The sequence below is a fragment of the Paenibacillus sp. UMB7766-LJ446 genome (assembly GCF_030226665.1).
Taxonomy (GTDB): domain Bacteria; phylum Bacillota; class Bacilli; order Paenibacillales; family Paenibacillaceae; genus Paenibacillus; species Paenibacillus vandeheii.
Window position 1 is genome coordinate 861880 of the sequence record NZ_JASOYM010000001.1, and the last position, 57671, is coordinate 919550.

Consider the following 57671-nt stretch of genomic DNA (forward strand, 5'->3'; position numbering starts at 1 on the left):
CGTGAAAATTAGGCCTTTTTTCGTTGGTAATTAGTCTTACGATAACGGAAAAGCGACAATGTTAATGAACATGACGTGAAAGGATGATTATATGTTTCGAAATCGCACCGTTGCTGGTAAAATCAGAGGCACGTTGTTCCTCGTACTGCTGGTTGCTTCCCTGTTGTTCAGTATTAGTTTCTATGCTGTCTCTATGAATATTATGCAAAGCTACGTGCTTCCACAGTTCGACAAGGTCCTGAACACGTCGATTCAGGATATATACAAGAACACATCAGCTTCTAAAATTTTACAGGTTCAAAGTGGCGGCGCAGGTTCCGATGGTGCAGCAATGACCGTTGAATCCTACTTGGCTGATAAAGCAAAAGAGCATAATCTGGACGCGGCCTACGTCGTAGCTATACAGGATGGCAAAGCTACCGTTGTGATCGCGAATACCTCCTCAGGCATGAAAGCCGGAGATGAGATTAAAGCAGAAGCAGCAATGAATGCGGCCATTGAGAAAAAAGAAATGGAAATCAGCAACGTTTATGTCGATTCCTTCGGTGTACATAAAGGGGCCTTTATTCCGATCGCAGGAAGTAACATGATCATGGGCGTAAGTATGGATGCCCAGTTCATTCAGGACAAAATTGCCCAGATCTTCTGGTTATGCCTCGGAATTACCGCCCTGGTCTTCCTGCTTGGCTGGCTTATCTCCACAAGCATGATCAAGCGAGTAACCAAACCGATCATTCAGCTTGTTCAGCATAGCAAGCAGATATCAGAAGGTGATCTGACTGCCGAAATTCAGATTAAAGGCAAGGATGAAATTGCACAGCTTGCTCTAAGCTTCCAGACGATGACCCATAATTTGAAAGAAATGATCAGCCGCGCACTCACGACCTCCAATGAAGTTGTGGAAGGCTCCAATGATTTGCTCAAACGGGTAGAATCCATGTCCGGTATGGTGAAAGACTCCAGCCGTTCTGCGGAAAGCGCCGAAAAAGGCAGCGTAAGCATCGCTTCCAGCGCAGCCGAAAATGCAAGAGCTATGGAAGAAATCACGCAAGGCATTATGCATATTGCCTCTTCCTCTGCCGAAGTATCCGAGCAGATCGGAGATGCTGCAAATGAAGCTGTTAACGGTAACCGACTGGCACAGGATGCCGTTCAGCAAATGGAACGTGTTGGCCAGACCGCGAGTGAATCACTGCGTTATGTAGAAACGATGAACGAGCGCTCGATCGCCATAGGCACCATTGTTGAATCCATTTTTGAGATCACCAGACAGATTAACATGCTGTCCCTCAACGCTTCCATTGAAGCAGCACGTGCAGGGGAGCATGGACGCGGATTCGCCGTCGTTGCTGGGGAAGTACGTAAGCTGGCGGAACAATCCAAGACAGCTACAGAGGAAATTTCTGATTACCTGGGTACCATCCGTGAAGACGCCGAACGTTCGGTTGATGCCATGAACCGTGTAACCCAAGAGATTGGATCAGGTACTCACGTGGTTCAACAGGCAGGCTCCGCGTTCCAGCAGCTTAACGAATTAATTCAGAACGTCAATCTGACGATTCAGACGGTATCGGCCTCTACCCAGCAAGTATCTGCTGGAGCTGAAGAAGTCAGTGCTTCCGTGGAAGAAACCGCTCAGATTACGTCCAAGTCCCGTCAAAGTATGCAGCAGATTGCTTCTACAGCGGATCTCCAACTGAATGAGATGGACTCCCATTCCAATACCGTACGTCATCTGCATGAGCAAGCGGTAGAACTGCAGTCCGCCATGAAAAACTTCAAAATAAACTAGCCGGAATACCTTTAACCCATTATTCCCCTATTCGAATCACACTTTACTACAGGCTATACAAATACCCCCATGCTCAGCAGCGTTCAGGTTTCAGAGAACGATTGCCTCACATGGGGGTATTTTTTTGACTATAATAGTTGCTCCAATGCAGATGCTTAACTCCAATGGGTAACTCTTCGCCAAGTAATTAAACTTGGGCTACGTTTGTTAAGACTTTTACACGGGTGCCTGCACGCCCATAATCTCGTACACCCGCTGCATATCCAGTGAAGACCGTAACGACTCGGCAACACGGTCAAACTCCATTTCCTTGCGTTCACGTGCGCTGTACGTCTGCAGCAGCGGAGCAAGTCCTTTGTCTTCGCGAAGACCATTGAGCCACGAACGCCGGAATTGATCACTTTCAAATAAACCATGCAGGTACGTTCCCCACACCTTACCATCCACAGTGCCCCAGCCTTCAATGAAGGGTTGGCCCCCTGAATGGGCGATTTCGAACAAGGCAGTTACACGTTCAGGCTCAAGACACTCGGTAACGCCCATATGAATCTCGTATCCATTGATGGGCAATGAGCTTGCTGCTTCGCTCTCCTTGGGCAAACGAATTGGATGAAAACCATGTACATGCCCCGAGGCTCTTACCGTTTGTTTGTTCTGTAGAAATGTTGTCGTCAGGGGCAGCCATCCCAAACCATTGGCTTCCTGAATCTGATTCGCTTCCACAGCAAACGGATCTTTGAGATGCTGACCGAGCATTTGATATCCACCACATATCCCGATCAGTTGAACATGTTCACGCTCCGTCTGGCTGGCGATCGCTTGCTCCAGTCCTGAGGCACGCAGAAATGCCAGATCTCCAATCGTATCCTTTGTACCCGGAAGCAGAATGGCATCGGGTTGCCCCAAATCATCGGGAGAAGTCACGTAACGCACATTCACATCCGGTTCCCTGGAAAGGGCGTCAAAGTCGGTAAAGTTGGAAATACGCGGATAACGAATGACCGCAAGGTCCAGCTCCTGCTCACCGGATTTGCCGTGTCGCATGGAGTCCAGCACCACGGAATCTTCCGCTTCAATCTGAATATCACTTATGTAAGGCAGCACGCCCAATACGGGAATGCCTGTCCGTTCCTCAAGCCAGTCCAATCCAGGCTGCAGTAAGGACAGGTCTCCTCGAAACTTGTTGATGATGAATCCTTTTACACGCTGAGCCTCATGCGGCTCAAGCAGCTCCAGTGTACCTACAATGGAAGCAAAGACCCCGCCACGATCAATATCCGAGATCAGAATAACCGGAGCATCTGCCCAGCCCGCCAGATTCATGTTAACGATGTCCCGATCCTTCAGATTAATCTCCGCAGGACTGCCCGCACCTTCCATCAGCACGATATCGTACGTCGTGCGCAGCCGATTCAACGCATCCATGACCGTCGCCTTGGCTTCAGGTAGAAAATGCTGCCGGTAATCCCACGCACTCATCTGCGCAAGCGGTACACCGTGTACGACAATCTGGGAATGCATATCCCGAACCGGCTTGATCAGAATCGGATTCATGTCCGTCGTCGCTTCAATGCCGCACGCCTCAGCCTGCGCCCCCTGGGCTCTTCCGATTTCCTTTCCGTCTTCCGTGACATAGGAATTCAGCGCCATGTTCTGTGATTTGAACGGGGCTGGCCTGAATCCGTCCTGCTTGAATATTCGGCATAGCGCCGTCGTAATTACGCTTTTCCCCACATCCGATGCCGTCCCTTGCAGCATTAATACTGCCGCTTTTTGTTCGGAGGTTTGTACAGACGTATCTTCCACGTTCCCTCACCTCAGCTCTTCGCGTTATATCAAAAAGAATCCCTGGAACAGACTAAGTACCGTTAGCAGGGCGGCTTCCAGCAACTCATTCATTGCCCCATACGTGTCACCTGTAAGTCCGCCCAACCGTTCACTGATACGCCCGGCAACGAATTTGCCAATCACATAGCCAGCCAGTGGGACCGCAATGATCGCTGCAACGGGATATAGCCACCATGGTAATGTCCCCAGTCCATTCTCTGTCGCAAGGACCTGGAACATGGCTGTATCCGGCTGGAAGATCCATACAGCTGCCAACGTAATCACACCTGCCAGAATGGTAAGTCCTACCGCAGAGCTGCGTGCACGCTGGACTTCCCTCCGCTCTCCCAGCCCCTTGAACAGGACAGCAAGCCCATCGTCCTTCCGGGCACTCGGCCAGACCGCCATGGCATACACCATGAACCAACGGCTCCAGATCAGCGGCAGGATGAGCAAAGCTCCATAGGCCCAATTCCCACGCGCGATAAAATCAGCAATCAAAGCTGCTTTCATCATTAACAGAAGCACACAGGCGATCACGCCCATGGCCCCTACACGACTGTCTTTCATAATTTCCAGCATTCGTTCACGGGTGCGATAACTGAGCAGACCATCTGCCGTATCCATCCACCCATCCAGATGAAGACCTCCGGTTAGCCATACCCATAGCGTCAAAGTTAATACCGCCGCCGGAAATGATGGAAGCAGCGCACCTGTCAGGGCTCCGCCTAACCAGACGCACAATCCAATGACCGCGCCAACCAGCGGGTAATACACTACACTCTCCCGCAATAATGGCGGGACGAAATCAATCTGCAATTTCACCGGGAATCGGGACAGAAATTGAAAAGCGGCCGCGGCCGCATGTTTTTGTTCCAAATCGCCTTTACTCATAAACGGTACTCCTTGCTTTTCAGCTCAATCGGAATGCCCACAGTCACCAGAAACACTTCACGGCAAATCGCGGCAATCCGTTGATTGAGAATGCCCGCCAAATCCCGATATCTTCTGCCCAGCGCATACTCTGGTACAATGCCATCGCCCACTTCGTTGGTAACAAGCACGAGCAGACCAGGATACAACTGAATGGCAGCTACCAGCTCGTCCATATGATCGTACAATACCTGCACAGGCTCATGTTCATGCGCTAACAGCACATTGGTCAACCAAAGTGTCAGACAATCCACCAGAATGGTCGGTGCAGAGTTTCCTGTATGTGACTCTCCCATTCGTGTAATTAATTCAGGCAATTCCAGCGGTTCCTCCACCGTATGCCACAGATATCCTGCTTCATCCCGCTGATTCTGATGCAGACGTATACGCTCGCGCATTTCGTCATCATAAGCCTGAGCCGTAGCCACATACCAGGCCTCGGAGGAACGCTGCATACAGAGACGCTCTGCAAACGAGCTTTTGCCACTCCGAGCCCCGCCCGTCACGAGTACACTCATGGGGATTCCTCTCCTGGAACGGATGAATCAGCAGAAGCGGATGAAGCGTCATTAGGTTGAGTCTCCGTCGTGCCATCCGACACACCAGCACTCGCAAATGTCGCCATCTCGCTGAGAATACGGCATGAGGCATCAATCAGATGAAGACTGAGCACGCCTCCGGTGCCTTCACCCAGACGCATGTCCAGATCCAGCATCGGTTTCAGGCCAAGCTCACGCAGCAACGCTGCATGTCCACTTTCATGCGATGTGTGGGAAGCAATCATATATTCTGTACTCACCGGAGCAAGCTGCCTTGCAATCAACGCCGCAGCGGTGGAGATAAATCCATCCACGACAACGGGGCATCCGTTGGCAGCAGCAGCGAGAATCACACCTGTCAGTCCGGCAATCTCCAGTCCGCCTACTTTGTACAGCACATCAAGTGCATCGTCTGCATTCGGAGCATTCACGCTAAGAGCCTGGCTGACCACTGCGGCTTTGCGCTGCAAACCGGCATCATCCACGCCTGTTCCCCGACCCACTGCTGAAGTAGGAGCTGCTCCCGTTATCGCACACATCACTGCCGCACTAGAGGTTGTATTGCCGATGCCCATCTCTCCGGTGACAAATAACTGCGTCCCCTTAGCCACCTCGTTCGCGACCACTTCGGCCCCTGCAAGAATGGCCTGAATCGCTTCGTCCCGGGTCATTGCAGCACCCTTTGCCATGTTGGCTGTGCCTTTGCGGACCTTGCGGGAAATCAGGTTCGGATGTTCCAGATCGGCATTCACCCCAATATCCACACAGATTACATCAGCTCCAGCGTGGCGAGCTAGGACATTGACAGCCGCACCCCCCGCCAGGAAATTCAGGACCATCTGTGGAGTCACCTCAGCAGGAAAAGCACTAATCCCTTCTTCAACCACCCCATGATCCGCAGCCATAACGATAACAGCTCTGCGATCAAAGCAAGGACGTGCCTTGCCCGTGATTCCCGCAAGACGAATAACCAGCTGTTCCAGCTTGCCCAGACTGCCGGGTGGCTTCGTCAATGCATCCACATGTGCGGAGGCTTCCGCCGCCACTTCTTCATTAGGACCCACGATCCGACCTAGTAACTGTTCCAACACCTGTTCATTATTCATACAGCCAGCACTTCCTTTATTAAAAATACGGGGTCACCCCCGCTTCGTTCACTTCTTCTCCCGCCTCAGCAACAGCTGTGGCAATCCATTGTCGGGATGACTCACCATCGCTGGACTCACCCGGAAGATCTCCCGAATGTTCTCTTCCGTCATCAACGAATGGGGTGTACCCTTCCCAACGCATGTCCCGTCTCGCAGTGCCAGAATGTGGTCGCAAAATTGCGCGGCCAGGTTCAGATCATGCAGCACCGCCACAATCGTAATATGATTTTTTTGACGCCATGCCGATAATAACTCCATAAATTGCAATTGATATTTGATATCGAGAAAGGTGGTTGGTTCATCCAGCAACAACAGCCGTGGTTCCTGAGCCATGACTTTGGCAAGCGCAACCCGCTGCCGCTGTCCTCCACTAAGGGCATCCAAAGGCCTTTCGGCCATGTCACTTAAACCCAACTCCTCCAGCACCCGATCGACTACTGCCGCTCCATCCAACGTTTCTTTTCCGAGCCAGTTCTGGTAAGGGTAACGTCCCATCTCGACAACATCCCTTACAGGATAGGAAATCGCAGGCAGGCCATCCTGCTGCAAGACCGCAATCATGCGCGACAATTCTTTACGGGTGTAGGAGGAGATATCCCGGCCATCAATCTGTATGCTGCCTGCGCTCGGATGTTCGGTTCCGGCAAGTAGCTGAAGGAGAGTCGATTTTCCGCTGCCGTTTGGGCCAACAACGCCCCACCACTCCCCCTCTTTGACTTGCCAATCCACCTCATGCAGAGCCTGATGGTTACCATACATTTTACCAGCTCCTGTGACCTTAATCATCGGTCGGTTCTCGGTAAGGTCTGTTCTCACGAACATACTCATGGCATCATCCCTTTCCGCAGCTTTTTGTTCCGATGCAGCAAATAAGCGAAGAAGGGCGCTCCAACAAAGGCCGTCACTACCCCCAGTGGAATTTCGGTCGGCGCCAGCAATGTGCGTGCAATCGTATCTGCCCAGACCATAAAGATCGCTCCCCCAATCGCGGACAAAGGCACCAGCAATCGATAATCGGGTCCCACAATGAGCCGAAGAATATGCGGAATGACCAGTCCGACGAAGCCAATTACGCCCGATACGGAGACAGCACCTGCCGTAAGCAGCGTACCCACAGCAAGTACCGACAACTTCAATCCGTCAACCCGAACCCCGATATGCGCGGCCTGACGTTCCCCCAGGGCAAGCACATTCAACGAACGCGCACGGCTCCAGAGGAAGATTAGTCCCAGCACAAAATACGGGAAAAGGATGGCCGTATACGACCACCCACGCAGTGACAGACTCCCCATCGTCCAGTATATAATTTCATTGATGGTCTGTTTCGACATCGTCGACAGGAAGGAGACGACTGCTCCCAGGAAACTTTGCATGACCACCCCAGCCAGAATCAGGCTGTGTGTTGGTATTTTGCGTCCCTCACGAGCGAGGGCCAGCACAAACCACAATGTGATTACCCCCGTCAGAAATGCGACCAGTGGCAGGGTCCAGATTCCAATCAGTGAATACTGTAATCCGAAGAAAATCAGAAAAGCCGCACCCACCGATGCACCGGACGATACGCCCAGCGTAAACGGATCAGCCAGAGGGTTCCGAAGAACCCCCTGAAATCCCGTTCCGGCAATCGCCAGTGATGCACCTACAAGTACGGCCAGCAGTACACGTGGAAATCTGACCTTCCATATAATCTGTTCTGCTGCTGTATTCCAGTCAGGAACAATCCAGTCCCCCAGCCAGGGAATGCGATGAAGCAAGATGCCCGCAATGTCCCGGACAGGCAGGGCAACCGAACCGATGCCCGTGCTGATGAGCACGGTTAACACAAGCAGCACAATTCCGGCCATTCCGTACACTGCCAGCTTTTTACTCATTTGAACAGGTCAGGGTAGATCGCTTTGGCTACTTCTTTCAGACCTTGGGTTACCCGTGGTCCCGGACGGCTCAGCAGGTTGGCATCCAGACCGATGACTGCATCATTTTTCACAGCCGTGATCTGATCCCAGCCACTGCGGGCTTTGATGATTTGATCCAATGTTTTGGAATTTTCATCAATGACGTCATTCGCATACAGAATCACATCTGGGTTAGAAGCAATAACGTTCTCTTCATTAATTTCATACCAACTCTCTTTGTCGGAAGCAATGTTAATACCTCCGGCCAGCGTGATCAATTCATCCATGAATTCACCTTTACCCACAGTCCAGCCTGGGGAGAATTCTACGTATACTTTTTTCTTCTCTTCCGGTTTAACTGCCTTCACAGCTTCAGTGACATCAGCCACATCCTGTTTCATCTGGGTGATGATCTCCTGTGCCTTTTCCTGATGATCCGTGATTTTACCAAATGTTTCGATGTTGGTCATTACATCATCCACTGATTTGGGATTTGTTTTGAAAATGGTGATGCCCAGATCACGCAGTTTCTTCACAGCGTCTTCACTCATGGAAATGCCTGTAAATACGATGTCTGCTTCAGCTGCAATGATCGACTCTTCGTTAGGCTTTGATATACCGCCCATTTTTGGTTTTGCTGTTGCCGCTTCCGGATAATCATCATAGTCGGATACTCCAACGATCTGCTCGTCCAATCCCAGGGCGAACAGGGATTCCGTTTCAGCCGGAGATACGGATACGATTTTGGCTGGTGCTTTGTCAAACGTAAACGATTCACCCGTAGCATCGGTAACCGTGAGTGGATATTGTGTTTTGAGATCTGTCTGTGCCTGTCCTTGGGATTGCTCCTGTGCAGGTTGCGAGGTTCCTGTACCCTCATTCGTTGTTGTTGTTCCACATCCGGCCAAAGCCAGTGCCAGCATCGCTGCGCTCAGCAGTGACGCCATGCCTTTCCATGTCTTGAAATTCATTGTGTTCGTTCTCCCCTTCTCGATCAGCTCTAATGGAGTAGTGCTCCTGTCTCGATTCCCTTGAATTTGTGTTCCGAAAAAATAAAATCCCCAATCCTTGGTCAGGATCAGGGATGACGTCTCGCATGTGGCGATCAGCACATGCCAGCTTAACGCTGTACATGCACAGAGAACTGCCCGAAACGCTGTCCTTTCCTCGAAGGAACACCGGCTTGTACGTCCAGGGCAGGTAACCTGACTTACAGGAATTCATCCTGATTTACAGTGGCGGGACCGTGCCGGATTTACACCGGCTTCCCTATTTCACCCGTTTGCTGTTCATAGTCTGATAAGAAACCATGAAACGTTGCTGCATGCACGCGGGACCCTTGGTCGCTAATATTGTTTAACCATTCAAGTGAGCATCCTGCATCATTGGCAAAGCTTGTTGAGCCTCCATCCGATGATGCATTTGCTAAGTCACACTTCTGTTGTGATTATAGGTTATATTGTACATCCTTACAACCTGATTTACGGAAAAGTCAATCTGGTTCCAAACCAGCTGTCCCCATCGCCATCCAGCCGAATCTTTATCGCTTGTCCTGGTATCACCTGCGTATCCCAGAATCCTTGATGCGGAATGAGACGTGATACCATATAACGAATAACACCGCCATGCGTAATCACGGCTACCTTTGGCACGTTTATGCTGCGAGAGTGCAGTATTGGTGAAAAGGACAACAGACTCTCTTCCAGAAAAGAATCAATCCGCGCAGCAAATGCCTTCCATGGCTCGCCCTTCGGGGGCGTCACCTCTTGTGGGGCATCGATCCAGTCCCGATACTGTGAATTGTCCTTGAGCTGATCATAGGTCAATCCCTCCCACTGACCAAAGTCGATCTCCCTTAGACGGGCATCAAGCTTGGCCTGTCCCGCTTGGGACGGTGCAATGTGTGTGAGTGTCTGCTGGCAACGCAGCAGATCACTGCAATAGAGGGCGTCCCATGTAACATGGCTGATCTCTTCGCGCAGTGGAGCCAGTTCCTGCTCTGCTTCTGGCAGCAGACCGATGTCGGTATGCCCGAGATATCTTTTTTCCAAATTCCACGCTGTTGTACCATGACGTATCAACATAATCTCTCGGCTTTGTATCCCACTCTGTCCAGCTTCTATATCCATAGCAGTGCACCTCCAGCAGCCCATATCCCTAGGGTGACCAGCCAACATAATAAAACAAAAGAACCTGCTGACCAAAACATAAGTCTTGTTGTCCGTACAATATCTTCTGCTTCCATCTGACGTGACGGCTCGCCCATATAAGCGCGAAATGAAGCCACTCCGTGGTACACGTTATGACCGCCAAGTCTTATGCCCAGCGCTCCGGCCACTGCTGACTCGGGAAATCCGCTGTTGGGGCTTGGGTGCAGCCGTGCATCCCGGGATACCATGCGCGCTGCCCCTCTCGCATCCAGTTTCATGAACCAGGCTCCAATGATCAACAGCAAGGCGGTAAGCCGTGCGGGAATCCAGTTGGCCCAATCATCCAGACGGGCAGATGCCCAGCCGAGATGAAGATATTTTTCATTTTTATAACCCACCATGGAATCCAGCGTATTCACGGCCCGATAAGCCATGGCAAGCGGTGCACCGCCAATCAGGGCGTAAAACAGTGGAGAAACGATGGCATCCACGATATTCTCGGCAACCGTCTCTACCGTTCCCCGCACAACCTCCGGTTCATCCAGATGAGCCGTGTCACGCCCTACAATCATGCCCAGTGAACGTCTCGCCGCAGGCCAATCCTGTTGACTTAGATGGCGGTAGACTTCCATGCCTGCATCCTTCAAACCTTTGGAAGCAATGGTGGTTGCGATCAACACCACTTCAGCCACAACCGCAATGGCAGGATGAATGAGGCCCAGAACATATACCCATCCCCAAGTCACTGCAAAAGCTCCCCCTGCAATCAAAATGGGAAATAAAATTCCTGCCCTTCTGAGGGCCCGGTTCGAGTCCACCTGCGACCTTATCGCCCGCTCAAGTTCAGAGATGGCCTTGCCCATGCCAATCACCGGATGAGGAATCCAGCGTGGATCTCCGATGAAGCGATCCAGTATGTATGCCCCTATAATAATCCAGGCTCCGGCCATTCCCGTCCAGATCGGCCAGGAAGCCCCTTGATTCAGCAGAGATGTCATTGCTCGTTATTCCTCTCTTTCCACTCCTGCGCGGCTTGCAGGCTTTCCGTGATCGTGTCATACACCAGCCTGCCGATCGCAGCACCCATGACCGTAGCCGTTCCGGCATAACTGACGAGCGGTTTATTTTCTTCAGTCTGACTTACCGCGAGCACAATAGCATCCGTTGTTGTTCCAGTTGCGGTCAGCCCATTTTCCGAATCCACCACACCGAAATCAGCTAACGCAGCGGCCTTTGCTTCTACCACAGTCTGAATGGCATTCACCATCGCTCCGGCGGTCATTCGCCCGTTCATCCACAACATGATATTGATCGTACCGGGAGTGTAGCTTGAAACTGAGCTTTTCCCAAGTTTCGGAGGCATGGTCTCATGCCCCACCTCATTTCCCTCAGCATCAAACACGGTTCTTGCAGAACCTGCACGCGCAGCGTTGGATACCCCTGCTGTCGTACAGCAGAGTAATCCGAACTCCTCGCTTTCGTATTCCTGGATAGCCGTGTGCTCCAATTGAACCGCAGTCAGAAGTCCGGCGCATTGATCCTGTTGCTCTTGCCATTCACTCAATAGATCGGCAATATCACGCGGTGGATCGTCACAGCGATAATGTCTGTCCACATAGATGTTGAATATACGATCCAGTTCAATCATACCGCCCCCATACACGGCACTGGAAAGTGCTTTTACAACAGAGGGGCTTGAGGCTTTAATATGTCTTTCATGTACAGAGATGTTTAGTCCCGGCCACACAGAAGATCTATATTCGTTATAGTCTGTTTGTACATCGGTGCATTGCTTATAAGCGTTATAGAATGGCAGTGCCATCGTTCTGTCCCCCTGCCTCTAGTCCGGTTGTCGTGTCAGGCTCCATTACATTTTCCATTGTCTCCAGCAAACGCCCGTTAGCCTCCGCGTCCTTGACTGCAAAGCGTACATGCCGCTCCCCAAGTCCCGGATACATGGCACAGCTCCGGATCAGTATACCGCGTTCACCGAGAGCAGCCTGCATGGATGTCGCTGTCCACGGCTCTGGCAGAGCTGCCAATATAAAGTTCGCTTCCCCTCGCGTCACCTTACATCCCAAAGTCTCCAGCCCTGTCGTTAATCTCTCCCGCTCGCAGGACACCAGTGCCATGGTCTCCTGTTCAAAATTCTCCCCACTGTGCAGACAGGCTTCTCCTGCAATCAGCGCCAGCCCATTCACACTCCAGGTCACTTGCTTCTCAGTCATGTCATGAATCAGCTCGGGACGACCCAGCGCATAGCCCAATCGCAAGCCTGGAATCGCGTAAAACTTGGTCATCGAGCGAATAATGATCACTTGGGGGTACTCTTTCAATCTGGGCGCAAGCGATTGCCGCTGTGACTCAGGAATAAAGTCCATAAATGCCTCATCTATTACCAATGTTATACCTATTGTCTCCGCTTTACGCGCAAGTCGCTGTAGAACCTCAACCGGATACTGTACTCCATTGGGATTGTTGGGCTGTCCAAGGAAAAGCAAGTCCACCCGTTCCATCAGCTTTTCGATATCTTCCGGTTCTGCTCGCCAGTCCAGTTCTTCCCGTCCTCGAACATGAAGGACCTCTGCTCCAAATTGTCTGGATAATGCACTGTACTCCGAAAAACCGGGCTCTACCGTGCCTACTCTACGTGGCGCAAGTCCAAGCAGGATTAGAGCCATGCTTTCCGCCGCCCCGTTACCCACGGATATGTGATCCGGGGTTAAACCCAGTCGGTCACTGAGCAGCATTTTGAACGCCCGATGACCCGGATCGGGGTAACGAAGTACCGTCTGCCATCCATGCTCCAGAGCCTCCAACACTTCCCGAGGTGGACCCAGTGGATTAATGTTCGCGCTAAAATCGAGGAAATCCGCAGCATTCCCTCCAAAACGTGCAGCGGCTGTCTCCACATCACCGCCATGTCCGAAAACTTCAATTAAACCGGTCATTCTATCCGTCATCCTTTCTGCATGTCCTTTTTATTATGGATGTCGTGACAGTCAGGGGTCAATCCTGTTTTGCCTGTTCAAGCCCGTTCGAGCTGTAATTCCTTTGTGTCCTATCGACAATTCGTTTACAATAGAGAAGGAATTTCGATTCCGTAAAGCATCACTACATAAGGGATATTCTGTCCCTCACATACATTAATGGAGGAATGACCATGCTGTTTGTTGATAACCAGGGCATTACAGATCCTTCTGTAAACCTCGCCATTGAGGAATACATCCTGAAGCATCTGCCGATGGATGACAGCTACTTGCTGTTTTACATCAATCGCCCGTCCATTATTATCGGAAAACATCAGAATACCATTGAAGAGATCAACATTGAGTATGTTCAGGATAACGGTGTTCAAGTCGTACGTCGTCTTTCGGGGGGCGGGGCCGTTTATCACGATCTGGGCAACCTCAATTTCAGCTTTATTACCAAGGATGATGGACAGTCCTTCCACAACTTCCGCAAATTCACGCAGCCTGTGGTGGAAGCCCTGCAAGAGCTTGGCGTTAATGCCGAACTGACGGGACGGAACGATCTGCAAGTCGGAGAAAAGAAAATTTCGGGCAACGCCCAATTCTCCACGCGCGGTCGCATGTTCAGTCACGGCACATTGATGTTTAACCTGAACCTCGACCACGTCCAGGCTTCACTCAACGTGAATCCCGAGAAGTTCAAGTCCAAGAGCACCAAATCCGTACGCAGCCGGGTTGCCAACATTCGTGATCTGATCGATAGCAATCTGACCATTGAACAATTCCGGGACGAGCTGCTCCGTCACATTTTCCGCATGGAGCCACAGGACGTTCCTCAATATGAACTCACGGAGAAAGATTGGGACAAGATCAAGGAAATCTCCGCCGAGCGTTATAGCAACTGGGATTGGAACTACGGCTTGTCACCGGAGAGTAATGTGAAGCATACACGCAAATTCCCTGTCGGCATTATTGATCTGCGCATGAATATCAAAGATGGACGCATTGAAGATGTCAAAATCTTTGGTGATTTCTTCGGCGTAGGCGATGTGGCGGATATCGAAGACATGCTGCGTGGTAAGCGTTACGAGGAATCCGAGGTACGTACTGCACTTGAGGGCCTGGATGTAAAACATTACTTCGGCAACCTGGAGCTGGAGGACTTTATTGGCCTTATTTTCCTGGAGGAGTAGGTATATAAGTTCAACCCAAGAAAGTTTACACCTGCCACTCCGATGACAGAATAACCTTCCGATCGCTGTTATCCCCAGATTTTTTTGATTCCCTTCTTCAAAGGGAAAATCCGGTGATAAAGGCGAACGCTCCGCTTCTTCAGGTTTTTTCTGTCCTCTCCGTTCTCGTGTAAAAAGTTTAGTTGAACTGATATAGATTAAGTCGGGTATAGATACAGATAAAAAGGAGAGAAACACAGATGACCTACAAATTAATCGCAATTGACATTGATGATACCCTGATCAACGATAACAAGGAAGTAACGCCCGCAACACAGACCGCCCTGGAACAAGCGGTTGCTCATGGTGTGGTTGTAACTTTGGCAACTGGACGTGCCTATGCTTCTGCACAAGCACTCGCTCGTCAGACAGGACTGAACGTGCCAATCATTACGTATCAAGGTGCTTTGGTGAAGAACTTGCTGGACGAAAAAGTACTCTATGAGCGCTACGTTCCACAGGACGCTTCCCGCAAATTGTACGACTACTGCCTGGAGCATAATCTGCACCTGCAAACGTACATTGACGATAAATTATATGCCCGTGAAGAAAACGACAAGCTGCGTGATTACGCCAAGCTGAACGGTACGCAGTACCATATCGAACCGGATTTCATCAAAGTGATCGAGCAAAAAACACCGAAACTGCTCATCATTGATGAGCCGGACTACCTCGACGAAGTTGCAGTTGACTTGCGCAAACTGCTCGGACCTGAAGTGCACATCACCAAATCCAAGCCATACTTCCTTGAAATCATGCATCATGAGGGAACCAAAGGCCATGCCCTTACGTTCCTGGCAGATCACTTTGGCCGCGATCTGAGCGAATGCATCGCCATCGGCGATTCCTGGAATGACCATGAAATGTTGGAAGTTGCGGGGCTAGGTGTGGCGATGGGCAATGCGATCCCTGCTCTGAAAGAGCTGGCAGACTACATCACCGCGAGCAATAACGAAGACGGCGTGAAGCAGGTTATTGAGAAATTTGTGCTGAACGCAGAGTAAATGCTTTAGAGACAGAACAGCCCGGAGACCACAGTAGATTGTGGATTCCGGGCTGTTTTTCTATTCAGTCGTTCAAAGATACGAGCACAATTCCCGCAAACAATAACACAACACCGAGTCCCTGTCTGTTCAATGTGATGTCTCGCCTCATTCCTGCGTAAATATATATTTCCTATTTTACCATGGATTTGGAAGTCTGACCCAATAGAGTTTTGCGTTTTCCTTTTTGCAACCAGCCCATCACTTTCTCATTCATCGCCAGCAAACCCGAAACGATCAGCGCAACACCGATCCACGTAATCCAGCTAACATGTTCATTGTAGAGAACCGCCCCAAGACCAACCGCAATGGGTGGGGAGATGTATAACCAGGTTGCTGGAAACAGCGGGTTGGTACGAGACATGATCCAGTAGAACAAGCTGTGACCAACCATCGAGCCGACTACCGTCAGATAGATCAGAGATGATACCGCTGGCACCCAATCCAGTCCAGTTGTGCTCCATGATTCCGTCACTACGGAGAGCCCTGATAACAGCAGTCCTCCGTACATCATCTGCACCGCATTGATCGCTACAGGACTGGCCTCCTTAAACTGGTTAATGACCTTTTTGGAGTACAATGCACCCGCCGAGTAACAGACTTCACCCACCAATACGGCAATACAGCCCCATAACCACAGGGAATTTGCACCAATGGATACACCCGGCAAGACAACGAGGATAACCCCTGCAAAACCGATCAGACAGCCCGCAATCATGCGTGCAGACGATTTTTGACGCAACAACGCTGTCTGCATTACCATAATCATCAGCGGACCTGTTGCTGACAGAATCGCGCCAACACCTGAGCTCACATATTGTTCAGCCCAATATAAAGTCGCAAAGGTTCCGAACGTCAGTCCGGCCCCTGTCAGAAGCATCTCTTTCCGCCAAAGTAATGATAGGTTCACTTTCCCTTTCATCCACATCCATGCAAACATTAGAGCACCTGCAATGATAAAGCGTAGTCCGGCCGACAGAAAAGGCGGCATGCCTGCCTCCACGCCAATTTTAATCGCCAGAAACGTTGTTCCAAAAATAAGACACATTACGGTAAATGCTAATCCAACCATGCTAGCCCCTCCTTCATCTGTTCTCCATCATATAGCACCGTCTACAGAACAGAATGAATAAAATAGAACAGTTAGCTCTCATTTGCTGTTACAATGGAGTTCAAAAGGAGTGTGAGCGGGGTGGGCAAAGCCATGTTGATGACAGATAACAGTCTGAAACTATATGAGCAAGTGGTACATTATCTTGTTGTACGGATCGAAGCGGGAGAGTGGAAAGAAAATGAGAAGCTGCCGTCCGTGCGGAGCCTGTCTGAGCTGCTCGGCGTGCATCGCCTCACTGTTTTCAAGGCCTATCAGGAGTTAAAAGATCGCGGGAATGTATACGTCAAGGATAAGTCCGGTTATTATGTTAGTCCTGCTGACCCTTCTCCCGTGACAGACCAGGCCGATGACCCGGCAGTATCCGCTTGGCTGCATTGGGATTCACTTGCCCGCGTACAATCCCTTGAGGCGGAATTCCAATTTTCCAAATCATTGATCGATCCCGCCCTGCTGCCAAACCGATATTGGGGCGAGCTGATGCGGGATTTACTGGATCTATATCCCCGTCTGCTTGGCACATACTCCACAATTCAGGGAGATCTGGAGCTGCGTATTGCCTTGGCAAGCCATCTGACGACGAGGGAGCGTTTCTATCTCTCAGCCGATGAAGTGCTGATTACTTCCGGTGCACAGCAGGCCATTGATGTCATCTCTCGAAGTCTCGTCAGACCCGGTGACCGCGTACTCATGGAGAGACCTACGTATGGGCCGGCGATGGAAATTTTTCGCAAACAGGGTGCAAAGTTGATTTTTACCGATATTCATCCTGACGGCTACGATCTGGAACAGATTGAACGCCTGATGAAGCAAGAAAAACCAAGAGTATTTTATATGACGCCGACCTTCCAGAATCCTACGGGCATCAATATTCCAACCGAGCAACGCAAACAATTGCCTGAACTGGCGGAACAGTACGGATGTTTCCTGGTGGAAGACGACAGCACTTATGATATTTATTTCAAAGAAAAGCCTCCGGCGCCGATCTTCACATACGATACAACAGGGCATACGCTCTATATTCGCAGCTATAGCAAATATGTTGTGCCGGGTCTGCGGATTGCCGCCATTATGTGCCGTTCCCGGTTCATGCCGGGATTACAGGCTGTAAAGGCACTGACGGATAACGGATCACCTCTGCTGAATCAGAAGCTGTTCCTCCGTTATTTCCAGTCGCCACGCATGCACCAGCACCTGTCCAAGCTGCGTACCGCCATTCAGCTACGGATGGAAGTCATGGAACAGTGCCTTCAACAAACCAATTGGACGTGGACTCGCCCCGAAGGTGGACTTAACATCTGGGCAGAGCTTCCAGAAGGCGTGGATACAGGGCGATTGCTTCACCGATGCATGGAGCATTCCGTTGCTTTTGTGCCGGGAACGGTGTTCGATCCTTCCGATGCGGACGCCAGTCGAAAATTGCGGCTCTCCTTCTCTTATGCTCACGAGCAGCAGATCCGGGAAGGCATGAGCAGACTTGTTGCGCTGGCTGAAAATACCTGATGGCACGTTGCTGAGGTCAGCACCAGCCTGTCGTCCAAAAGCTAAAAGATATACTCGCTATACCAGTAAAAAAATTAAACATAACAAACCCGAAAGGCACTAAATAACCTTTCGGGCTGTTGCGTTTACTCTGTCCTATTATGTTATACTAATCAGCGTTTCTGTTATCTGCAAGCAGCCTACGAACTGGATATAACCTTATCCACCAGTCCATACTCCACGGCTTCTGCCGCAGTCAGGAAGTAATCTCGATCGGTATCCTTTTCAATCCGCTCCATCGGCTGTCCTGTATGATCGGCAAGCAGCTTGTTAAGGCGCTGACGATGTTGGATAATCCGATTGGCGTGAATCAGCATATCCGATGCCTGCCCTCGCGTACCGCCAAGCGGCTGGTGAATCATGATTTCACTGTTCGGCAGCGCCAGCCGTTTCCCTTTTGTTCCACCAACCAACAGGATCGTACCAAAGCTGGCCGCCATGCCTGTGCAGATCGTGGAAATGTCAGGCTTCACGAATTGCATCGTGTCATAGATGGAGAAACCGGCGGTGACGGAGCCACCTGGACTGTTAATATACATCTGGATATCCTTCTCCGGGTCCTCTGCGGTCAGAAACAATAATTGGGCCACGATCGCATTGGCCATCTGATCCTCAATTTCCCCGGATACCATAATGATTCGATCTTTCAGCAAACGGGAATAAATATCATAGCTCCGCTCTCCGCGGGCTGTCTGTTCAACAACATAAGGTACCACGTTCATTCATTTTGCCTCCCCGGTTTATGCAACCATGCTGACCGTATATCCTCCCCCATACGACATGGAATTCGTACCGGAGCTTGAATAACTGTACATCACGGGTTGCATCGATTGAGACGGCAGAGTCTGCTGCAAAATCGTTCCCGCCACAGCCATCGGATCATCGGTCTGATTCAGGCATAGATCAATTAAACGGGCTGTATCACCGCTGCGGAATGCCAGTAAATAACTGCGCAGTTCCTCCCGATTTTGTTGATTCTCATCCGCTTGATTTGTCTGATCAGAATCCGCTTCGTTCAGGCTGTGTCTCACTTTAGCCAGTGCAGAACGGGCACGATTCAAGGCGGCTTTAACCGCTCCTTCCGTCGTGTCCAACAGTTCAGCAGTCTCTACCGTCGTGTATCCCATCAAATCACGTAACATATATATCGCTCGCTGCCACGGTGGCAGTTCATTCACAAGGATCTGAACAGCGGACTCCACTTCCTCGAATCGCTCTTCTTCCTCAAATTCTTGCATAAATGGCTTCATACTTTCCAGTTTGCTCGCCAAGTTCTCACGCTTCCGTATAGCGTCAATCCAGGTGTTGCGTGCAATACGGATGAGATAGGCTTCCCAGTTCATGTCCTCTGTCATTCCCGTTCTTCGGGCAGCTGAAGAGGATAGTGCTTTAACACAGGTATCCTGAACCAGATCCTCCGTCTCCCAGACTGAACCAGTTAATGACATGCAGTAGGCGTACAATGAGCCCAGCAGGTTCGGCAGCGCAGCTTCAATCGTTTGCTCTAACGTATATCCGGTTTGGACACCGTAATGGCTATATGGTTCAATCGGTTTATCATCATGTGGTCTGTTGATTCTGCAATCCACGGACTTCACAAAGGCCATGTTTGGGGCCCCCCTTTGTTGGTTCCTGATTGATCTTGCTTCAATTCACTTGCTGTAATTGCCTTACACTATGTAAACGAAGAACCTCCGGCAAAGGATACGCTCTTCTGAATTTATTTTCAGATGGTTATCCTATTCTCCCAGCTTCACCTGCAGACCGGTAAGTGCCAGCGTAATCCCCTGATCCAGATCATAATTCTTGCGTACATCAACGTCGTGAGACATATGTGTAAAATAAGTCTGACCCGGCTTCAACTCCCGCAACAGCTCCTGTGCCTCAACCATATCATACACCGAGCGTGTGGAGAATTCCGCAAGCTCATGAACAAAGCTCGTTCCAAGGACCAACAGGTCCAATCCGTACAATGGCTGCTTCTCCGAAGCCTTCAAATCAATAGCATCCGAGCAATATGCCCAGGTGTATCCTTCACGTTCCAGTCGATACGCATACGAATAGCCATTATGACCGTGGCAAACTTTCCAGGAGTGCACCTTCCATCCACCAAGCTCGATATCATCATCCGTTTCCAGAAAATCCATATGGCGACCAAGCCATGGAAATTGACTCTGGATGGTCGCAATTACCTCCCGTGGTGCATACAACTGCCCTTTTACACCCAACCAGCGACAGGCATCAGCCCATTCCGGCAAGCCTCCAATATGATCGAAATGTGCATGAGTGATCAGCAGCGTCTTCACCATCCGCATCCCGAGGTCTTCCATCTGTGACCTCCAGTCCGGTCCGCAGTCAATCATGAAAGGTTCGTGCTCGCCATCTCCATGGATCAAAACAGCAGAGCGTTTGCGGCGGTTGATTCCCGTAAGCCGTGCTTCTGTGCAGACGTCACAATCACAATACACCCGCGGAACACCCATCGCATCCCCGGTTCCCAGAAATGTTAGCTGATTCATTATGAAAGTCCCCTCTCTATCCCGGAAGCAATGCATTCCCAATTTATATTCTATCCGATCCATGATATGTAAATTGTAATCTCCCACCTCTGTTTTTGCAAAAAAAGACCCTCCCGCGCAGTTATTCACTGCAAACGGGACCGTCTCTGTTTTCTGACATTTAGCAGTCCAACTTCATATCCTTTGTTTCGCTATCAGCTAGATCAAAGCCCGCAGCTTCAACGTCAATTCCTGACCTTCAGGCACTTCCTTTGACTCGGTAATGACCCAATTCGATGCAAGGCGTTTGGCCAGTACATCTGCCTGTTCTGATTTTAATTTTAACCCGGTGACGATGCCTTCACCAACAGTGAAGTCTTGCTCCGGCTGTAATCCGAAAGACTTTTGCAAGTAGATCCCCAGACCACCACGAGTATTAAAGGTAATCCGGTAGCCGTCTTTAACCGCACCTTCCAGATTCTCGCCATGCTCGTCCGCATAGGAGAAAAAATCATCATAACTGTAGTGCTCCTCAGACACGGCATCAAACGCAGCAACATCTTTGGCCTGTATCGCTTCCAACAAAGCTGCATTTGACATGCCTTTGCTACGAGCCTGCTCCAGCAGAATGGCTGTATTTTGGGACAACTTAAACTCAGCACTCATCCAACTCACACCTTCCTGTCACTATATATCATTATTCCATGGATATTCCTAATTCATTATATCCTGTCCTGATAGCCAGATACAAAGTGGCCTGGCGAAACTTCCATCCACTCCGGTTCTTCATCCCGTCCCCGAGCGGATGGGTCGGTGTTCTCCCTGATAATATAAAAACCTCCACCTCACTGGATAGAGTGAAATGAAGGTCGGGATCGCAAACACTATAACCCTGCCAACACCTGGTACCATACGCCTCGTTTGGAATACAGTGTGCTGCGTACCTTATCCCATCCGCCGAGGTAGTTTATATCGAACAGACCTTCAGGCGTAGGGAACGAGGACTTCGTTTCTGCAAACACTTCAGGGTCTACCGAACGGAAACCATGCTTGGCAAAAATGCGCTGTGCTTCCGGCGTACGCAGATACGCTATAAAGGCCTCAGCCAATTCACGGTTGCCATGTTTATCCGCATATTTGTCTACGACAACCGCTGGATTTTCAATCAGGATCGTGTTTTTGGGAACCACGATGTCATAATTTACACCCTTCGCAATCCGGGCAAGCAATTCATTCTCATACGTGACGATAACATCCCCCACGCCATACTCAAATGCCGCCATTGAAGAACGACCGCTCTTATCCAATGACTCGACATTCTCATGCACCTTTTCCAAAAAGGCTTTAGCCACGGCAGGATCTTTCTTTCCTTGCTCCTCAGACAGCTTCAATCCTGCACCATAGATGGCATTAATATCCCACTGGGCTCCGCCTGACGTCTTCGGATTGGGATAGAGCACCTTAACACCCGGCTTGGTTAAATCTTCAAAATCGCGAATCCCCAGCGGGTTGCCTGCTCTTGTACCCAGAACGACGATCGAACGGGTGATCATGCCATCATTTGGTGCCTGTTTCCAATTGGAACTGACCAGATCGGCTTTGACCAGCTTGTCGATATCACTTTCCATTGCCAAAAGCGCTACATCAGCTTCGAATCCACCCACAATCGCTCTGGCTTGTGTGCCGGAGGCTTCATAGGATTCCTGGAAGTGAACAGTCTGTCCGGTCTTCGCCTTCCATACCGCTTGGAATTCGGGCAGCAACTCTCCAACGGCATCTTTGGCTACACTGTAAGCACCGATAACCAATGTGTTTGATTGGTCGCCTGTCGAGGTTCCGTTCTGTCCGCCCGCATCCTCCTGCTTACTACATCCAACGGTCATGCAGACGAGCAGAAGCATGAGGACAACATATATAGGTATGGCTTTCTTCTTCCTCGTCTGCATGGGCAGCACCTCTCTCCAAAATTCTAAACTTTACTGAATCAAATGATCTTCTGATTAGATGATGACTGGCATTGGATCTTCTTTCAACCGATTCTCAACAACCCAGCTATGGGTATCATTGAACAGATATGCACGATGTACGAGCACACGAATCTGTTGACCGACTTGCAAGGTTGTTTTCTCCAGAGAACGATACGTAATGAGTTTATGGCCCTCAACTTCCACTTCTACCATCCATTCACTTCCACGGAAATGAAGGTGTTTGACGGTACCCTTTTCAGTAGCGGACAGCATGCTAAACTCGTTTTTCAAACCAATCTCGATATACTCAGGCCGGATCAGTGCACGTGTGCGTTCCCCTTCCACCGCATGATCAAAGCCCTTGAGCTGTGAAGCGTCCTCCACGACGGTAGATTCCCCGATAAATGTGGCAACGAAAGGTGTCTCCGGGTTTTTGTAAATATCCCATGGCGTGCCCTTCTGTTCTAATCGTCCTTGGCTGATAATCATAATTTCGTCGGCAACTTCAATCGCTTCATCCTGGTCATGGGTTACAAAGATCGAAGTGATGCCCACCCGCTCAATCAGCTCTCTCAGCCATGAACGAAGTTCCTGACGGATCTTGGCATCAATGGCGGCGAACGGTTCATCCAGCAGCAGCAGCTGTGGCTCCGGAGCTAATGCTCTGGCAAAAGCAACACGCTGACGCTGTCCACCAGACAACTGATGCGGATAACGCTGTTCGAAACCTTTTAGTCCAGTCAACTCCACAAGCTCCATGACCCGATCACGGATCTGAGCTTTGGGAGTCTTTTTGACCTTGAGTCCAAAGGCGATATTATCAAATACCGTCATATGTTTAAACAAGGCATAGTTCTGAAATACAAATCCGATCCCACGCTCCTGCGGAGGCAGATGGTTTACGACCTTTCCGTGAAAACGAATCTCCCCGGAACCCGGGTTCTCAAGTCCCGCAAGCATGCGCAGAATGGACGTTTTCCCACCTCCGCTGGGGCCCAGCAAACCGATTAGATGGCCTTTGGCAATATCGAATGAGACATCTTTTACCGCATGAAAATCACCGAAATGTTTGTTCAGATCACGGACTTCCACATGCATCTCAATGCACTTCCTTTCGCTTCTTGGCCCATTCCATCATAAGCAGCAGCCCGACGGAAAAGGTTACCAGTACCAATGCCACACCATTTGCGGCAGCAACGTTAAAATTCTCAACATCCTGATATACCAGCGTTGTTGCCGTTTGTGTTTTGTTCATAATGTTACCCGATACAACCAGCACCGCACCGAATTCTCCAAGCGAGCGGGCAACCGTCAACACAAGACCGTATACTACCGCCCAACGAATGGAAGGCCAGGTAACACTCCAGAACGTTCTCCAGCCGTATGCACCAAGCGTTGATGCAGCCTCTTCCTGCTGAGATCCCAGCTCCTGCAAAACAGGCATCACCTCTCGGACCATCAGTGGAAAAGTGACAAACAACGTTGCTATGACCATGCCCGGGAAGGCATACACCACATTGAATCCTATCCCTTCAAAAAAAGCGCCCATAATGCTGTTAGGTCCCAGCAGCAATACAATCATCAATCCGCCAATGACTGGGGATACGGCATAGGGCAGATCCACGATGCTGTTCAGCAGCCCTTTTACCCGATCACTCAGCCATCCAGCGCGGACCAGATAGATAGCCATCATTACGCCAAACAATGTATTTAACAGTGTGACGACAAGTACAACAAGTCCTGTCATCATCAGGGCATGCAGCGCCTCGGGGCGCAACAGCCCTTCCAGGAAACCTCCTGCCCCGTCTTCAAATGCACCAATAACAATTCGTCCAAGCGGGATGATCAGCAGTACAATGAACACCGCAAAAGTCAGCCCGATTAATAGTCGCCTCATCGTCTTCTCCCCCGCATCTGCACCAGATTAATGAGCCAGAGGATCAGGAAAGAGAGTGTTAAGAGCAGTACGGATACCGCAGCAGCACCGGTTGGATTGTCACTTTCGATCTCGCCATATATGAATACGGAAGCCGTCAAAGTTCTTCCCGGGATATTGCCTGCCACCAGCACAACAGCGCCAAATTCAGCCAGTGCTCTGGAGAATGCAAGCATCCCCCCACTAATCATGCCCGGAGCCATGGACGGTAGAATGACCTGCCTGAACGTGCGCGCCTTCGATGCTCCCATCGTGTAGGATGCCTCTTCCTCCGAAGGATCGATCTCTTCAAGTAGAGGCTGCACCGCACGGATGACAAAAGGAAACGTAACAAAGGTCATCGCGATCACAATCGCAGGCTGGTGAAACACAATTTCAAACCCCATGGATTCCGCCAGTTTTCCGATGGCACTAACCGGACCCAGGAGCAGCATAATCATCAGTCCACCAACGGCTGTTGGCAATGCAAAAGGAAGATCTACCAGACTGTTAAGGAATGACCTCCCGAAAAAGCGATAACGTGTTAGCACCCAGGCTATCATGGTTCCCAGAATAACATTAATCACCGTTGCGATAACGGCCAGCCGGATCGTTAAGAGCACGGCTTTCCACGCAATAGGGTCCATGATGCTTTGGATAAAGTTGCTCCATCCTTCTGAGAAGGAATTGACGTACACACCGATGATTGGAAGTACAATGAGTACGATAAAATATAACAATACGGTACTACGGAATCCCCAAGTCCATCCCTTATGACGAAGAACGGTATTCATTGCTGCATTCCCTCCCAGCCTCCGGTTCTATGTCCGGTCGGCAGTCTTCCTGCTTCCATACAACCTTTTTCCTAAGTTGGATTTTATTACTTCAACATTATTCCCATTAGTCTACTTGGTTTTTTTGCTTATCTGATACTTTACCAGTTTGCAGTGCTAATCGTCAATGCTTTTATGGAATAAAATTGGGGCAGCTATGTGATCGAATTAATAAAAAATTTCCTGCCCGCTACGCAGCCAGAACAACCTTCCAATCGCTGTTATCCGCAAGCTTCCTGGTTTGTTTGTTATGTAATGGTTAAGGTACAATCTAGAGGACTAATTTGGAGCAAAAGGAGTGGGAGTAATATGTTATATACGAAGAATTTATCGACTTCCAGACGGGATGAAATGAAAGATATTACGCGGGAAGTGGAGCAGGTTGTCCGTGAGAGTGGCGTGCAAAATGGAACGGTATTGATTTACTGTCCACATACGACAGCAGGCATTGCAATTAACGAGAATGCTGACCCGGATGTCAAACATGACGTACTGCTTCGTCTGAACGAAGTGTACCCTTGGGAGCATCCCGAATATCGCCATGCGGAGGGAAATACGGCATCTCACTTGAAATCGATCACAACCGGAGCATCACAAACGGTGATCATACATGAGGGCAGATTAGTGCTCGGCAGATGGCAGGGCATCTATTTTTGCGAATTTGACGGTCCTCGTCAACGGGAATATTTCCTTAAAATCATGGAAGGATAGTTCATTTACACCCATGTCCAACTATTCTTCATCAAAATAATAAAACAAACAGGCGGTCCACCCTATTTCCGGGATGTAATCCGCCTGTCTTGGTCTTCTTCGCTTAAAAACTTTCGCGAGACAACGTTATAAAGAATTAATGTTATGACAATTCACCGCCCTGAAGTATAGGAGTGCGACAAAAGCGCCTTATTGGACGCCAGGCTGGTGTTGGAGATTTCGACAGAGTACTTTGACATGAGATAACGCAGCCGATTCAATCTCTGAAAAGGTCAAACGATCCTGAATATAGTATGATATGAATCCGTGCATAGACAAAAACAGTGTACGTGGTACACATTGAATATCCTCTTCTGTGCAGCCCTCTTCATTCATGTATTGCCGAATAATAGAGGCAAACAATTCGAAGCATCTTCCTTGCTCCGTACGACAATACGATAGCAATTCCTCATCCCGAATCATGAACATGATCTCGTACTGATACGGATTCTCCAAACCAAAACGAATAAACTCCATCATGATATGTTCCACCTTGCTCACGCCGCCCACGACTGGCCTGACCATGGCTTGCAGCAGCAGATGCCCCAGATGATTGAAATCTTCAACCACAATGGCATAAAACAGCTCCGCCTTTTCTTTAAAATGATAATACAGCGACCCATGACTATAGCCCAGATGCTGGCCGATGCTTCGCATCGAAATGGCGCGGTATCCTTTGGTAATAAAAAGATGCCTCGCCGCCTCCAGTATCCGCTCCCTCGACAACTCCTGTTCGACTGCTCTTCTAGCCATATATTTTATTCCCCTTCAATAAAATAAAGCCGCTGTCCCTCCGTGATCCGGGATTGCCCTTGCGTCAAATCTGTGATCCAGGCTACAAATGCCTCGGCTTCACTATCCGGCGGAAGACAAGTCAACGTAACCTTATCGGTGAATCCAGTTTCACCTGTACGGACTTCCCGGCTCCTTAATTCATTTTCCACTTTGCCCAGCCATGTGTAATCCAGTTCAACAAAAACTTCACGATGAAGCACTTTGGTAACCGCTTCCCCCGCTTCAATGGCTGCAACTGCTCCATCCGTATAAGCGCGAATTAGCCCACCTGCTCCGAGCATGATCCCCCCAAAGTAACGTGTAACTACGATAGCCACATTTTTCAATTGCTGATTTTTGATCACTTCAAGAATGGGCTTCCCCGCGGTTCCGCTTGGTTCCCCATCATCGGATTGCTTCTGGATCTCATCCCGCTCACCAATCATGTAAGCCGAGCAGTTATGAGTGGCATTCCAATGTTTTTTCTTGATTTCATCAATAAACGCATTGGCTTCTTCTTCTGTCGTGACCGGCATAATAGTACCGATAAATCGCGACTTCTTGATTACAATTTCCAGGTTGCCCGGTCCTCGAACCGTGCGATAACGTTCAATCATCCCTATCCAACTTTCCAATTTGATCCATTTTACAAGAAAGCAGTTCCCCGCGCGGACGCGGACGAACTGCCTTGGTTTAACATTCGGGAACCCATTGCTTTGACAAAGACTCCCCGAATGTAGTTACATTACCTTATTTAGCTATATGAGCAGACCGATGAATTATTCGGAAAGTCTCGCTTCCAGCGCTGCTTTCTCTTCTTCAAAGCCTGGTTTGCCCAGCAAAGCGAACATATTTTTCTTGTAAGCTTCCACGCCTGGTTGGTCAAATGGATTGACTCCGAGCAGGTAACCACTAATGCCGCATGCTTTTTCAAAGAAGTATACCAGATATCCGAAAGAATATGGAGACATATCTGGAATGTTCACAATCAGATTTGGTACTTGACCATCGGTGTGTGCAAGCAGTGTTCCTTGGAATGCTTTTTTGTTAACAAAGTCCATCGTTTTACCTTCAAGGAAATTCAGACCATCCAGATCATCCGGATCCGCTTCGATCGAGATATGCTCCGATACTTCAGCAACCTGAATGACGGTTTCGAAGATGTTCCGGCTACCCTCTTGAATGAATTGACCCATGGAGTGCAAGTCAGTCGAGAAATCAACGGATGCAGGATAGATCCCTTTATAGTCCTTACCTTCACTCTCTCCAAACAGCTGTTTCCACCATTCGGATACAAAGTGCAGGGATGGCTCGTAGTTCACGAGGATTTCTGTTCCTTTACCTTTGCGGTACAACGCGTTACGAACAGCTGCATATTGATATGCTTCGTTCTCAGCTACGTTCGGGTTGCTGTATTCTTTGGAAGCATCAGCCGCACCTTGCATCATTTCCTCAATGCTAATGCCAGCTGCTGCGATTGGAAGCAAACCTACAGCCGTCAGAACGGAGTAACGTCCACCTACATCATCCGGGATAATGAAGGATTCATAGCCTTCTTCATTCGCCAGTTTTTTCAGTGCGCCGCGCTCTTTATCTGTTGTTGCATAGATACGTTTGCGAGCTTCTTCTTTACCGTATTTTTTCTCCAGTGCTGCACGGAAGATACGGAAAGCAATCGCTGGCTCCGTTGTAGTACCGGATTTGGAGATGACGTTAACCGAGAAGTCTTTGCCTTCAACCAGATCCAGCAAATGAGTTACATATGTGGAGCTAATGTTGTTTCCTGCGAAATAGATTTCAGGCGTTTTGCGTTTTTCTTTAGGCAGGTTGTTGTAGAAAGAGTGTGTCAGCATTTCAATCGCTGCACGAGCACCCAGGTATGATCCACCAATACCGATAACGATCAGTACTTCGGAATCGCTTTGGATTTTGGCAGCCGCTTTTTGAATACGGGAGAACTCTTCTTTGTCATAAGCGGTAGGCAGGTCGATCCAGCCCAGATAATCCGATCCTGTACCTGTTCCGTTGTGGAGCTGCTCGTGAGCCAAACGAATCGGTTCAGCGAAATAGTCCACTTCATGCTGATTGACGAATTGCAGAGCTGTGCTGTAGTCAAACTTCACTTTTTTTGCCATGATCTATAAAACCTCCTGATATCGGTAGCGTATTTTTTTCCGTTTTCCATTCGAAACAACTTAGCCTAAGGATACTTCAAATCCACAGGACTGACAAGCTTGCAGCCCGAACTTTGTCGTAAGAGTTTAAGAAGCAAAAAGGGTTAACCGAATCCGCGAGTAGCGGTTCTGGTTACCCTTCTTGTATTATTCCGCCGGGTACGAACAGCAGTAGTCGGTAACGCTGCGTATCTCCAGTTTAAATTTGGATTCGGCAGGCACGTGAAACGTAGCTTGACCTTGAATCTCTTGCCAATCTGCTTCTCCGGGAAGCAATACTCTCAGATCGCCGGACAGAATCTCCATAATCTCACGGGAATCTGTGCCGAACTCATAATTGCCTGGAAGCATAATGCCCAGAGTCACCTTGCTGCCATCCCCCAAAATAACTGTTCTGCTCGTTACCTGGCCTTCATAATAAATGTTGGCCTCTTTGACTACACTGACTTGATCAAACTGTGACATGCGTACCCGCTCCCCCTGAAGTTAATGAAAACAAAAGGCAAAACAGATCAGGGCGGTTACCCGCCCATTCTCTGCCGGAAATCACTTGCTGCTCGGCAGGACAGAAATTAAACTGTCCCTCCTGGCAGCATTTTTCATGCTATTACAGCAATGCTTTCACGCGACTAACCACGTTCTCCACAGTGAAACCATACTCTTGGATAACACGGTCGCCAGGCGCGGATGCACCAAATGTGCTGATTCCGAGAATGTCGCCTTGGTCGCCGACATATTTTTCCCAGCCCATTGGATGAGCCATTTCAATCGCCAGACGAGCTTTAACATCCGGAAGCAGGACGGATTCTTTGTATGCTTTGTCCTGTTTCTCGAACAGATCCCAGCTCGGCATGCTGATTACGCGAACTTGGATACCTTGTTCAGCAAGTGCTGCTTGGGCTTTGACAGCCAGTTGCACTTCGGAACCTGTTGCGATGATTTGGGCCACAGCTTTGCCTTCTTTTGCATCAGAGACAACATACGCACCACGTTTCACGTTCTCACGGGAACCTTCAACGGTACCTTCCAGAATCGGCAGGTTTTGACGAGTGAGTACGAGTGCAACCGGATTGCTCTTGTTCTCAAGCGCATAAGCCCATGCTGCAGAAGTTTCATTACCGTCAGCCGGACGAATAACCGTCAGGTTAGGAATGATACGCAGGGATGCCAGTTGCTCGATTGGTTCGTGAGTAGGACCGTCTTCACCAACAGCGATACTGTCGTGAGTCAGAACATACGTCACAGGCAGACCCATCAGGGCAGCCAGACGAACAGCTGGACGCAGATAGTCTGTAAATACGAAGAATGTACCTCCGAATACTTTCACACCACTGTGCAGTGCCATACCGTTCATTGCTCCAGCCATACCGAATTCACGGATACCGAAGTAGATGTTGCGACCGGAATAATCTTCTGGTGAGAAGTTCTCCAGATTGTTCAAGTGAGTCATTGTGGAGCTTTCCAGGTCAGCAGATCCGCCTGTCAGTTGTGGCACGTTATGAGCCAAACCGTTCAGCGCATTACCGGATGCTACACGAGTAGATACCGCTTTGTCTGTTGCTGCATATTTAGGCAGATCGCGATCCCAACCTTCTGGAAGGTCGCCATTGATTGCTGTTTCGAATTGAGCTGCCAGCTCAGGGAATGCTTTTTTGTACTCGGCCAATTTCTCGTCCCATGCTTTGTTTGCAGAGATACCACGATCTTTCACTTGTGCAAAGTGTTCGCGAACTTCAGTTGGTACGTGGAAATCTTCCTCGTAAACCCATTTGTAAAATTCTTTAGTCAATTTGGCTTCGTCTGAACCCAGTGGAGATCCGTGAGTACCGCCGTGGCCGCCTTTACCTTGTTTGTTCGGGCTACCATAACCAATAACAGTTTTAACTTCGATCAGTGTAGGACGCAGTGTATCTGCTTGACCTTCTTGGATCGCTTTTTCGATTGCAGGCAGATCGTTACCATCTTCAACGCGCAGCACTTGCCAGCCATAAGCTTCAAAACGCTTCGCAATGCTTTCAGAAGAAGACAGGTTCAATTTACCATCCAATGTGATGTCATTGGAGTCGAACAACATGATCAATTTGCCCAGGTGCAAACGTCCAGCCAGGGAAGCTGATTCATGGGATACGCCTTCCATCAAGTCACCGTCACCACAGATTGCATACGTGTAGTGGTCGATTACGTTGAATTTGTCTTTGTTGTATGTTGCGCCCAGTTGAGCTTCAGCCATAGCCATACCTACTGCCATTGCAATACCTTGACCCAGTGGTCCAGTTGTTGCATCAACACCTGCAGTATGTCCGAATTCCGGGTGACCCGGCGTTTTGCTTCCCCATTGACGGAACTGTTTCAGTTGATCCATAGGCAGGTCATACCCGCTCAGGTGAAGCAAGCTGTACAGCAACATGGAGCCATGTCCTGCGGACAGGACAAAACGGTCCCGGTTAACCCAAGTTGGGTGGTCCGGGTTATGTGTCATCGTTTTTGCAAAAAGTTGGTACCCCATTGGAGCGGAGCCCATAGGCATTCCCGGGTGTCCGGAATTTGCCTTCTCGATTGCATCAATCGCCAGTGTACGTACGGTAGTGATTGACAGATTGTCGATGGTGTTGTTTTCTTCCTTTTGAATCGCTTCGTTCTTGTCAGTCATGGTTTGTCCTCCTCATGTCTTTAGATAAGTCGGGTTGCGCAAGCGAATCCCTCTCATCATACAAGCAAACCGAATTTCACAATAAGTGAATCCGCTTGAGTGTTTCATTTTGACTTATTCACTTTTGTATTGTATCACTTGGCGTGAAGGTTTTCCATAACCTTCTTTTAGAAGATCGGGAAAATTCGGCTGTTTGTGACGAGGGATTTGTTTCCAGTTGCGCAAAAAGAGTGTCATACTGAGCATTTCAGTATATCTTCTAGCTCAGCCAGCATCGCAAATCCATCGGATGAAGTATAACCTTTAAGCGGAAAACCATACTCTTTTTAGATATTGATGTTGATTTTGCATATAATGATCCTTGATCATAATTGGAAAATCGGACTTTTGTGCACATCAGGCTAAACTTCATATCAAAAGGAGGATTCGCTTATGCTGAATCATTCTGCTAAGTCAACAAAGTCGTTAAAGCACATATTACCCTGGAAAGCCGGGATTTTAACAGGGATCACATCAGGTCTTGTACTTGGATTCTTTTTAAAGGCCATACAGGCTTACACCGGTGTAAAAGTCTATACCCTGCTGCTGAACATCGATTTTGTTCCCTGGCTCCCGCCAACATTACCCGAATACATCGAATTTGTGCTGCATCTTATCGTTTCCATAATCCTCGGCATCTTGTACATCTGGTGGATTCAGCGTTCGGGTCATCCGATATCCAAAGGCGTGCTGATTGGCACACTCTCTTCCCTGCTGTATATTCCGCTCTCCCAGCTATCGAGTCGTGTGCCTGATCTGTATGATGTAAAAGCGATCCTTTACTGGCTGGCAGGGCATCTGTTATTTGGCGTGGTCGTTGGTTTATGCGGTTATATATGGCGACACAACCAAAAAGGCAATCCCCCGTTCAGACACGAATAGGGAATCGCCTTTTCTTTTTTTAGGAATAAAAGTATATCTCTTTCCGAATCAACCTTGCGCAGTATTAAAGCATTAGCTTAAAATACAACGGTTTTATTTTCATGAACCAGTACACGGTCTTCAACATGCCATTTGACGGCACGGGCAAGAACAACACGCTCAATGGTACGTCCAATGCGCTTCAACTCGGTTACATCATCCCCGTGGCTTACACGCTGTACGTCCTGCTCAATAATCGGTCCGCCATCCAGCTCTTCCGTAACATAGTGAGCCGTCGCACCGATAATTTTGACACCGCGGTTGTACGCTTGGGCATACGGTTTACCGCCGACAAAGGCAGGCAAAAACGAGTGATGAATATTAATGATGCGGTTACGGTAATGCTCAATGAACATTGGGGAAATGATCTGCATGTAACGCGCAAGAATGATTACATCGATATCATCACCAATCACATCCAGTTGGCGCTGTTCCGCTTCCTTCTTCGTATCCGCTGTAACCGGAATATGATGATAAGGAATGCCAAATGATTCTACATAGTCCTTCATATCCAGATGATTGCTCACGACAAGTGCGATGTCTGCATCCAGATCGCCAGCCTGCCATTGCCACAACAGCTCGACCAGACAGTGATCCTCCTTGGATACAAAAATGGCCAGTTTCTTCTTGCGGCTAACAGCGGAAAGACTCCAATCCATTTTGAAACGGCTAGCCACTTCTTCAAAATCAGCTTGCAGCTTGGGCAGGTTCGCCGACAATTGTGGAAGATCGAACTCGATCCGCATAAAAAACATACCGCCAGCCGGGTCCATGGTGTACTGGTCCGACTGAACAATGTTTGCACCATGCTGGTGCAGGAAATGGGAAACTGCTGCAACAATTCCAGGTCCATCCGGACAGGAAATGAGCATCCGCGCCCGATCGGCGCGGTTTTTAACATCAGGACGTACTTGTTTAGCGTGAATCTCCATCGGGTTATTCTTCCTCCTTCAACTATGCCAGAACGAGCAGTTCTTTTCCTGCAAGCCAGGCAATCAAGCGATGATTCAGTTGTTCTTCATTCAAATGCGGGAACAATGCGGCTTCAGCCACGAGGTCATACAGACGTTCCAACGGTTCACGCGGGTCGGCTTTTTTGGCTTTGGCATCATTTTTGAGCAGCGTCCAAACATCCAGAACGTACGAACGGGACTCAATCTCTTTTCCTTTGAAGAAATGATGCAGTTGTTCCACTTCTGTCAGGAACTCGGGGCCAAATCGACCAGCAACATCCCCGCGAAGCAACGCGATTTCCGCTTCATACATTGGACGCTGCGTTTTGGCATCTTTACCAATCCAAGGCGTTTCCAAAATAAACGGACGGCCCTTCAGAGCTTCATGATGCACGATGCGGTTAATTGCCTCAAAACCAATCCAGCCAGAGCCAATCGGTGTATGACGGTCCTTGTGCGCACCTACAGGGTTCTTACTATCATTAATATGCATTACGGCAATGCGGTCAAGCCCTACCGTACGATCAAATTGTTCAAGAACACCGTCCAGGTCGTTTACAATGTCATAACCTGCATCGTGAATGTGACATGTATCCATACATACGGTAAGGCGTTCATTGTGTGTAACCTTCTCCATGATCTGAGCGATCTCTTCGAAGCTGCGGCCCATTTCAGTCCCTTTGCCAGCCATCGTTTCCAGCGCGATATTGACATCCGTCTCTTTTACACCGTCTAACACTTCATTCAATCCTTCAGCAATACGTCCGATGCCGTAGTGAGCATCCTTGTCCGTAAATGCGCCGGGATGCAGCACGATATTTTTGACACCAATCGCATGTGTACGACGAATCTCTTCCTGAAGGAAACTTACGGCCAGTTCATACGTGTTTTCTTTGTATGATCCGAGGTTAATAATGTATGGCGCATGGACAACGATATCTTCCATTCCGCCCTCTTGCATCGCAAGCTTGCCTTCCTCAATATACATGGACTCAATAGGCTTGCGGCGGGTATTTTGCGGTGCACCCGTATATATCATAAACGAACTGGAACCGTACGAGGACGCTTCCTTCGTTGCACTCAATAACCCCTTGTCCGAAAAGGACACATGGGAGCCGATTTTCAGCATCATTAATCCCCCTTTTTCTGAATTATTCCTTATTCTAACGCGATTATCGAAATAAATCTAGAAATGCGCTATAATTCGGGATATAGACTATTTTTTACAGCTGTAATTTGGAACATGGGTGGGCGGAATCCGTCTTTCCGTGAAAATCAATAAACCGAGGTGACTCCGCAATGATTTTCGGCTCCTACGCTTTGACGTTGACCAGTAGTTCCCCCAGTAATTGGTTTATGAACACGATTGCATTCTGGACCGTTCTTTTGCTTGGAAGTATGTGTGTTGGCGGATTTTTTATGATGCGAAAGTTTTTGAAAGTGCTTCCGAAGGCTGATGGGAAGTCAAAACTCGATTGGCAGAATCACTGGGTGGAGACCAGTCGTCATTTATGGACTGATGAAGCTAAGGCTTTTCTCGACCAGCTTGTAGAGCCCGTACCTGGACCATTTCGAGATATCGCCAAACATTCCATCGCGGCAGAAATCGGCAAAATTGCGTTCGAAAATAATGCGCCTGAAGTATCCAGAGATCATTGCATTAAAGGATACATTATAGCCACACCAAAGCGGGATAATAAGTTTTTGGTCAAATTTCTGGAGAAGAACCAAATTGACTATTCGCCTTATAAACATTTGATGAATAAATAGATCATGGATTTCAGCAGAACATGTATTTTGCTATGCTCCGTCAGGTAAGTCATTCCCAGCAAGGCAGTGCTTACCATTCGGGGCTGTTTGCCGATCCGAGAATACATGTCAGTACAGTCAACCTAACAAGGAGGTCGCCAAGATGAAGATTGCGATTTGCGGAGGTACCGGTTTTGTCGGAGGAGCGCTCGTTGATTACTGGCTTCAGGCCGGCCATCATGTGAAAGTTATTACACGCAAACTTCCGAATTTACATAATCCCAGCCAAAATCTTACCTATATCTCATGGGAACAGGTGGAGGAACAGCCTCATTTGCTGGAAGGAATGGATGCAATGGTGAATCTTGCTGGGGAAACGTTGAATCAACGCTGGACAACCAAGGCAAAATTGGAGATTGTGGAATCAAGAGTGACCACTGTAGCACGCGTAGCTAAATTGATAGATTCACTGGAACATAAACCGGAGGTGGTCGTACAGGCATCTGCCATGGCAATCTATGGCACCTCTGCTTCGAAAACCTTTGATGAGAGCAGTCCACAACAATCGATGAATTTTCCATCCCGCGTATCGGAACAATGGGAAGTTGCTGCCGATGCCATCAAACATGTGAGACTTGTGAAGATTCGCGTTAGCCTCGTGCTTGGTCATAAAAAAGGTGCCTTCCCATTAATGAAACTGCCTTATATGCTTGGTGTTGGGGGCAGAGTGGGAAGTGGCAAACAGTGGACCAGTTGGATTCACATTATGGATATTGTGCGTTTGATTGATTTCACAATCCATAACAAACAAATTTCTGGTCCGGTGAACGCCTCTTCGCCCACCCCGGTTACCAACGATGAATTCGGACGCACGGTAGGCAAAGTGTATCATCGTCCGCACTGGTTCCCCGTACCCGGAATTCTGATCAAAACACTGGTTGGAGAACTCTCTGTCGTGCTGCTTCAGGGACAGCGGGTTATCCCGCAAAAAGCGTTGGATCACGGATTCCGGTTTACCTTCCCTACATTGACCGAAGCACTGGAAGATCTGAAACACCGGGGTCTATCCGACTGATCGATACGTGTAAACAGACTCAGCCAACGTAAAGGTATCTCCATCTTCCAGTGGATATTCTTTGTACGGAGCAAGGACATTGCCCTTGAGAATGGTTCCATTCACAGAACCCAAATCCTTAATGACATAGCCCGATTTGTTCCGGCTCAATTCCACATGAGCACGGGACACGCCGGTGGATGAATCCACCCACTGGACCATATCCGCGGATCGGCCAATGACAAAAGAGGCTCCACGGACATCCATCCGTTCATTTTTATCCCCTGTTGCTGATCTGCGTTCAAGATAAAATGAAGGTATCACTGGACCTGCTCCTGTAATTCCTCCGGCAACACTCTGCAAGTTTACAGTTGCATCAGCCGCCGCATGATGATGGATGAGCTCCGATGTTGCAGCAGTGGCTTCGATAGCATGCTGAACGAAAGGTTCTTCAGAAGCTTCGGATGGTATATGTAGATTTTGAAAGCGAGAATTATCTTCTACAGATGACCTGGATTCAAAAGAATGCCTCCGCTCTGATTGAGCACTCTGACTCTGCATATCACCAGACCTCTGTTGACTCGTGTAACCTTGTGCATTCGCATTACCTTCTGGTGACATTTCAGATGCGTTCCAACGCCAGCTCTCCTGAAACATCTCTTCTTCACTTTCTTGTTTATCTTTGCCTCTGCCCAAGCCGAATAAAGCAGATCGCTTATTAGATGAGCCCTCCTGTAATTCGCCATCTGCATATTCTTCATTCGGAATCTTTTTGCGCAGCAGATTGGATTTCGAATTTTCGAATTTCCCTTTAGTTACCCACGCCCAACCCGCGATCCCAAGCAACCCAGCACTTAATGCTGCGGATAGAATCATTTGTGTCTGACCCGGTTGCTCCATATAGATGAATCTCCATACCAGCGCCATGGCAATCATACAGCCCAGAAGAATATAAGTCATTTTGGAGGATGCTTGCTTTTCGTCCTTTTCCATATCATCGTCCTGTAATGAATCAAATGTTTGGCGCTGTGACGGATTCGTAACACCTTTTGATTGCAATGAGGACTCTATCGGTGAACGTCTGCCCGAAAATCCTGAAAAGGGTTTGTTAAGCGGTTTGTCATCCTCTATAGTAGTTACTCTTGGTTGCTGGAATGATTTCAATTGCTGCTCAGCTTCACTATTTCCATCCGATTGACGATACTGATCTTGCCCACTTCTCTTTGAAAACGGCTCATTTCCCCGCTCTGGAATTGCAGAGATTGGCATTCCTAACTCACTGTCAGTTGACCCGAATGACCCACGCGAAGACATAAACGATGCCTGGCCAGAACCAGAACCGTTCTGCTCATCTGCATATAACTCAAGCAAAAGTTCACGCAGCTGTCTGATATCCCATTGTTCACTGTCACATAGCTGGAGGACACGCTGAATCCCTTCGCCTTGGAGCTCCTGAACATGGGCCATTAGCCTGATAACCAGTTCACGGAATTGCTGAGGGGTCGGATCAACCTCAACCGCATCAACAATCGGGATGTATACCAATCCAAGTTCTCCCATTTCCAGTGAACCATTAATAAATATGTACTCTTCCTGAATCTGTAATTTACGTGAATCCAACATATATTGTCTACATTCCGTAAACGTGTCTGCCAATTGAAACAATAGACCATATAACACGCGTAATTTGATTTTTCCTGACTTTAACATCTGAGGTAACATCTTATACCCTGAAATGTCATACTGTAACGTTACAATTCGATCCACCTCGCGGATATGAACGGGAAGAAGCCTTGGAATTTGATTGGAAGACAGCATGCCCATCTGCACACGGCTCAGTTCGTCCATACGCAGCCCTTCCGCTTTCTCCAAAACCATAAACGATCCGCCGTTTCGAATGAAATCTCTCGTTAATCCATACATGTCAATCCTCTCTTTCCGTTAATAAGCTATAATTCACAATTCCCACATCTTATTAAATTCTTATTAAGACATGTAGATATAGGCGCTAATAAATCCGGGCAATACGGCCAGCATAAAAGGAAACTTTAATGTCTTTTCCTGATTGACCAGCTTGAGCGAACCGAGCATGAAGAAACCAGCAAGATTTCCTGCCATGGCCCGTACCCGCTTCGCCGAATCTCTGCGGAACAAGAGAATGACTAATCCAATTGCCCCTGCATACAAAACGGAGTAAATAATAACGTGAACGCCGAAGGCCAGCCCAGTCCAGGCGCCAATGCCTCCAAACAATTTAACATCTCCGGCACCCACTGCACCGATCATATACATTAGGAACAACACACCGAACCCAACCGCGAACCCGGCTGCGGAGAACAGAACCCCCTCCCATCCTCCCCAGATAGTATGGGTCAGTACTCCCGCGACAGTCACTGGTAATGTCAAACGATTGGGAATTTTCATCGAACGAACATCTGTAACAAAAGCTGCAATCACATAAAGACCACAGGCCAGGTAAAACCACTGCACCTCCATCATCTCCTTTATTATTTTCTGGAAGCTACATTAAACTCAGTAACCGTCTTGGCACCCTCCGCTGTCTCCACCACAAACGTCCATGTGCCCTCCGTTGTACGTGTTCCTACAAACCAGTTCCACTCGATCACACCATTTTCATCGGCAGTCGCCCATCCAATATGCTTGGCCGAACTTTCTCCGGACTTGTAAAATATCGTCAAGTTCGCTGTAGCTCCGGGCTCCACTTTAACCTTAATCGTCGCATTGTTGCCTATGTATGCCGGATCCGGTTTGGATAAAATGGTTGCAGCTCCTGCGGAATCCGCGTCTCCTCCACTGCTGCTGGAACCTTCTCCGGTATCTCCGATCCATACCCGTTCTGCTGCTGCCGCTTGAATGCGTAAAGATTTTCCTAGGAAGGGGACTTTAACAGGCAATTCATAGCTCAGTTCAAGCCGGAAGTAGGGATTCGTTTTATTTTTGAGATCAGGTATGGAAATACCGTTAACATGAACACGTTCAATATCCAGCACAGAAGTATTAATAAATGGCTGAAGTAACGGTTTAACAGTTGGATCAAGCACGGTCTCAAGTACGGATGTCTTGATCTCCTGTAACGGTTGTTCACCTCTGGCAGCGGCTGCACGTACCCAATCGCTTAGCGGCTCTGGTAGTGAAGAGGCATACTCTTCGGCCCATTCCGTCAGTGACAGCTCAGGTATTTTCCATCCACCCTCCGAGCCTCCACTACCAGCGGAATCAGAGGGCGTGAATACAAGAGAGACCGGATATATCTTAGTGGATAACTGCTTTACCGCTTCTCCTGCCGTGCTCTGCAACGCTGTCGATACTAAAGTCATCTGTACGATATAAATCAGGAACATGACAAAGAACAGAAATACAGGCAAAACCAGTGAGGCTTCCAAAACAATGCTGCCTTGTTCCCTTTTTGGAGAACGCAACTTTTGGAGAAAACGTGTCTGCTTATTCAGGAATTTCAATCTTTCCAGTCTGTTTATTCGTGTTAGTCGTTTGTGCAAAGATGCCAAAACTTTTTCCTGCTGATGCTGCTTATCCATAATCCCTCCACCGAAACGACCCGGATTATTTAATAGGAATAATCGGCCTTCCGATCAATGAAAAATCGCCCATCTTCTACCTGGTCAGCACTACCCATGACAGCACCTATACTTCTGGTGACTCCCGGCAAAAACCACAGCTTGATACTGCTGCGCATATTTCCCGAGGCATAGGTCTGCTTCTCGTCCGGGTTCACGCCCGTATTTAACCTGATCAAAGCCAACATTCTGGACATTTTGCGTTCATTGTTGCTATGCATTAAAAGGAACAATCGGAGATGATCCCTGTAGGTAAGCTTGACCTTGATATATTTAGACAATTCCACACTACCGTCTTTAGCCAACTTCACCATATCTGCTATAGCGTTTGTAATTCCATATAAAATGGCAGCAGATAGTACAAGAAGCGGATTCCCGAGCTTGCTGTTCTCAATTAATCCTTCTGCTGTTCGAATGGCAAGACGCATACCAAAGATCTTCGCATATGCAGCAGCAATGTTGCCCGAAGGATTATGAAAACCATAGACGATGTATTCCAGTTCCTGATTCTCCAGTTTGAATACTTCACCAGAATCTCCGCTACCTTGAGTCCAGTTGAACAGTTGTCCAAAATCCATTGAATTAAAATACGCCAGTGCATACTCATTCTGGAACAATTCATCGCCAAGGCTATCCAGCAGACCGGACATGCCGCTGAACAAACTGTCCATTCCGTTCATGGCGTCACCACCAGATTCATACGGATCGCCAGCAATCTCTGCCTTTTTGGCTTCCTCCCGGCTCGCTTTGTTAAAAGCCATGTTGGCGTTGTAGTACTCTTCCAGCTGTTTGAAAGCTTCCGTTGATCCAGAGCTTCCCTTTTCAATCTGCGACAAAATCCGTTTAACATCCTTCAACTTCCCTTTGGATTCCTTGTCATTCGCTTTACGCTGGGCATCAGATCCGCGACCGCTCTCCAGCTGCTGTTTACTTTGAAGAATGACATTGGAGGGTCCACTTCTCACGTAAGTGTCCATGTATCGTTCCGTTACCTGACTAGCCTGTCTAACCACTGGTTTAATGGAAACACCACTCATCACCGTAACAGTGCGAAGCTGTGTATTAAGCTCCATGCTGTCATTTCTGACATTGGTAAAATCCGAATTTTGCGAGCGTATACGTGCGTTTAACTGATCGAACAGCGTATCAGCTCTTAAAAGTTCCGAAGCAAGGGAGCGTGTACTTTTGGCTTCACTACCCGATCCAGTAGACGGAGGGCTCGTCCCAGGCAGCGTTGAGTTGCCTACTTTTTCGTAACTGGCATTCTGTGAACGGTTCTCCCCTTCAGCGATTACCCGCTTCATTTCCTCATTGATCTTGCGAGCTTCTTCAATCTTGACTTGTGCTTCCTCCAATTTCGCCTGGTGAGCCTGCATTGCTGGCTGTATGATCATGCTTATGCCTGTTGTCACATTCCCCGCGCCTGTACGATAACGAGCCAGCTCCAGCATATACGATTGCTGGTTGAAGGGCAGTCCTTCATCCATTTGTTTCTTGTTCAGATAATCCGCATATCGTGCTGCTACCTCAGTGGCTGTCTCTGGTGTGTCTCTCAGCATCTCATCGTATATCGCAGAGGAAGGCGGGTTCATGATCAAAGCCGGAAGAGCCTTCAGCTTTTCAGCCGACTCCGTCTGATTGGCTATTGCTTCATCCAGTAATTCCTCACGTTTGTCATACAGTTTCTGCAATTTTTTTAGCAAATCCACGGTATGAGCAACTTCTTTCATCTCTTCCGACATCGGCTTAAAACGATTGACTACTTCCAGGGTAAAATCAACTGGCGCTCGATATTTCATATCCTCTTGAATCTGTCGATTAAAAATATCATACCTGCCCAGCTCACGCTCCATGCTCAGTGAAGTCGTATCCCATTGGATATCCAGAATAGGAAATCCATCTTTTACAGCCGAGGGCTTCACACTATCATTCAGCACCTTGGCCATAATGGCCTCACCACTGCTGTCACCGTATCCAAACAGACCATACTCCCGCAGGGACGTGTCATAGGCTGACATCACAGATCTCATCGCGGCATGCGTCATTCGTTCTGCCTGTACTTTGAAAGCAGCAATACGTGCATAATCAATGAAAATGGAAACAAACATAAAGATTCCAGCCAAAATCAAGATCAAGAACACGGTTACAGCTCCTGATTCACCGTCTTTTTTTCTGAACAGCGTTTCCTCCTCCTTTCCTCATTTTTTGGTTTTGCCAAAATGCTGCACAACCTGTCCTGCTTCAGCGGCAGTACTGGCTGCGGCTCCGCCCTTGCCTTTGAATTTGGCTGCATAATAACGGACCAGATCCACCGTTCGGATGAATTCTGTCGGCTCTACAACCGCAGATGATCCCTGTGTTAATACACTGTTACCTGAATCAAATAAAAAAGAAGGCAGGGGTAAGGAAATCACCTGCTCCAGCTTGGTCGTTACTTTTCGCTGGATCAGCGAGTTCTGGTATTCAATCGTTCCATTCATGCCAGAAGGCATGCCTTGTGCCGCTTGGGAAAGTTTCTTTTCCGAAAGGCTTCCGCCTTCTCCCGCCGGTACAGCAACAATAACCTCATTGTCCGCTCCCGCCCAACCAAACAGTGCTCCGAGCAATCGATCATCGGTCAATCTCCAGTTCAAGTTGTCATGTTCCCCAGCCTCAACCTCACCTGTCATCGCCTGCTTGTGGCTATTGTCCCAGCTGTAGGCTGCACGTTCAGAAGCTGCATACGCATGCTGGTTCAGAAATGTCTTCTGATACATGTACATGGAGAAAAATAAAAGCAACACGAGAATAAACAACACGATAGGGAAGACCAGGGAGGCTTCAATGGTGAAGCTCCCTTCTTCCTTTTTCAATCTACTTACTCGGGAAAAATTCATTACTTTTCGTGTCCACTTTACTAAGCAGGCTCGTAATTAATGCTGAAATTTGATTCTTGAATATCAATGCAATAATGATAATAACGCCGATGATCAGAATGAGCTCCAGCGTTCCAAGCCCATCCTCTTCCTTCCAAAATCCAGTTACCTTGCTTTTCATTAAGTCCAGCATCCCAATTCCTCCTACATATTCATCATCATAAAAGCAGGTGCCCCAATCATCACCACAATCGAAAAAAAGATCAGCACCATCGGAAACACCAGTTTGGAAGAAGCCTGTTCTCCCTTAGCCCGACTAACGGCCTTGCGTTTCTCCCATAACACATGGGACAGATCCCGCAGCGCCAATACAAAGTCACCTCCCCCTCGCCGGAAATTCAGCAGCACGGTTGTTGTAAATATCGTCACTTCCTGCACACCACAGCGGCGACTGAACTGTTCAAACGATTGTTGAAACGAATAACCGTTGTTCCAATCCCCAACTGTCTTTCGTAGCTCGTTGTAGAGGGGATGATCACGTTCTCCCTGACTGGCTACACAGTGAACAATGGCACGCTGTACCGTTTCTCCTGCTCCAACCAGTAAGACAATTCGGTTCAATAACTCTGGCAGCTCCATGAGTATATCCTGGTCTCTTCGCTGCACTTTGGTGTTAAGGTCTTTATATAGTGCAAAGGGTAGTGCAACACCCAATGCCAGTCCACCTACCATGCCGCCAAGCCCCATATCCCCAACGAGCGACAAAAGGCAGCCTACGAGCAACATCAGCCACGAATAAGTCAGCATTTCAGCACAGTAGAGCATTGTTTTCTCGCCACTATGCTGTATGCCATACATTTTCTGAATGGCGTGCTGCATGCGGAACATGATTACAGGCAATCTACGGCCCACCTCGAACTTGTCCAGTAAAAACAAAAAGGGGCCATGCAGCTTCTTCAGACGTAATCCTTCCATACCCAGTTTGCGCAGATGTCGGTAGGTCTGCCCTCGCGTTCGATCAAGCACCAGCCACCCTGCTCCGAGCACCCCTCCGAAAATAACGGGAAGCAGCATCGTGTCAGCTCCTTATACTTTGATATCCATAATGCGTGTAATCCACAAATAACAGCAGGCAAGTAACGCCAATGCCCCGCTGGAGATCATATATCCCATCCCGCTATATAACGGCTCCATAAAATCCTTGGCCGTAAAGTTCAGAAAAATCAGAAAAATAAACGGAGCGGCAAACATCACTTTGGATTCAAATTTTTTCTGCGCCACCGCTACCATGATATCCTGCTGAATATCCAGCTTCTCACCAATCACCGCAGAGGTTCGCCTCACCACTTCGACCAGGTCTCCACCGGTTCGCTTACAAGTGATAAACACATCGGCAAAGTTTGTGATATCCTCAATTTTGGCGCGATCCGAGAAATCTTGCAGTGCCTCTTCAATGGGCTGACCATATTCCATACGGGTCCTCAGAATGGTGAATTCACGAATGAGATCTGTATCCGCCTCAGGATTCAGCATGCGCAGATCTTCTACTGACTCCTTAAAACCGTTCTCTACTGATTTTCCCGCAGCCAGCGCGGAGGACAACGCATATAATGCCTGTTTAAAATGTAAACTTAGAGTCATTCTTCTACGTTCTAGCAGCACTTTGGTCCAATGTTTAGGAACCCATATACACCCCGCAGACAATATCAGTCCGGCCAACCAATGATGATAGAACAGGATACCTATGCCAAAGAACAACAAACCACTAATCAGCATGCAGACCATCCGCTGTCTCCGGGATAGCGTATAGACAGTGTAGTCCGTTAAGGCCTGTCTGGCCTCGCCCAAATTCATCACCTTCCAACAAAATCAACTAATTTACGTTGTTACCCGATTTAATTAACTTATCATTATTACTTTCTATGTACTCGCTCAGCCATTCTCCTAGCCCTGCCATCTGAATTTTGTCCACTTGTCTCAGCGTTCCAACTTGAACAAGTCCGCCAATAATTTTGCCTTCTTTTTCTTCGATTTCCTGAAAACGAAACAGTGGGTTCAGCATTACTTCTCCGTCCTGCATGCCAATCACTTCACTAATCTCGGTCACCCGACGTGAACGGTCTCGTAAGCGGGATAAATGCACAAAGATATCAATGGCCGAGCTGATCTGCTGCCGGACAACTGCAATGGGAAGATCAGCTCCACTGAGCACCATGGTCTCCAATCTGCTGATCATATCCGAGATCGTATTTGCGTGTCCCGTGGACAACGAGCCATCATGTCCAGTGTTCATGGCTTGTAACATATCCAACGCTTCTGCTCCCCGCACCTCACCAATAACAATTCGATTCGGGCGCATCCGCAAGGATGACTTGATCAGGTCTCGGATGGATATTTGCCCCTTGCCCTCGGTATTGGCATTCCGCGTCTCAAGCGATACCAGATTGGGTACTGTGACAATCTGCAATTCAGCAGAGTCCTCAATCGTGATGATCCGTTCATCCGCCGGGATAAACTGAGATAATGCATTTAGGAAAGTGGTTTTCCCCGATCCGGTTCCACCGCCGATAAAAATATTGTATTTGCTGCGCACTAACTGCTGCAGCAATTCTGCCGCTTCCTCATGCAAGGCACCTTTATCAATCAGATCGGACATCTTCATCGGTTCACTCGGGAATTTCCGAATCGTCATGGTCGGACCTTTCAACGCAATCGGAGGTAGCACGATATTGACCCGCGACCCGTCTTTCAACCGTGCATCCACAATTGGAGAAGACTCATTCACAATCCGGTTCACCCCGGATACAATCATCTGAATAATGTCTTCCAGCCGTTCCCTGGACTCAAACTCCAGCGTGATCTGTCTAACTTCACCTTCCTGCTCAACGAAAATCTCCCGGTGACTATTGATCATAATCTCTGTAATTTCAGGATGATCCACCAATGGCTGCAGAATATCCAGGCCTCGAAAGGAGTCAAATAACCGTTGCACCAGCGTATGGCGCTCCCCGGAGGTCAGATCTTCCAGCGTCGGGTCAGAGAGCACTTTACGCTCAATCCCCTGCCACAGTTCATCATCTCCAGCAGAGGATGTTAAATCCAGACCTGCTCTGACCTCGCGACGCATGATTTGAAACTGCTCTTCACGGTCCAGTATCATCTTGGATGAATCCGTCATAATGACCACCCATCAGCCTTCTGTATCCGCCCCGTCTGCTTCAGTTCTTCGTCTCCATCCTGCACGATCATGGCGCATAGTCTCTTCACTTCGCGTTGAAAGATCGGTGAACTAAGCATCACTTCCTCCTGACTCAGCTGCTTCCAGGAAGGGATGTACGGCAGCACAGCATCCAGATGCAGATCAGGCCCTGGCAGGGCATTGATGACGCTGTCCCGATACTTGTTGACAATGAATCGGGCACGGTCAAGTACACTTTCATACAGATCCGGTTTGGTGCGTTTCATATGCTGCATCCATTGACCCCAGCGGTGCATAGAAGAGATGTCATCCTCAATCAGCCATACAAATGCATCGGCAGCATCGAAAATCCCCTCACTGCGCCCGTCCCAGCCTGAGTCCCCATCCAGAATGAGCACATCATATTGCCCACAGTCCGCCAAATACCGGATCAGGCTCTTCGTATCCTCACGGGACATTTGCAGCAGTTCCTTCCGATTTGATAACGGCCAGAATACATCCGACTTCAGCGCTTCGTGACGAAGCACGTATCCGTCGACTCCTTTGGAGGAAGATTGCACCTGTCCCTGTTTGCCTGATTCCTTCCTGCCCACCTTCAAATCATAAAGCAGACGTGACAGCCCCGTTTCTGCATCAGGTATAAGCTGTCCACTTCTAGACAGACCCTTCTCCAGAAACGGCATAGAGCTATCCAGCGTCTCCAGATTGAGATACAGAACAGCATATCCCGCAACCCCCAGCTGCTTTGCCATATGCATCGCCACCGCAGTCTTGCCACTCCCGCCGGAAGCTGATACAACTCCAATAGAGAGCGCCCCCTGTCCCGGACGATAAGTCTTCTTCCGACGTGGCTGCCGACAAGCATGGAGAACAGCGTCCATTAGGGCAGGCAATGGTTGATATTTCATCAGCCGTTTATCCTCATCCACCTCATCCAATCCTTCACTAAGCATCAGCCACGGTATACCCGAGGTCTCGCCACCGTTACTCAGCCAATTGTTGAGAAACTCCGGCTCCGCAATAACCAGATCTGGCAGTTCTCGTCCTTCCTTTTCGTCCATATGGTCGTTGAAGGGTTCCCATTGTGAAAAAGCGGTAAAACGTATACTGGAACCAAACAGGCTACCTTGTACAAAGTCAAGCCAGGCGCTGATGTACTCCCTATCTTTTGAAGCCAGCACTGCCTTTAGAACAATCAATTCTTCTTCCCTCCCTGCAAAAAAAGCACAAAAAAGCACCGTCCAATAACCGCAAAATATGCAGTATATGGACGGTGCTTCCGTCACGTGCTATGAATGTATGGATAATATAGCATACAATTTCTGGAGGAGCAAGGGATTTATTCAAACGATAATCCGTTCAAGAATGATAAGGTGCATCAAATTCTACAATATTGCGATCAGGGTCTAACACAAATATCTGTGAAAAACCAGCAACACTATCTGGTCTAGCCTCATACTCAATTCCCTGCTGTTCCAGCCAGGCCAAAGTCTCCTTGTAACTCTTCACCCAGATCGCAAAGTGTCCATCCGTTGTATCGATACCAGCCTCACGAAGCGTATGTCCCTGCGGATGCTGCAACAGATGAAGCTGTTGACTACCAATGGCATACCATGTGCCTGTCGAGTTGAAAGGCGGCCGTTCAATCTCCTGCATTCGGAGCAAACCGGAATAGAATTTCTTCGCAATCTCGAGATCACGTACAGCCAGACTCACATGGTGGATATGTGCATATTCAATCATTTTTTTGACCTCCTGCCTGAAATAGCCTTCCCTCAACTTCCCTCAACTCTAAATCGAATCGCTTACATTGACTATACTATAACACCTTAAACGCTGACCAGAATACAAACAAAAAAAAGAAAAACACCCCTGATTAAATCCGCCGAACCTATCGGTTCACACAAATTCATATCAAGGATGTCTTCTCCAGAAAATCCACCTCACCGTAGCTTAGCTTTAACTAGGCTATATTCTCATCAGAGAATATGAACCCCGCTCAAACCGCTCGCTTCTTATTTAGCGCTATCCAAGGCTTCTTGCGGGATCTTAATCTCTTCCACGCCATTATGGTTGGAGAACGTGCTGGTCATTTTCATGTCCATCGAGATTTTCTGTCCTTCCTGCTCCATCTCCATCACCATATCGACATCCGTACTTGCAGGCAGGTAGGTTTCTTTGTTAATCATATATTTCATTTTCATGCTGGTAATATTCATTTGATCAAGCATGGCTTGAGTCTGGGCATCCGATCCGTTTTGCTCCATGACTGATTTGGCCAGCTCCTTCACGTTATCACCGGATACGTCAGCGTTAATGACATAGTTGTCGACTTCTTCCGTAATCTTGGTGTCCTCTGCAATCTTTTTGAATTGCTCCAGTTCACCTTCGGGATTCATGCTTGACTGCATTTGCTCAATCAATGGTTTCGTTTGATCGTCAGGAATTTTGACCCATTGCTCCCCCACTTGGGAATAAATATGATCCGAAGTGATATACTGCTTCACATTCTGCGCTTCCTGTCCGGACATTTCCATCTTCATCTCCTGATAGATCATCATCGGGTCCTTGATGATATCCATCTTCAGCGATGTTTTCACCTGTTGATCCTGGGACTGTTCGCCAGACATCAGCTTCAAATTTTGATCAATATTGGCCTCGGTAGTGAAGCTTTTCATGTCTTTTGTCGCTGCATTCGTTTTCTCAATTAACTCGTCCAATGTTGGGATCTTTGTCTCCTGCTCCGCAGTTGTATTGCCCTCGTTAGACGTTTCGTTGCCAGCTGGCGGCGTTGCTGTACTGTTATCTGCATCGCTTCCGCAAGCGGTCATGCTTACTGCCAATAATGCCCCAATAATTAATGTAGTCCACTTCTTCAAGTTATTTGCCTCCCAAAATAGAATCGATCCGTACTCATTACCCAATTATTTCCGTTATTAATCAATCACCCTGACACAATATGTTACACTTCAGTTATTCAAAGGAAACGTTCCTTCATTTCAGGTGTAGGCAGCATACACGCTTCATCTTTACCGAACCAGCGATATCGGTTGCGAGCTACCGTGTTATATACGGCATTGCGAATAAATTTCGGTATAATAATTAGCCCGTACAATAAGGGATAAGGGAATTTCAATCCTTTGGCCAACCGCAGCGCTGCGGTGGAACGTGTATAATATTTCCCATCCTCAATGAGTACAAAAGTATCCATGCTGTCTGTGGACAGATTGCCCTTCTCCAGCAATGTTTTCGCTACATCCGATTGAAGTGATGCAAAATGATATTTCCCCTCAGGGTCACGCTTTATAATCCACTTCGTTAAACCTTGGCAAAAATGACACACTCCGTCCACAAGCACAATCGGGTGTCCCTGATGCTGATCCGTTTGATTTGCAGTCATAATCGTGGCCTCCTCATAGTTGTGCTATTAGAGTAAATTACCCGTTTCGAGTCATCTCGGTCGCTATTTTTTACATTTTATTTAGGTGTAACGAAAAAAAGAAAAAGAGCGCAGGCTCTTTGCCCACGCTCGTATCTGTTTTGGCAATTACTCAGCAATTGCCTTTTCCATCCATTGGTCGTCGATCATCTGTTGATGAAGGTCACCAGCCCACTGGTCCATGCATTTGCAAATGAAATCTTTGCGACATACCGGACAAGGCGTTTTCTGTAGACGGCTGATATTGGTCAGCTTCCATTCCGGGGAATGGGAGTAGAATACACGGCATTGTGTACCGTCTACCAATTTCATTTTAAATTCATACAATCCGTCTTCCTTGTTGCCACTAGCTAGTTCTAAATTTGCAATACGCGGTCTATAAGACATGGATATCACCTGTTAATTCAAATTTGGTTCATGCAATGACACTTCTTAGTACTAAGTCATATTAAAGAAATTTTAGTTCGATGTCAACTCACGCACATTTACCCGCCAAATAGAATATCAAGAATGGTACCCACCTGGCCCTGTTTTTTCCCTTTCAACACATCCGGATCGAATACTTCAACATATCCACAGGAAGAACAGGCGACGAAGAGATAATGATTGTGCTGAATATCGAACATTTTGCTAAGTCCAGCTCCTGACATGGACACTTCCTTAATATTGCAGTCCGTCCCCCTGCATTTGGTACATACAAATCGTCGTTCTATCATCTCTTCAATACTCAATATTGTTCCCCCCTCATTCGAATGTATGACATCAAGCAAGAGTAGATTATGTAAAATAGTACGCTGTCCGCCATGCAATCTCCTGCATTCCAACGGGATTATACAATACAAAACCCTGCCGATGACCAGCAGGGTCTTGTACTCGAACGTCAGGTATCCAAGGATACACTGCTCTATATGTTCCCTCTACTCCTAGGAGTCAGGTCTTAAACTACATTAAGTACCACATCAATATTGCCGCGTGTTGCTTTGGAGTAAGGACAGAAATCATGTGCCTTGCGCGCCAGATCTTCGGCTTGACTGTGATCCACACCAGGCATGCTTACGTCCAAGCGTACCGACAGCTGGAAACCGTCATCCGCAGGGTCTTTGCCAATGGATACATTGCTGGTTACCACCACATTCTCCAACTTCACGCCTGCTTTGCGCGCCACATTGGCGAGGGCACTCTCATAACATGCACCGTATCCAGCTGCAAAGAGCTGTTCAGGGTTGGTTCCTTCACCACCAGGGCCTCCAAGCTCTTTTGGCATTTTCAGATCATGCTTGAGCACACCATCCGAAGAAGCCACCGAACCTGTACGTCCACCTTTAACTGTCGCTGTTGCTGTATATAAAGCTTCCATATAAGAATCTCTCCTTCACCTTCAAATTTTTTAATGCCTACTATTCAATTTAAACTTCTGGCTTATTTTGAAACGCATCTTGTTCCTTATTCAGCTTTTACATCTTTATTATTTTCATGCACGTGAGATGCACATTGGTTATTTATTAAGGGTTGGGTAATATACTAAGGCACAACTCCTTCTCCGGTAAATCTTGTCCTTCTACACAAAAGTTGCACTAGACAAAAATAATTGAAGGAGTACAATGTAAGTATCAACATAAACGTTTAGACATATCGAAAGTAGTTTAATTACGTTTTTGATTTTGATTTCATTTTGATTTCAATGTTCAAATTTAATCAAAGGAATGACACCGTTCCTCTTCATATAGAATATCAATACTTCAAAGTCGGGTGATTATATTATGAGTAAAAAAAATCCGTTCAACGCTCCTTCCAATGAACCATTGGCTGCGGGTATGGCCCCATCTCTCGGAGAAGCCCACAGCTCCATGAAGGTGCCTCAGAACGCTGCTTGGTGGAAAAAATTCCTTGCTTTTGTTGGGCCGGGTTACCTGGTTGCCGTTGGATATATGGATCCCGGGAACTGGGCAACTGATATTGCAGGTGGTTCACAATTCGGTTATACGTTATTGTCCGTTATTCTGATTTCAAACCTGATGGCTGTTGTGTTACAGTCTCTCGCTGGTAAGCTCGGGATTGTCACAGGACGGGATTTGGCGCAAGCCTGCCGCGAACGATTCAGCATGCCTGTCGTGATGGTGTTATGGATATTGTGTGAGCTTGCGATTGCAGCCACCGACCTTGCGGAGGTTATTGGTTCAGCCATCGCACTCAAGCTGCTATTCAACATTCCCATGTTATATGGCGTCATTATTACAGCAGTCGATGTTCTCGTCATTCTTTTGCTGCAAAATAAAGGCTTCCGCGCATTGGAATCGCTCGTTATTGTGCTGATGGCTACCATCGCCCTCTGCTTCGGGATTGACCTGTTTCTCGCTAAACCGGATATGGGTGGCGTCATGCACGGCTTTGTACCAAGTGCCGAGATTTTGCAAAATCCAGCCATGCTCTACATCGCCATCGGCATTATTGGCGCAACCGTGATGCCCCATAATCTGTATCTGCATTCTTCTATCGTACAGACCCGTCAGATTGAAAAGACAACTAAGGGTAAAAAAGAAGCGATTCTGTATACCACCATGGATTCAACCATCGCTTTAACGCTGGCCCTGTTCATCAATGCAGCCATCCTGATTGTGTCTGCTGCCGTGTTCCATAGTGCAGGCATGACCCAGGTTGCGGAAATTACGGATGCTTACCATCTGCTGACACCTTTGCTGGGAACCACTATCGCCAGCGTCCTGTTCGGTGTAGCCCTGCTGGCTTCAGGCCAGAACTCAACACTCACCGGCACACTGTCCGGTCAGATTGTAATGGAAGGCTTCCTGAACATTCGTATTCCGGCGTGGCTTCGTCGGCTGGTAACACGTCTGATTGCAATCATCCCGGCCGTTATCGTAACAGCTATTGCCGGAGAGCACGGAACAGAAGAACTGCTGATTTTGAGCCAGGTTGTGTTGTCGCTGCAGCTCCCCTTTGCCGTTATTCCACTGATCATGTTTACGAGTGACAAAAAAAGCATGGGGGATTTTGCTAACAAGCTGTGGCTCAAAATCATCTCCTGGATCATTGCCGGAGTAATCGTTATCCTGAATGTGTATCTGATTATCCAGACCATTCTGTTGTTCTAGGTTACATGGAACTACACTCTATATTGTCTAACTCAAAAAGGCTGATCAACTCAAGTAATGTATACCTTGAGATGATCAGCCTTTTATATGTTCGAGCAGCAACCTAATCCAACCTGATCCATACCGATTAGATTAGCTCTTAAATACGCTTTTAGTTTATTTATCAATTTTGAGTTACTATCAACAAGGGAAGTAGTTCATCCAGTGATTCAACCGTCCAGTCCGGACGCTCTGCATCTGCTAGCTCCGGCTGGAACCTGCCATACCCCTGCAAAATTCGGATCGTGTGCATACCCAGCTTCTTAGCCGGAATAATATCATTATCAATCCGGTCGCCGATCATGACCGCTTCCTCCGGTTTACATCCCGCCTGTTTCAGAGCTACAGCATATAATTCAGGATCAGGCTTGGACACTCCTTCTTCAGCTGAACAGGCCAGCACATCCACGTACTTGCGCAAACCGTAGCTATCCAGCCGATTTTCCGTCCCCGGGCTCTGATTGGCAATGATGCCAATCTTATAGTGCTGCGACAACGTCTGGAGAACAGCGTCGGCTGACGCGAAGGGGCGCTCAAGCTCTTTGCGGAACTTCAGCTTCTCCTGTATCTGTTCCCGGTGCCCCTCATCGCTGATCAGGGTACGAATAGCCAGTTTCATCGGCCATTGCTCGTAATTTCGGTAGGAGGCGGCAAATAGTTCTCGTACTGTCTGCATCTCCACCTGATAACCAAGCGCACAAGCTTCTCGAACGAACTGACCGATAATATCATCCACCGGCTCCCACTCGTCCACAAGCGTATCCCCCACATCAAAGAACAACCATTGTATTCCACCTACATCCGGCACGCCTATTCCTCCTCGTTAGCCACAGGAAATTCATTTCCCCATTTCCCAAACCATAAAAAAGAAGACCCACCATCATGCATGAGTCTCCTCAAGATTCCGTATATTTATGATTTCAATTATAACAGGCAGCTGACACTGGATCAATCACATGAATAGTACTAACCACTAACCATTAAGCAGAAACCCAACTTCCCCATTCAAGGAATACACAATACGGTCTGCTCCCATTCCCCGGTAGATCCCTTTAGGGTGGCTTTGTTCTGTAATGACACATAGGGACTTGGATGTCCAGGAGCGGCAGATCTGCAAATAGCGGCAGGTCAGGTTTAGGCTATTTTCAAAAATAAAAACATTGCCTACACTGCCTTGCGGCAAAAACCATTTCTGAGCTGCAGCCGTGTTCATGCGAATGACATGCTCCACACCAATTCTCCGGAGCCTGCGCTCTTCCCCTGCACTGTTGGTCAGAACGGCAAACGGCATTTTTTTGTACATCAGCAATTTGATAAATTTACGTCCTGCTTCATTTGGAGCAGTAACTAAGATCATCTCTTTATCCATCATTCGTTCCTCCCTTTGCGTGAAAAGACAACAAAAAAGAAGCGTGGGGGACCAAGGCCTCCCGGACGCTTCTTCAATAATCCATAGCAAAAAGACACTATGAACCAGCGTACGGCTTGTTGCCTCTCCCTTTAACGCTTACGAGGTTAGCTGACGGATTCGGGCGCGAGAGTCGCCCTATTTCCGGCTGTCACCGGAAAATTCACCCCATGGATGCCTACTGTCCTGGACAGTTCATCCTGTTGGTTCCCCCGTTTCCCACCCATGAATGAATGGAAACTCAGCGATTAAAACATCGTTCCATTATGTTTCTTAATCAGAGCGATATTATCGTTTGTTTCGTTTTTCATGTAAAATTTAATTGAAATTGGAATTACGATATGAATCATACACCCGTGCCATATCGGTGTAAAGTCTGCGCAGATCACCGAATCGACGGATTTTTGCCATTTCACATCAATAATAGCGCTTACAACACATCCATTCTCTACCCATCTCTTCAAAGCTCTCTAATTCTCTCTTTAGCGAAATTCAGGTAGCAAAACATTCACAGTTCATACACGAGAGGTCCAAATGGCGTTAAAAAAGCAATATTAATTTTGCAATATTTAATTGTAATCAATATAATAGATGATAGAAGAATATGAAATGGAGGCGATTTTCATGTCAGTCTACGACTACAAAGTAAACACCCTTCGCGGTCAGGAAGTTGAGATGTCCAACTATCGTGACAAAGTACTGCTTATCGTGAATACAGCAAGCCAATGCGGCCTCACACCTCAATTCAAAGGTCTGCAAGAACTCCAGGACAAGTTCAAAGATTCCCCATTTGAAGTTCTTGGTTTTCCAAGCAACCAGTTTGCACAGGAAAAAGGCTCTTCTGATGATATTGCCGAGTTCTGCCAGATGAACTATGGTGTCAGCTTCCCGATGTTTGAGAAGATTGATGTGAATGGTTCAAGCGCTCATCCTCTATTCCAGCATCTTACCAAAGAAGCACCAGGCGTACTCGGCTCCAAAGCCATCAAATGGAACTTCACCAAATTCCTTGTGGATCAGAACGGACGTGTTTTGAAACGGTATGCTCCCAAAACAACACCTGATAAAATTGAAGCAGACATCAAAGAATTGCTTAAATAACAAGTGAAGGCCATCCGACCCCTGCAGACAGAATGAGCATGCATTCAGGGAAACGGGTGACCTTTTTTGTCTGGACTCATCTTTACTGTAAAAAAAACATAAAAAAGAAGCTCCCCATACGGGAAGCTTCTTCTTAATCGTTCTTATGATGCGGTCGAGAGGACTCGAACCTCCACGGGTATACACCCACTACCCCCTCAAGATAGCGTGTCTGCCATTCCACCACGACCGCATGTCGTAAATAATCGGCAACAGAGTTGATTATACCCGTTTCAAGTTTAAATGTAAAGCATTTTTAATATTATCATTTTAACTGCGCTTTCCCTTCCAAAAATCGTATAATCTCGTCATTTTCTCCTAAAAAGCACATATGATTAAAATTGATCCCGTTTTTATATCCGAGCAGGCTGATCACTCTACTTCCTTTATAAGGAACAATTACTCCATTCACCCTTCATAATATAACTTTAAATGTTATAAAAATTAACACAAATAAGATTTTAAATTTAAAAAGCAAGAAACTATTGACAAAAAGCGGATATTTATGTGAATATATATATCATATAATTCGGATTTATGAACAGAAAACGAACTAAAGCGGAGTATAAATGTTATTTTACATAACATTTACCGAACGTAGGAGGCGAAAGATTGTGAACCGTGGGAATAAGCTGCTCGATTACGTCAAACTGCTTGATTCCTCTATCCAGGTCGGAGGGTTCACCCATTCCTTCGGTATGGAAACCCATATCACTGAAGGAACCATTCGCAGTGCTGAAGATCTAGAATCATTCATGCGCTGTCAATTGCACCCCAGTATCGTGCGTCTGGAAGGTATGGCGATTAAAGGCATATACACCGCCACAGATCATAATGACGCGTGGCGTACAGCCCTTATCGACAAACTCGTTCATGTCCAGCGCACCCCAGCAAACCTCAGAGAACATGCCTCTACAATGGGAAAACGACTGATTAAGCTGGCTCGTGCACTCCACCCCTGGATTGATTTTAGCGAGCTTGAACAAACTCTGGCTAAGTATGAATCCGTTGGCTGCCTTTCCACTGTTCACGCCTGGATTAACCACCACCTCGAAATCCCTGTCGAGGAGGCAGTCCTTGGTTATCTGCATTCAGCCATGAGTGCCTGCATAACCGAAGCCTCCAAAGTGATTCCCCTCACTCCCGATACAACCCAGGACCTGTTGGTTCGCCTCGCCGCAGACCTGGAGCATGAATGGCATACCGTCAGCGCCTCCGCTGCGGATGGACTGGTACAACCAGCCTCAATGTCCATGAAAACATTGTTCCCCAGCTTCCATATGCTTGGAGCAGGACTTCACGCCTACAGGGCCTGATCTTTATCCCCTTCACCTCCATACAACTCACCTCCTCATACAGTAAAACATGAAAAACACGCCGCAACCTCATTGCTGGCGTGTTTTTTATGTCATTCATGTTGTCTATTTAACGTAATTACGCCATTTAACACATTAAAATACACTTATTTCCGTCTTTTTTAATTGTTAGATGACGCAAATACGTATATAATAAATTATACAGCTCGCATATCTATATATTCTACATCAAGAATAACCGGCTGAATACTACATTCCACTGAGGGGTGAACCCTTTTGAACAAAAAGAAACCTGTGACTCCTTTCGGATGGGCCATCAAACGAAGACTAACCGAACTCCAGGTCGACCAAAAGACATTTTGCGAACAGTACAACATCCCGCCATACCGTCTGTCCAATCTCATCCATGGGACACGCAAAGCAACCCGGTTCAGGAACCAGGTCGCCGACATTTTGGATATTCCAGATGATTTAAGATAAGATTTTCTGCCAAGGAGGAGCTCATTTCATGAGGTACTTAATATCCGATCTGGAGAGATTATCGTTCCAGTCCATGCAACACCAGCTCATCATCGTCGACCATAACTGGATCATCCGCAGCTGCAATACGGCTTGGCAACAGGGACTCGGGCAACTGCTTCCCAAACCGGGCGTATCCGGCCACTCCAGCACCACACCCGAAACATCTTATTACCTTCGTTTAATAGAGGGGTGGACATTACGCGAGGAACAAGCAAAGAATGCGAAGATCGTTCAGGAGTTGAAAAGTATTACTGCACCTTTTAAAGACAGTCATACATATGACATCTTCGTTCAAACGGTCCACAACGAACAACGGTGGTTCCGTCTCGAACTCACCCCATTGATTCAGGCCGACCCATCCCTGCTGTCTGATCTCGCACTGATTGCACACACGGATGTTACCGAACAGAAACAGACAGAACGCCAATTGAAGAAAGCTCTGTCCGAAGTGCGCACGTTGCGTGGACTACTTCCCATTTGTGCTGTCTGCAAACAGATTAAGGATGAACAGGACAGCTGGAATTCAGTTGAAAGTTATCTGGAGAAGCATACTCATGCCGAATTCACCCATGATATCTGCCCGGATTGC

58 protein-coding genes, 1 tRNA gene, 1 pseudogene and 2 riboswitches (1 of these 62 running past the window's edge) are annotated in these 57671 nt (G+C 48.0%); of the genes and pseudogenes, 13 read left to right on the forward strand and 47 right to left on the reverse strand.

What is annotated here, in order from left to right; genetic code table 11:
* The first annotated feature begins 91 nt into the window (after positions 1 to 91).
* Positions 92 to 1792, forward strand: a complete 1701-nt coding sequence (locus tag QP794_RS04365; protein ID WP_285075103.1) for a methyl-accepting chemotaxis protein — start codon at positions 92 to 94, stop codon at positions 1790 to 1792.
* Positions 1793 to 2008: 216 nt separating this feature from the next.
* On the opposite strand, the gene QP794_RS04370 is transcribed toward QP794_RS04365, so the two are convergent.
* The 11 genes from QP794_RS04370 to cobD form a co-directional block, all read right to left on the reverse strand.
* On the reverse strand, positions 2009 to 3550 hold the full coding sequence (locus QP794_RS04370; RefSeq protein ID WP_285075216.1) for a cobyric acid synthase: 1542 nt from the start codon (positions 3548 to 3550) through the stop codon (positions 2009 to 2011).
* A gap of 72 nt (positions 3551 to 3622) precedes the next feature.
* Positions 3623 to 4513, reverse strand: coding sequence for an adenosylcobinamide-GDP ribazoletransferase (gene cobS, locus QP794_RS04375; RefSeq protein WP_285075104.1), 891 nt, complete (start codon positions 4511 to 4513; stop codon positions 3623 to 3625).
* The gene (cobU, locus tag QP794_RS04380) at positions 4510 to 5070 is read right to left on the reverse strand and encodes a bifunctional adenosylcobinamide kinase/adenosylcobinamide-phosphate guanylyltransferase (protein WP_285075105.1); all 561 of its coding nucleotides are present in this window, start codon (positions 5068 to 5070) and stop codon (positions 4510 to 4512) included. Before cobU ends, cobS begins: the two co-directional genes overlap by 4 nt.
* Positions 5067 to 6197, reverse strand: a complete 1131-nt coding sequence (gene cobT / locus QP794_RS04385; protein WP_285075106.1) for a nicotinate-nucleotide--dimethylbenzimidazole phosphoribosyltransferase — start codon at positions 6195 to 6197, stop codon at positions 5067 to 5069. The genes cobU and cobT overlap by 4 nt, the downstream gene beginning before the upstream one ends.
* Before the next feature lie 48 nt (positions 6198 to 6245).
* A complete protein-coding gene (locus tag QP794_RS04390) occupies positions 6246 to 7061 on the reverse strand; it encodes an ABC transporter ATP-binding protein (protein ID WP_483311874.1) in 816 nt (271 codons plus the stop codon).
* 2 nt (positions 7062 to 7063) lie between these two features.
* On the reverse strand, positions 7064 to 8110 hold the full coding sequence (locus tag QP794_RS04395; RefSeq protein ID WP_285075107.1) for a FecCD family ABC transporter permease: 1047 nt from the start codon (positions 8108 to 8110) through the stop codon (positions 7064 to 7066).
* Entirely contained in the window at positions 8107 to 9102 is a 996-nt protein-coding gene (locus QP794_RS04400) for an ABC transporter substrate-binding protein (protein WP_285075108.1), read from the reverse strand. The genes QP794_RS04395 and QP794_RS04400 overlap by 4 nt, the downstream gene beginning before the upstream one ends.
* Before the next feature lie 207 nt (positions 9103 to 9309).
* A riboswitch (cobalamin riboswitch) is annotated at positions 9310 to 9458 on the reverse strand.
* Between the two features lie 154 nt (positions 9459 to 9612).
* Positions 9613 to 10260 carry a histidine phosphatase family protein gene (locus QP794_RS04405; protein ID WP_285075109.1) on the reverse strand — a complete coding sequence of 216 codons (648 nt, stop codon included), beginning with the start codon at positions 10258 to 10260 and terminating at the stop codon, positions 9613 to 9615.
* Positions 10251 to 11231 carry an adenosylcobinamide-phosphate synthase CbiB gene (gene cbiB / locus QP794_RS04410; protein WP_285075218.1) on the reverse strand — a complete coding sequence of 327 codons (981 nt, stop codon included), beginning with the start codon at positions 11229 to 11231 and terminating at the stop codon, positions 10251 to 10253. Before cbiB ends, QP794_RS04405 begins: the two co-directional genes overlap by 10 nt.
* A gap of 44 nt (positions 11232 to 11275) precedes the next feature.
* Entirely contained in the window at positions 11276 to 12103 is an 828-nt protein-coding gene (locus QP794_RS04415; protein WP_285075110.1) for an adenosylcobinamide amidohydrolase, read from the reverse strand.
* Complete coding sequence (gene cobD / locus QP794_RS04420) at positions 12084 to 13232, reverse strand: threonine-phosphate decarboxylase CobD (protein ID WP_285075111.1); 1149 nt, start codon at positions 13230 to 13232, stop codon at positions 12084 to 12086. Before cobD ends, QP794_RS04415 begins: the two co-directional genes overlap by 20 nt.
* 212 nt (positions 13233 to 13444) lie before the next feature.
* Between cobD and lplA the strand changes: the two genes are divergently transcribed.
* Complete coding sequence (gene lplA / locus QP794_RS04425) at positions 13445 to 14446, forward strand: lipoate--protein ligase (RefSeq protein WP_024629363.1); 1002 nt, start codon at positions 13445 to 13447, stop codon at positions 14444 to 14446.
* 239 nt (positions 14447 to 14685) lie between these two features.
* Positions 14686 to 15489, forward strand: a complete 804-nt coding sequence (locus tag QP794_RS04430) for a Cof-type HAD-IIB family hydrolase (protein ID WP_285075112.1) — start codon at positions 14686 to 14688, stop codon at positions 15487 to 15489.
* A 172-nt stretch (positions 15490 to 15661) separates the two neighbouring features.
* Here QP794_RS04430 and QP794_RS04435 read toward each other — a convergent pair whose 3' ends face one another.
* Positions 15662 to 16600 (reverse strand): DMT family transporter, encoded by a 939-nt coding sequence (locus QP794_RS04435; RefSeq protein ID WP_285075113.1) that lies wholly within the window; start codon positions 16598 to 16600, stop codon positions 15662 to 15664.
* A gap of 120 nt (positions 16601 to 16720) precedes the next feature.
* On the opposite strand from QP794_RS04435, the gene QP794_RS04440 reads away from it, so the two are divergent.
* Positions 16721 to 18142 (forward strand): aminotransferase-like domain-containing protein, encoded by a 1422-nt coding sequence (locus QP794_RS04440; RefSeq protein WP_285075114.1) that lies wholly within the window; start codon positions 16721 to 16723, stop codon positions 18140 to 18142.
* A 179-nt stretch (positions 18143 to 18321) separates the two neighbouring features.
* Here QP794_RS04440 and clpP read toward each other — a convergent pair whose 3' ends face one another.
* The 8 genes from clpP to cysT all read right to left on the reverse strand — a co-directional run bounded on the left by clpP (position 18322) and on the right by cysT (position 25355).
* A complete protein-coding gene (clpP, locus tag QP794_RS04445) occupies positions 18322 to 18903 on the reverse strand; it encodes an ATP-dependent Clp endopeptidase proteolytic subunit ClpP (protein WP_024629359.1) in 582 nt (193 codons plus the stop codon).
* A gap of 18 nt (positions 18904 to 18921) precedes the next feature.
* On the reverse strand, positions 18922 to 19788 hold the full coding sequence (locus tag QP794_RS04450) for an RNA polymerase sigma factor (RefSeq protein ID WP_285075115.1): 867 nt from the start codon (positions 19786 to 19788) through the stop codon (positions 18922 to 18924).
* 132 nt (positions 19789 to 19920) lie between these two features.
* Positions 19921 to 20700 carry an MBL fold metallo-hydrolase gene (locus QP794_RS04455; protein ID WP_285075116.1) on the reverse strand — a complete coding sequence of 260 codons (780 nt, stop codon included), beginning with the start codon at positions 20698 to 20700 and terminating at the stop codon, positions 19921 to 19923.
* 198 nt (positions 20701 to 20898) lie between these two features.
* On the reverse strand, positions 20899 to 21345 hold the full coding sequence (locus QP794_RS04460) for a hypothetical protein (RefSeq protein WP_285075117.1): 447 nt from the start codon (positions 21343 to 21345) through the stop codon (positions 20899 to 20901).
* Between the two features lie 218 nt (positions 21346 to 21563).
* Positions 21564 to 22625, reverse strand: a complete 1062-nt coding sequence (locus tag QP794_RS04465) for a sulfate ABC transporter substrate-binding protein (protein WP_285075118.1) — start codon at positions 22623 to 22625, stop codon at positions 21564 to 21566.
* 54 nt (positions 22626 to 22679) lie between these two features.
* Complete coding sequence (locus tag QP794_RS04470; RefSeq protein ID WP_285075119.1) at positions 22680 to 23744, reverse strand: sulfate/molybdate ABC transporter ATP-binding protein; 1065 nt, start codon at positions 23742 to 23744, stop codon at positions 22680 to 22682.
* A 1-nt stretch (position 23745) separates the two neighbouring features.
* Positions 23746 to 24543 (reverse strand): sulfate ABC transporter permease subunit, encoded by a 798-nt coding sequence (locus QP794_RS04475; protein WP_285075120.1) that lies wholly within the window; start codon positions 24541 to 24543, stop codon positions 23746 to 23748.
* Positions 24540 to 25355 carry a sulfate ABC transporter permease subunit CysT gene (cysT, locus tag QP794_RS04480; RefSeq protein ID WP_024629352.1) on the reverse strand — a complete coding sequence of 272 codons (816 nt, stop codon included), beginning with the start codon at positions 25353 to 25355 and terminating at the stop codon, positions 24540 to 24542. Before cysT ends, QP794_RS04475 begins: the two co-directional genes overlap by 4 nt.
* A 348-nt stretch (positions 25356 to 25703) precedes the next feature.
* On the opposite strand from cysT, the gene QP794_RS04485 reads away from it, so the two are divergent.
* A complete protein-coding gene (locus tag QP794_RS04485) occupies positions 25704 to 26105 on the forward strand; it encodes a secondary thiamine-phosphate synthase enzyme YjbQ (protein WP_285075121.1) in 402 nt (133 codons plus the stop codon).
* Positions 26106 to 26294: 189 nt separating this feature from the next.
* Here QP794_RS04485 and QP794_RS04490 read toward each other — a convergent pair whose 3' ends face one another.
* The 5 genes from QP794_RS04490 to tkt form a co-directional block, all read right to left on the reverse strand.
* On the reverse strand, positions 26295 to 26897 hold the full coding sequence (locus tag QP794_RS04490) for a TetR/AcrR family transcriptional regulator (protein WP_024629350.1): 603 nt from the start codon (positions 26895 to 26897) through the stop codon (positions 26295 to 26297).
* A gap of 5 nt (positions 26898 to 26902) precedes the next feature.
* Positions 26903 to 27535 carry a YigZ family protein gene (locus QP794_RS04495; RefSeq protein ID WP_285075122.1) on the reverse strand — a complete coding sequence of 211 codons (633 nt, stop codon included), beginning with the start codon at positions 27533 to 27535 and terminating at the stop codon, positions 26903 to 26905.
* Positions 27536 to 27697: 162 nt separating this feature from the next.
* Positions 27698 to 29053, reverse strand: a complete 1356-nt coding sequence (locus QP794_RS04500) for a glucose-6-phosphate isomerase (protein WP_079350797.1) — start codon at positions 29051 to 29053, stop codon at positions 27698 to 27700.
* 186 nt (positions 29054 to 29239) lie between these two features.
* Positions 29240 to 29557 carry a pyrimidine/purine nucleoside phosphorylase gene (ppnP, locus tag QP794_RS04505; protein WP_024629347.1) on the reverse strand — a complete coding sequence of 106 codons (318 nt, stop codon included), beginning with the start codon at positions 29555 to 29557 and terminating at the stop codon, positions 29240 to 29242.
* Between the two features lie 142 nt (positions 29558 to 29699).
* Entirely contained in the window at positions 29700 to 31742 is a 2043-nt protein-coding gene (gene tkt / locus QP794_RS04510; protein ID WP_285075123.1) for a transketolase, read from the reverse strand.
* A 432-nt stretch (positions 31743 to 32174) separates the two neighbouring features.
* Between tkt and QP794_RS04515 the strand changes: the two genes are divergently transcribed.
* A complete protein-coding gene (locus tag QP794_RS04515; protein WP_285075124.1) occupies positions 32175 to 32663 on the forward strand; it encodes a hypothetical protein in 489 nt (162 codons plus the stop codon).
* A gap of 77 nt (positions 32664 to 32740) precedes the next feature.
* Here the strand turns inward: QP794_RS04515 and purU are convergent, their stop codons facing one another.
* A complete protein-coding gene (gene purU, locus QP794_RS04520; RefSeq protein WP_285075125.1) occupies positions 32741 to 33634 on the reverse strand; it encodes a formyltetrahydrofolate deformylase in 894 nt (297 codons plus the stop codon).
* Between the two features lie 22 nt (positions 33635 to 33656).
* Positions 33657 to 34784 (reverse strand): deoxyribonuclease IV, encoded by a 1128-nt coding sequence (locus tag QP794_RS04525; RefSeq protein ID WP_079350799.1) that lies wholly within the window; start codon positions 34782 to 34784, stop codon positions 33657 to 33659.
* A gap of 170 nt (positions 34785 to 34954) precedes the next feature.
* Between QP794_RS04525 and QP794_RS04530 the strand changes: the two genes are divergently transcribed.
* Together QP794_RS04530 and QP794_RS04535 are read left to right on the forward strand one after the other, a co-directional pair.
* Positions 34955 to 35425 (forward strand): DUF2621 domain-containing protein, encoded by a 471-nt coding sequence (locus tag QP794_RS04530; protein WP_285075126.1) that lies wholly within the window; start codon positions 34955 to 34957, stop codon positions 35423 to 35425.
* Positions 35426 to 35567: 142 nt separating this feature from the next.
* The gene (locus tag QP794_RS04535; protein ID WP_285075127.1) at positions 35568 to 36479 is read left to right on the forward strand and encodes a TIGR01777 family oxidoreductase; all 912 of its coding nucleotides are present in this window, start codon (positions 35568 to 35570) and stop codon (positions 36477 to 36479) included.
* On the opposite strand, the gene QP794_RS04540 is transcribed toward QP794_RS04535, so the two are convergent.
* From QP794_RS04540 to QP794_RS04615, 16 genes are all read right to left on the reverse strand, one after another.
* Positions 36468 to 38381, reverse strand: coding sequence for a DUF6382 domain-containing protein (locus tag QP794_RS04540; RefSeq protein WP_285075128.1), 1914 nt, complete (start codon positions 38379 to 38381; stop codon positions 36468 to 36470). The genes QP794_RS04535 and QP794_RS04540 overlap by 12 nt on opposite strands.
* A gap of 63 nt (positions 38382 to 38444) precedes the next feature.
* Positions 38445 to 38954 (reverse strand): A24 family peptidase, encoded by a 510-nt coding sequence (locus tag QP794_RS04545; RefSeq protein WP_285075219.1) that lies wholly within the window; start codon positions 38952 to 38954, stop codon positions 38445 to 38447.
* Positions 38955 to 38965: 11 nt separating this feature from the next.
* Complete coding sequence (locus QP794_RS04550; RefSeq protein ID WP_285075129.1) at positions 38966 to 40015, reverse strand: pilus assembly protein; 1050 nt, start codon at positions 40013 to 40015, stop codon at positions 38966 to 38968.
* A 29-nt stretch (positions 40016 to 40044) separates the two neighbouring features.
* Positions 40045 to 42195, reverse strand: coding sequence for a hypothetical protein (locus tag QP794_RS04555; protein ID WP_285075130.1), 2151 nt, complete (start codon positions 42193 to 42195; stop codon positions 40045 to 40047).
* A 57-nt stretch (positions 42196 to 42252) separates the two neighbouring features.
* The gene (locus QP794_RS04560; RefSeq protein ID WP_483311868.1) at positions 42253 to 42930 is read right to left on the reverse strand and encodes a TadE/TadG family type IV pilus assembly protein; all 678 of its coding nucleotides are present in this window, start codon (positions 42928 to 42930) and stop codon (positions 42253 to 42255) included.
* Positions 42908 to 43102 (reverse strand): Flp1 family type IVb pilin, encoded by a 195-nt coding sequence (locus tag QP794_RS04565; protein ID WP_079350807.1) that lies wholly within the window; start codon positions 43100 to 43102, stop codon positions 42908 to 42910. The genes QP794_RS04560 and QP794_RS04565 overlap by 23 nt, the downstream gene beginning before the upstream one ends.
* Positions 43103 to 43113: 11 nt before the next feature.
* Positions 43114 to 43983, reverse strand: a complete 870-nt coding sequence (locus tag QP794_RS04570; protein WP_285075132.1) for a type II secretion system F family protein — start codon at positions 43981 to 43983, stop codon at positions 43114 to 43116.
* A 12-nt stretch (positions 43984 to 43995) separates the two neighbouring features.
* Positions 43996 to 44763, reverse strand: coding sequence for a type II secretion system F family protein (locus QP794_RS04575; protein ID WP_285075220.1), 768 nt, complete (start codon positions 44761 to 44763; stop codon positions 43996 to 43998).
* Positions 44764 to 44782: 19 nt separating this feature from the next.
* Positions 44783 to 46087 carry a TadA family conjugal transfer-associated ATPase gene (locus tag QP794_RS04580; RefSeq protein ID WP_285075221.1) on the reverse strand — a complete coding sequence of 435 codons (1305 nt, stop codon included), beginning with the start codon at positions 46085 to 46087 and terminating at the stop codon, positions 44783 to 44785.
* Positions 46084 to 47307, reverse strand: coding sequence for a nucleotide-binding protein (locus QP794_RS04585; protein WP_285075133.1), 1224 nt, complete (start codon positions 47305 to 47307; stop codon positions 46084 to 46086). Before QP794_RS04585 ends, QP794_RS04580 begins: the two co-directional genes overlap by 4 nt.
* Positions 47308 to 47467: 160 nt before the next feature.
* Entirely contained in the window at positions 47468 to 47851 is a 384-nt protein-coding gene (locus QP794_RS04590; RefSeq protein WP_285075134.1) for a VOC family protein, read from the reverse strand.
* Between the two features lie 272 nt (positions 47852 to 48123).
* Positions 48124 to 48987, reverse strand: coding sequence for a DUF6612 family protein (locus tag QP794_RS04595; RefSeq protein WP_285075135.1), 864 nt, complete (start codon positions 48985 to 48987; stop codon positions 48124 to 48126).
* Between the two features lie 98 nt (positions 48988 to 49085).
* On the reverse strand, positions 49086 to 49508 hold the full coding sequence (locus QP794_RS04600; RefSeq protein WP_094938721.1) for a thiol-disulfide oxidoreductase DCC family protein: 423 nt from the start codon (positions 49506 to 49508) through the stop codon (positions 49086 to 49088).
* A 147-nt stretch (positions 49509 to 49655) separates the two neighbouring features.
* Positions 49656 to 49934: a hypothetical protein gene (locus QP794_RS04605; protein ID WP_024629327.1), complete on the reverse strand. Its 279-nt coding sequence runs from the start codon at positions 49932 to 49934 to the stop codon at positions 49656 to 49658.
* 98 nt (positions 49935 to 50032) lie between these two features.
* Positions 50033 to 50278, reverse strand: a complete 246-nt coding sequence (locus tag QP794_RS04610; protein ID WP_024629326.1) for a zinc ribbon domain-containing protein — start codon at positions 50276 to 50278, stop codon at positions 50033 to 50035.
* Between the two features lie 206 nt (positions 50279 to 50484).
* Positions 50485 to 50904 (reverse strand): organic hydroperoxide resistance protein, encoded by a 420-nt coding sequence (locus QP794_RS04615; RefSeq protein ID WP_024629325.1) that lies wholly within the window; start codon positions 50902 to 50904, stop codon positions 50485 to 50487.
* Positions 50905 to 51361: 457 nt separating this feature from the next.
* Between QP794_RS04615 and QP794_RS04620 the strand changes: the two genes are divergently transcribed.
* Positions 51362 to 52657 (forward strand): Nramp family divalent metal transporter, encoded by a 1296-nt coding sequence (locus QP794_RS04620; RefSeq protein ID WP_285075222.1) that lies wholly within the window; start codon positions 51362 to 51364, stop codon positions 52655 to 52657.
* 163 nt (positions 52658 to 52820) lie between these two features.
* Here the strand turns inward: QP794_RS04620 and QP794_RS04625 are convergent, their stop codons facing one another.
* Both QP794_RS04625 and QP794_RS04630 read right to left on the reverse strand, forming a co-directional pair.
* Positions 52821 to 53504, reverse strand: coding sequence for an HAD family hydrolase (locus QP794_RS04625; RefSeq protein WP_285075136.1), 684 nt, complete (start codon positions 53502 to 53504; stop codon positions 52821 to 52823).
* Between the two features lie 165 nt (positions 53505 to 53669).
* Positions 53670 to 54068 carry an HAD family hydrolase gene (locus QP794_RS04630; protein ID WP_228469185.1) on the reverse strand — a complete coding sequence of 133 codons (399 nt, stop codon included), beginning with the start codon at positions 54066 to 54068 and terminating at the stop codon, positions 53670 to 53672.
* A 117-nt stretch (positions 54069 to 54185) separates the two neighbouring features.
* Positions 54186 to 54361, reverse strand: a riboswitch (cyclic di-AMP (ydaO/yuaA leader).
* A 367-nt stretch (positions 54362 to 54728) separates the two neighbouring features.
* Here QP794_RS04630 and QP794_RS04635 point away from each other — a divergent pair.
* Positions 54729 to 55205 carry a glutathione peroxidase gene (locus tag QP794_RS04635; RefSeq protein ID WP_024629320.1) on the forward strand — a complete coding sequence of 159 codons (477 nt, stop codon included), beginning with the start codon at positions 54729 to 54731 and terminating at the stop codon, positions 55203 to 55205.
* Here the strand turns inward: QP794_RS04635 and QP794_RS33125 are convergent.
* Both QP794_RS33125 and QP794_RS04640 read right to left on the reverse strand, forming a co-directional pair.
* A pseudogene (locus tag QP794_RS33125) lies at positions 55181 to 55249 on the reverse strand (hypothetical protein); the annotation flags it as partial. The gene QP794_RS04635 and the pseudogene QP794_RS33125 overlap by 25 nt on opposite strands.
* Before the next feature lie 105 nt (positions 55250 to 55354).
* A tRNA-Leu gene (locus tag QP794_RS04640) sits at positions 55355 to 55437 on the reverse strand.
* A 421-nt stretch (positions 55438 to 55858) separates the two neighbouring features.
* On the opposite strand from QP794_RS04640, the gene QP794_RS04645 reads away from it, so the two are divergent.
* The 3 genes from QP794_RS04645 to QP794_RS04655 form a co-directional block, all read left to right on the forward strand.
* Positions 55859 to 56560, forward strand: a complete 702-nt coding sequence (locus QP794_RS04645; protein WP_285075137.1) for an urease accessory protein UreF — start codon at positions 55859 to 55861, stop codon at positions 56558 to 56560.
* Positions 56561 to 56836: 276 nt separating this feature from the next.
* Positions 56837 to 57040 carry a Rha family transcriptional regulator gene (locus QP794_RS04650; RefSeq protein ID WP_079350817.1) on the forward strand — a complete coding sequence of 68 codons (204 nt, stop codon included), beginning with the start codon at positions 56837 to 56839 and terminating at the stop codon, positions 57038 to 57040.
* Between the two features lie 28 nt (positions 57041 to 57068).
* On the forward strand, positions 57069 to 57671 hold the 5' portion of the coding sequence (locus QP794_RS04655) for a nitrogen regulation protein NR(II) (protein ID WP_285075138.1). 51 nt of this gene lie beyond the right edge of the window; the window shows 603 of its 654 coding nt (coding positions 1–603); the start codon lies at positions 57069 to 57071; its stop codon lies off the right edge, out of view.

What these genes read in the sequence shown, in the direction of transcription:
- QP794_RS04435 (WP_285075113.1), bottom strand. Translation starts at nt 16,600, where the DNA reads ATGGTTGGATTAGCATTTACCGTAATGTGTCTTATTTTTGGAACAACG.
- cobT (WP_285075106.1), bottom strand. Translation starts at nt 6,197, where the DNA reads ATGAATAATGAACAGGTGTTGGAACAGTTACTAGGTCGGATCGTGGGT.
- QP794_RS04630 (WP_228469185.1), bottom strand. Translation starts at nt 54,068, where the DNA reads ATGATGGATAAAGAGATGATCTTAGTTACTGCTCCAAATGAAGCAGGA.
- QP794_RS04615 (WP_024629325.1), bottom strand. Translation starts at nt 50,904, where the DNA reads ATGGAAGCTTTATATACAGCAACAGCGACAGTTAAAGGTGGACGTACA.
- QP794_RS04525 (WP_079350799.1), bottom strand. Translation starts at nt 34,784, where the DNA reads ATGCTGAAAATCGGCTCCCATGTGTCCTTTTCGGACAAGGGGTTATTG.
- QP794_RS04405 (WP_285075109.1), bottom strand. Translation starts at nt 10,260, where the DNA reads ATGGATATAGAAGCTGGACAGAGTGGGATACAAAGCCGAGAGATTATG.
- QP794_RS04370 (WP_285075216.1), bottom strand. Translation starts at nt 3,550, where the DNA reads ATGCTGCAAGGGACGGCATCGGATGTGGGGAAAAGCGTAATTACGACG.
- ppnP (WP_024629347.1), bottom strand. Translation starts at nt 29,557, where the DNA reads ATGTCACAGTTTGATCAAGTCAGTGTAGTCAAAGAGGCCAACATTTAT.
- QP794_RS04575 (WP_285075220.1), bottom strand. Translation starts at nt 44,763, where the DNA reads ATGAATTTGGGCGAGGCCAGACAGGCCTTAACGGACTACACTGTCTAT.
- QP794_RS04550 (WP_285075129.1), bottom strand. Translation starts at nt 40,015, where the DNA reads ATGGATAAGCAGCATCAGCAGGAAAAAGTTTTGGCATCTTTGCACAAA.
- QP794_RS04560 (WP_483311868.1), bottom strand. Translation starts at nt 42,930, where the DNA reads ATGAATTTTTCCCGAGTAAGTAGATTGAAAAAGGAAGAAGGGAGCTTC.
- QP794_RS04450 (WP_285075115.1), bottom strand. Translation starts at nt 19,788, where the DNA reads ATGGCCTTTGTGAAGTCCGTGGATTGCAGAATCAACAGACCACATGAT.
- QP794_RS04475 (WP_285075120.1), bottom strand. Translation starts at nt 24,543, where the DNA reads ATGAGGCGACTATTAATCGGGCTGACTTTTGCGGTGTTCATTGTACTG.
- QP794_RS04365 (WP_285075103.1), top strand. Translation starts at nt 92, where the DNA reads ATGTTTCGAAATCGCACCGTTGCTGGTAAAATCAGAGGCACGTTGTTC.
- QP794_RS04400 (WP_285075108.1), bottom strand. Translation starts at nt 9,102, where the DNA reads ATGAATTTCAAGACATGGAAAGGCATGGCGTCACTGCTGAGCGCAGCG.
- purU (WP_285075125.1), bottom strand. Translation starts at nt 33,634, where the DNA reads ATGGAGATTCACGCTAAACAAGTACGTCCTGATGTTAAAAACCGCGCC.
- cobD (WP_285075111.1), bottom strand. Translation starts at nt 13,232, where the DNA reads ATGACCGGTTTAATTGAAGTTTTCGGACATGGCGGTGATGTGGAGACA.
- clpP (WP_024629359.1), bottom strand. Translation starts at nt 18,903, where the DNA reads ATGAACGTGGTACCTTATGTTGTTGAACAGACAGCCCGCGGAGAGCGG.
- QP794_RS04470 (WP_285075119.1), bottom strand. Translation starts at nt 23,744, where the DNA reads ATGCATGTGGAAGTCCGTGATCTGAACAAACATTTCGGTGATTTTCAT.
- cobU (WP_285075105.1), bottom strand. Translation starts at nt 5,070, where the DNA reads ATGAGTGTACTCGTGACGGGCGGGGCTCGGAGTGGCAAAAGCTCGTTT.
- QP794_RS04500 (WP_079350797.1), bottom strand. Translation starts at nt 29,053, where the DNA reads ATGGCAAAAAAAGTGAAGTTTGACTACAGCACAGCTCTGCAATTCGTC.
- QP794_RS04455 (WP_285075116.1), bottom strand. Translation starts at nt 20,700, where the DNA reads ATGAATCAGCTAACATTTCTGGGAACCGGGGATGCGATGGGTGTTCCG.
- QP794_RS04605 (WP_024629327.1), bottom strand. Translation starts at nt 49,934, where the DNA reads ATGTCTTATAGACCGCGTATTGCAAATTTAGAACTAGCTAGTGGCAAC.
- QP794_RS04415 (WP_285075110.1), bottom strand. Translation starts at nt 12,103, where the DNA reads ATGGCACTGCCATTCTATAACGCTTATAAGCAATGCACCGATGTACAA.
- QP794_RS04545 (WP_285075219.1), bottom strand. Translation starts at nt 38,954, where the DNA reads ATGGAGGTGCAGTGGTTTTACCTGGCCTGTGGTCTTTATGTGATTGCA.
- tkt (WP_285075123.1), bottom strand. Translation starts at nt 31,742, where the DNA reads ATGACTGACAAGAACGAAGCGATTCAAAAGGAAGAAAACAACACCATC.
- QP794_RS04515 (WP_285075124.1), top strand. Translation starts at nt 32,175, where the DNA reads ATGCTGAATCATTCTGCTAAGTCAACAAAGTCGTTAAAGCACATATTA.
- QP794_RS04535 (WP_285075127.1), top strand. Translation starts at nt 35,568, where the DNA reads ATGAAGATTGCGATTTGCGGAGGTACCGGTTTTGTCGGAGGAGCGCTC.
- QP794_RS04460 (WP_285075117.1), bottom strand. Translation starts at nt 21,345, where the DNA reads ATGAGTGCTGAGTTTAAGTTGTCCCAAAATACAGCCATTCTGCTGGAG.
- QP794_RS04465 (WP_285075118.1), bottom strand. Translation starts at nt 22,625, where the DNA reads ATGCAGACGAGGAAGAAGAAAGCCATACCTATATATGTTGTCCTCATG.
- QP794_RS04430 (WP_285075112.1), top strand. Translation starts at nt 14,686, where the DNA reads ATGACCTACAAATTAATCGCAATTGACATTGATGATACCCTGATCAAC.
- cobS (WP_285075104.1), bottom strand. Translation starts at nt 4,513, where the DNA reads ATGAGTAAAGGCGATTTGGAACAAAAACATGCGGCCGCGGCCGCTTTT.
- QP794_RS04580 (WP_285075221.1), bottom strand. Translation starts at nt 46,087, where the DNA reads ATGACGGATTCATCCAAGATGATACTGGACCGTGAAGAGCAGTTTCAA.
- QP794_RS04485 (WP_285075121.1), top strand. Translation starts at nt 25,704, where the DNA reads ATGTTATATACGAAGAATTTATCGACTTCCAGACGGGATGAAATGAAA.
- QP794_RS04565 (WP_079350807.1), bottom strand. Translation starts at nt 43,102, where the DNA reads ATGCTGGACTTAATGAAAAGCAAGGTAACTGGATTTTGGAAGGAAGAG.
- QP794_RS04490 (WP_024629350.1), bottom strand. Translation starts at nt 26,897, where the DNA reads ATGGCTAGAAGAGCAGTCGAACAGGAGTTGTCGAGGGAGCGGATACTG.
- cbiB (WP_285075218.1), bottom strand. Translation starts at nt 11,231, where the DNA reads ATGGCCGGAGCCTGGATTATTATAGGGGCATACATACTGGATCGCTTC.
- QP794_RS04570 (WP_285075132.1), bottom strand. Translation starts at nt 43,983, where the DNA reads ATGCTGCTTCCCGTTATTTTCGGAGGGGTGCTCGGAGCAGGGTGGCTG.
- lplA (WP_024629363.1), top strand. Translation starts at nt 13,445, where the DNA reads ATGCTGTTTGTTGATAACCAGGGCATTACAGATCCTTCTGTAAACCTC.
- QP794_RS04600 (WP_094938721.1), bottom strand. Translation starts at nt 49,508, where the DNA reads ATGACTGCAAATCAAACGGATCAGCATCAGGGACACCCGATTGTGCTT.
- QP794_RS04395 (WP_285075107.1), bottom strand. Translation starts at nt 8,110, where the DNA reads ATGAGTAAAAAGCTGGCAGTGTACGGAATGGCCGGAATTGTGCTGCTT.
- QP794_RS04530 (WP_285075126.1), top strand. Translation starts at nt 34,955, where the DNA reads ATGATTTTCGGCTCCTACGCTTTGACGTTGACCAGTAGTTCCCCCAGT.
- cysT (WP_024629352.1), bottom strand. Translation starts at nt 25,355, where the DNA reads ATGAATACCGTTCTTCGTCATAAGGGATGGACTTGGGGATTCCGTAGT.
- QP794_RS04540 (WP_285075128.1), bottom strand. Translation starts at nt 38,381, where the DNA reads ATGTATGGATTAACGAGAGATTTCATTCGAAACGGCGGATCGTTTATG.
- QP794_RS04390 (WP_483311874.1), bottom strand. Translation starts at nt 7,061, where the DNA reads ATGTTCGTGAGAACAGACCTTACCGAGAACCGACCGATGATTAAGGTC.
- QP794_RS04495 (WP_285075122.1), bottom strand. Translation starts at nt 27,535, where the DNA reads ATGATTGAACGTTATCGCACGGTTCGAGGACCGGGCAACCTGGAAATT.
- QP794_RS04635 (WP_024629320.1), top strand. Translation starts at nt 54,729, where the DNA reads ATGTCAGTCTACGACTACAAAGTAAACACCCTTCGCGGTCAGGAAGTT.
- QP794_RS04590 (WP_285075134.1), bottom strand. Translation starts at nt 47,851, where the DNA reads ATGATTGAATATGCACATATCCACCATGTGAGTCTGGCTGTACGTGAT.
- QP794_RS04620 (WP_285075222.1), top strand. Translation starts at nt 51,362, where the DNA reads ATGGCCCCATCTCTCGGAGAAGCCCACAGCTCCATGAAGGTGCCTCAG.